Annotated in this window: 58 protein-coding genes and 1 other RNA gene (2 of these 59 cut by a window edge); 25 read left to right on the top strand and 34 right to left on the bottom strand. The window is 67.5% G+C overall.

All coding sequences use genetic code 11. The features are described from left to right. The 3 genes in view from BGO82_RS13750 to BGO82_RS13740 are tightly spaced (each overlapping or abutting the next) and all read right to left on the bottom strand, a layout consistent with a single transcriptional unit that may run on beyond the window. Positions 1 to 361: the 5' portion of a Rieske (2Fe-2S) protein gene (locus BGO82_RS13750; RefSeq protein WP_291306174.1), read on the bottom strand. Its footprint begins 53 nt before the window's first position; 361 of the gene's 414 nt are visible here — the first part of the coding sequence; the start codon lies at positions 359 to 361; the stop codon falls past the left edge of the window. After that, positions 361 to 1425 carry an amidohydrolase family protein gene (locus BGO82_RS13745; protein WP_291306173.1) on the bottom strand — a complete coding sequence of 355 codons (1065 nt, stop codon included), beginning with the start codon at positions 1423 to 1425 and terminating at the stop codon, positions 361 to 363. The genes BGO82_RS13750 and BGO82_RS13745 overlap by 1 nt, the downstream gene beginning before the upstream one ends. Further along, positions 1425 to 2486, bottom strand: coding sequence for an amidohydrolase family protein (locus BGO82_RS13740; RefSeq protein ID WP_291306172.1), 1062 nt, complete (start codon positions 2484 to 2486; stop codon positions 1425 to 1427). The genes BGO82_RS13745 and BGO82_RS13740 overlap by 1 nt, the downstream gene beginning before the upstream one ends. A gap of 443 nt (positions 2487 to 2929) precedes the next feature. Here BGO82_RS13740 and BGO82_RS13735 point away from each other — a divergent pair, with 443 nt between their 5' ends. Next, complete coding sequence (locus BGO82_RS13735) at positions 2930 to 4330, top strand: substrate-binding domain-containing protein (protein WP_291306171.1); 1401 nt, start codon at positions 2930 to 2932, stop codon at positions 4328 to 4330. 131 nt (positions 4331 to 4461) lie between these two features. Next, positions 4462 to 6423: an ABC transporter permease subunit gene (locus tag BGO82_RS13730; protein WP_291306170.1), complete on the top strand. Its 1962-nt coding sequence runs from the start codon at positions 4462 to 4464 to the stop codon at positions 6421 to 6423. Between the two features lie 46 nt (positions 6424 to 6469). Here the strand turns inward: BGO82_RS13730 and BGO82_RS13725 are convergent, their stop codons facing one another. From BGO82_RS13725 to BGO82_RS13705, 5 genes are all read right to left on the bottom strand, one after another. Then, a complete protein-coding gene (locus BGO82_RS13725; protein WP_291306169.1) occupies positions 6470 to 6676 on the bottom strand; it encodes a cold-shock protein in 207 nt (68 codons plus the stop codon). 197 nt (positions 6677 to 6873) lie between these two features. Next, positions 6874 to 7239, bottom strand: a complete 366-nt coding sequence (locus BGO82_RS13720; RefSeq protein WP_291306168.1) for a hypothetical protein — start codon at positions 7237 to 7239, stop codon at positions 6874 to 6876. A gap of 125 nt (positions 7240 to 7364) precedes the next feature. Further along, positions 7365 to 7880, bottom strand: a complete 516-nt coding sequence (locus BGO82_RS13715; RefSeq protein WP_291306167.1) for a GAF domain-containing protein — start codon at positions 7878 to 7880, stop codon at positions 7365 to 7367. After that, entirely contained in the window at positions 7880 to 9316 is a 1437-nt protein-coding gene (gene pyk, locus BGO82_RS13710) for a pyruvate kinase (RefSeq protein ID WP_291306166.1), read from the bottom strand. Before pyk ends, BGO82_RS13715 begins: the two co-directional genes overlap by 1 nt. 38 nt (positions 9317 to 9354) lie before the next feature. Continuing rightward, complete coding sequence (locus BGO82_RS13705; protein WP_291306165.1) at positions 9355 to 9939, bottom strand: DUF1036 domain-containing protein; 585 nt, start codon at positions 9937 to 9939, stop codon at positions 9355 to 9357. Between the two features lie 286 nt (positions 9940 to 10225). Here BGO82_RS13705 and BGO82_RS13700 point away from each other — a divergent pair, with 286 nt between their 5' ends. Further along, positions 10226 to 10438 (top strand): DUF2312 domain-containing protein, encoded by a 213-nt coding sequence (locus tag BGO82_RS13700; RefSeq protein WP_291306485.1) that lies wholly within the window; start codon positions 10226 to 10228, stop codon positions 10436 to 10438. A gap of 27 nt (positions 10439 to 10465) precedes the next feature. On the opposite strand, the gene BGO82_RS13695 is transcribed toward BGO82_RS13700, so the two are convergent. From BGO82_RS13695 to BGO82_RS13650, 10 genes are all read right to left on the bottom strand, one after another. Further along, positions 10466 to 12244, bottom strand: a complete 1779-nt coding sequence (locus BGO82_RS13695) for a chloride channel protein (protein ID WP_291306164.1) — start codon at positions 12242 to 12244, stop codon at positions 10466 to 10468. A gap of 93 nt (positions 12245 to 12337) precedes the next feature. Then, complete coding sequence (locus BGO82_RS13690; RefSeq protein ID WP_291306163.1) at positions 12338 to 13654, bottom strand: UDP-glucose/GDP-mannose dehydrogenase family protein; 1317 nt, start codon at positions 13652 to 13654, stop codon at positions 12338 to 12340. A 21-nt stretch (positions 13655 to 13675) separates the two neighbouring features. Continuing rightward, positions 13676 to 15601, bottom strand: coding sequence for a 1-deoxy-D-xylulose-5-phosphate synthase (gene dxs / locus BGO82_RS13685; RefSeq protein WP_291306162.1), 1926 nt, complete (start codon positions 15599 to 15601; stop codon positions 13676 to 13678). 115 nt (positions 15602 to 15716) lie between these two features. Next, complete coding sequence (locus tag BGO82_RS13680; RefSeq protein WP_291306161.1) at positions 15717 to 16148, bottom strand: BrnA antitoxin family protein; 432 nt, start codon at positions 16146 to 16148, stop codon at positions 15717 to 15719. Further along, positions 16145 to 16393, bottom strand: coding sequence for a BrnT family toxin (locus BGO82_RS13675; protein WP_291306160.1), 249 nt, complete (start codon positions 16391 to 16393; stop codon positions 16145 to 16147). Before BGO82_RS13675 ends, BGO82_RS13680 begins: the two co-directional genes overlap by 4 nt. A 58-nt stretch (positions 16394 to 16451) precedes the next feature. Continuing rightward, positions 16452 to 17942, bottom strand: a complete 1491-nt coding sequence (locus BGO82_RS13670) for a DUF882 domain-containing protein (protein ID WP_291306159.1) — start codon at positions 17940 to 17942, stop codon at positions 16452 to 16454. 313 nt (positions 17943 to 18255) lie between these two features. Next, positions 18256 to 19935 carry a L,D-transpeptidase family protein gene (locus BGO82_RS13665; protein ID WP_291306158.1) on the bottom strand — a complete coding sequence of 560 codons (1680 nt, stop codon included), beginning with the start codon at positions 19933 to 19935 and terminating at the stop codon, positions 18256 to 18258. A gap of 179 nt (positions 19936 to 20114) precedes the next feature. Next, positions 20115 to 21596, bottom strand: a complete 1482-nt coding sequence (locus BGO82_RS13660; protein ID WP_291306157.1) for a sigma-54 dependent transcriptional regulator — start codon at positions 21594 to 21596, stop codon at positions 20115 to 20117. 108 nt (positions 21597 to 21704) lie between these two features. After that, positions 21705 to 21995, bottom strand: a complete 291-nt coding sequence (locus tag BGO82_RS13655) for a type II toxin-antitoxin system RelE/ParE family toxin (protein ID WP_291306156.1) — start codon at positions 21993 to 21995, stop codon at positions 21705 to 21707. A gap of 2 nt (positions 21996 to 21997) precedes the next feature. Continuing rightward, the gene (locus tag BGO82_RS13650; RefSeq protein WP_291306155.1) at positions 21998 to 22279 is read right to left on the bottom strand and encodes a ribbon-helix-helix protein, CopG family; all 282 of its coding nucleotides are present in this window, start codon (positions 22277 to 22279) and stop codon (positions 21998 to 22000) included. A gap of 122 nt (positions 22280 to 22401) precedes the next feature. On the opposite strand from BGO82_RS13650, the gene BGO82_RS13645 reads away from it, so the two are divergent. The 8 genes from BGO82_RS13645 (at position 22402) to BGO82_RS13610 (ending at position 30223) form a co-directional block, all read left to right on the top strand. Next, a complete protein-coding gene (locus BGO82_RS13645) occupies positions 22402 to 24228 on the top strand; it encodes a M3 family oligoendopeptidase (RefSeq protein WP_291306154.1) in 1827 nt (608 codons plus the stop codon). 15 nt (positions 24229 to 24243) lie between these two features. After that, positions 24244 to 24501 carry an aa3-type cytochrome c oxidase subunit IV gene (locus BGO82_RS13640; protein WP_291306153.1) on the top strand — a complete coding sequence of 86 codons (258 nt, stop codon included), beginning with the start codon at positions 24244 to 24246 and terminating at the stop codon, positions 24499 to 24501. Positions 24502 to 24548: 47 nt separating this feature from the next. Then, a complete protein-coding gene (locus BGO82_RS13635; RefSeq protein ID WP_291306152.1) occupies positions 24549 to 25682 on the top strand; it encodes a Re/Si-specific NAD(P)(+) transhydrogenase subunit alpha in 1134 nt (377 codons plus the stop codon). Further along, positions 25601 to 25990 (top strand): NAD(P) transhydrogenase subunit alpha, encoded by a 390-nt coding sequence (locus BGO82_RS13630; protein WP_291306484.1) that lies wholly within the window; start codon positions 25601 to 25603, stop codon positions 25988 to 25990. Before BGO82_RS13635 ends, BGO82_RS13630 begins: the two co-directional genes overlap by 82 nt. A gap of 6 nt (positions 25991 to 25996) precedes the next feature. Further along, the gene (locus BGO82_RS13625; protein ID WP_291306483.1) at positions 25997 to 27400 is read left to right on the top strand and encodes an NAD(P)(+) transhydrogenase (Re/Si-specific) subunit beta; all 1404 of its coding nucleotides are present in this window, start codon (positions 25997 to 25999) and stop codon (positions 27398 to 27400) included. A 102-nt stretch (positions 27401 to 27502) separates the two neighbouring features. Then, on the top strand, positions 27503 to 28603 hold the full coding sequence (locus tag BGO82_RS13620; protein WP_291306151.1) for a hypothetical protein: 1101 nt from the start codon (positions 27503 to 27505) through the stop codon (positions 28601 to 28603). Between the two features lie 104 nt (positions 28604 to 28707). Further along, positions 28708 to 29355 (top strand): DsbA family oxidoreductase, encoded by a 648-nt coding sequence (locus BGO82_RS13615; RefSeq protein WP_291306150.1) that lies wholly within the window; start codon positions 28708 to 28710, stop codon positions 29353 to 29355. Positions 29356 to 29404: 49 nt separating this feature from the next. Continuing rightward, a complete protein-coding gene (locus BGO82_RS13610; protein WP_291306149.1) occupies positions 29405 to 30223 on the top strand; it encodes an alpha/beta hydrolase in 819 nt (272 codons plus the stop codon). Between the two features lie 70 nt (positions 30224 to 30293). Here the strand turns inward: BGO82_RS13610 and BGO82_RS13605 are convergent, their stop codons facing one another. The 5 genes from BGO82_RS13605 to BGO82_RS13585 all read right to left on the bottom strand — a co-directional run bounded on the left by BGO82_RS13605 (position 30294) and on the right by BGO82_RS13585 (position 33247). After that, a complete protein-coding gene (locus BGO82_RS13605; protein WP_291306148.1) occupies positions 30294 to 30767 on the bottom strand; it encodes a DUF992 domain-containing protein in 474 nt (157 codons plus the stop codon). Between the two features lie 102 nt (positions 30768 to 30869). Then, entirely contained in the window at positions 30870 to 31124 is a 255-nt protein-coding gene (gene rpsU, locus BGO82_RS13600) for a 30S ribosomal protein S21 (RefSeq protein WP_291306147.1), read from the bottom strand. 152 nt (positions 31125 to 31276) lie between these two features. Further along, positions 31277 to 32353, bottom strand: coding sequence for a 5-(carboxyamino)imidazole ribonucleotide synthase (locus BGO82_RS13595; protein ID WP_291306146.1), 1077 nt, complete (start codon positions 32351 to 32353; stop codon positions 31277 to 31279). A gap of 135 nt (positions 32354 to 32488) precedes the next feature. After that, positions 32489 to 32983 carry a 5-(carboxyamino)imidazole ribonucleotide mutase gene (purE, locus tag BGO82_RS13590; protein WP_291306145.1) on the bottom strand — a complete coding sequence of 165 codons (495 nt, stop codon included), beginning with the start codon at positions 32981 to 32983 and terminating at the stop codon, positions 32489 to 32491. Positions 32984 to 33031: 48 nt separating this feature from the next. After that, entirely contained in the window at positions 33032 to 33247 is a 216-nt protein-coding gene (locus BGO82_RS13585) for a DUF465 domain-containing protein (RefSeq protein ID WP_291306144.1), read from the bottom strand. Positions 33248 to 33410: 163 nt separating this feature from the next. Between BGO82_RS13585 and BGO82_RS13580 the strand changes: the two genes are divergently transcribed. Continuing rightward, on the top strand, positions 33411 to 33584 hold the full coding sequence (locus tag BGO82_RS13580) for a DUF465 domain-containing protein (protein WP_291306143.1): 174 nt from the start codon (positions 33411 to 33413) through the stop codon (positions 33582 to 33584). 238 nt (positions 33585 to 33822) lie between these two features. Here the strand turns inward: BGO82_RS13580 and BGO82_RS13575 are convergent, their stop codons facing one another. The 4 genes from BGO82_RS13575 to BGO82_RS13560 all read right to left on the bottom strand — a co-directional run bounded on the left by BGO82_RS13575 (position 33823) and on the right by BGO82_RS13560 (position 38607). Next, on the bottom strand, positions 33823 to 34593 hold the full coding sequence (locus BGO82_RS13575) for a sulfite exporter TauE/SafE family protein (RefSeq protein ID WP_291306142.1): 771 nt from the start codon (positions 34591 to 34593) through the stop codon (positions 33823 to 33825). 69 nt (positions 34594 to 34662) lie between these two features. Continuing rightward, positions 34663 to 36525 carry a monovalent cation:proton antiporter-2 (CPA2) family protein gene (locus BGO82_RS13570; protein ID WP_291306141.1) on the bottom strand — a complete coding sequence of 621 codons (1863 nt, stop codon included), beginning with the start codon at positions 36523 to 36525 and terminating at the stop codon, positions 34663 to 34665. A gap of 175 nt (positions 36526 to 36700) precedes the next feature. Next, positions 36701 to 37438 carry a cell cycle transcriptional regulator TrcR gene (locus BGO82_RS13565; RefSeq protein ID WP_291306140.1) on the bottom strand — a complete coding sequence of 246 codons (738 nt, stop codon included), beginning with the start codon at positions 37436 to 37438 and terminating at the stop codon, positions 36701 to 36703. A 182-nt stretch (positions 37439 to 37620) separates the two neighbouring features. Further along, positions 37621 to 38607: an NAD(P)H-quinone oxidoreductase gene (locus BGO82_RS13560; RefSeq protein WP_291306139.1), complete on the bottom strand. Its 987-nt coding sequence runs from the start codon at positions 38605 to 38607 to the stop codon at positions 37621 to 37623. Positions 38608 to 38673: 66 nt separating this feature from the next. On the opposite strand from BGO82_RS13560, the gene BGO82_RS13555 reads away from it, so the two are divergent. The 3 genes from BGO82_RS13555 (at position 38674) to BGO82_RS13545 (ending at position 40410) form a co-directional block, all read left to right on the top strand. Beyond that, positions 38674 to 38859 (top strand): DUF1192 domain-containing protein, encoded by a 186-nt coding sequence (locus BGO82_RS13555; protein ID WP_291306138.1) that lies wholly within the window; start codon positions 38674 to 38676, stop codon positions 38857 to 38859. Between the two features lie 245 nt (positions 38860 to 39104). Next, on the top strand, positions 39105 to 39887 hold the full coding sequence (locus BGO82_RS13550; protein ID WP_291306137.1) for a hypothetical protein: 783 nt from the start codon (positions 39105 to 39107) through the stop codon (positions 39885 to 39887). A 10-nt stretch (positions 39888 to 39897) separates the two neighbouring features. Next, positions 39898 to 40410 (top strand): hypothetical protein, encoded by a 513-nt coding sequence (locus tag BGO82_RS13545; protein ID WP_291306136.1) that lies wholly within the window; start codon positions 39898 to 39900, stop codon positions 40408 to 40410. 16 nt (positions 40411 to 40426) lie between these two features. Here BGO82_RS13545 and BGO82_RS13540 read toward each other — a convergent pair whose 3' ends face one another. The 4 genes from BGO82_RS13540 to BGO82_RS13525 form a co-directional block, all read right to left on the bottom strand. Beyond that, positions 40427 to 41242, bottom strand: coding sequence for a TIGR00282 family metallophosphoesterase (locus BGO82_RS13540; RefSeq protein WP_291306135.1), 816 nt, complete (start codon positions 41240 to 41242; stop codon positions 40427 to 40429). After that, positions 41239 to 41829, bottom strand: coding sequence for a 5-formyltetrahydrofolate cyclo-ligase (locus BGO82_RS13535; protein ID WP_291306134.1), 591 nt, complete (start codon positions 41827 to 41829; stop codon positions 41239 to 41241). Before BGO82_RS13535 ends, BGO82_RS13540 begins: the two co-directional genes overlap by 4 nt. Before the next feature lie 100 nt (positions 41830 to 41929). Further along, positions 41930 to 42087: non-coding RNA, 6S RNA (ssrS, locus tag BGO82_RS13530), on the bottom strand. A gap of 314 nt (positions 42088 to 42401) precedes the next feature. Next, positions 42402 to 42668, bottom strand: a complete 267-nt coding sequence (locus BGO82_RS13525) for a type II toxin-antitoxin system ParD family antitoxin (RefSeq protein WP_291306133.1) — start codon at positions 42666 to 42668, stop codon at positions 42402 to 42404. A gap of 105 nt (positions 42669 to 42773) precedes the next feature. Here BGO82_RS13525 and BGO82_RS13520 point away from each other — a divergent pair, with 105 nt between their 5' ends. Next, positions 42774 to 44465, top strand: a complete 1692-nt coding sequence (locus tag BGO82_RS13520; protein ID WP_291306132.1) for a cation:proton antiporter — start codon at positions 42774 to 42776, stop codon at positions 44463 to 44465. Between the two features lie 6 nt (positions 44466 to 44471). On the opposite strand, the gene zapA is transcribed toward BGO82_RS13520, so the two are convergent. Both zapA and BGO82_RS13510 read right to left on the bottom strand, forming a co-directional pair. Beyond that, entirely contained in the window at positions 44472 to 44849 is a 378-nt protein-coding gene (zapA, locus tag BGO82_RS13515) for a cell division protein ZapA (RefSeq protein WP_291306131.1), read from the bottom strand. Continuing rightward, positions 44842 to 45120: a DUF4164 family protein gene (locus BGO82_RS13510; RefSeq protein ID WP_291306130.1), complete on the bottom strand. Its 279-nt coding sequence runs from the start codon at positions 45118 to 45120 to the stop codon at positions 44842 to 44844. The genes zapA and BGO82_RS13510 overlap by 8 nt, the downstream gene beginning before the upstream one ends. Positions 45121 to 45272: 152 nt before the next feature. Between BGO82_RS13510 and tkt the strand changes: the two genes are divergently transcribed. Together tkt and gap are read left to right on the top strand one after the other, a co-directional pair. Beyond that, positions 45273 to 47252, top strand: coding sequence for a transketolase (gene tkt, locus BGO82_RS13505; RefSeq protein WP_291306129.1), 1980 nt, complete (start codon positions 45273 to 45275; stop codon positions 47250 to 47252). 46 nt (positions 47253 to 47298) lie between these two features. Continuing rightward, positions 47299 to 48306 (top strand): type I glyceraldehyde-3-phosphate dehydrogenase, encoded by a 1008-nt coding sequence (gap, locus tag BGO82_RS13500; protein WP_291306128.1) that lies wholly within the window; start codon positions 47299 to 47301, stop codon positions 48304 to 48306. A 53-nt stretch (positions 48307 to 48359) separates the two neighbouring features. On the opposite strand, the gene BGO82_RS13495 is transcribed toward gap, so the two are convergent. Next, positions 48360 to 48758, bottom strand: coding sequence for a VOC family protein (locus BGO82_RS13495; RefSeq protein ID WP_291306127.1), 399 nt, complete (start codon positions 48756 to 48758; stop codon positions 48360 to 48362). A 69-nt stretch (positions 48759 to 48827) separates the two neighbouring features. Here BGO82_RS13495 and BGO82_RS13490 point away from each other — a divergent pair, with 69 nt between their 5' ends. The 7 genes from BGO82_RS13490 to BGO82_RS13460 form a co-directional block, all read left to right on the top strand. Continuing rightward, the gene (locus tag BGO82_RS13490; RefSeq protein WP_291306126.1) at positions 48828 to 50030 is read left to right on the top strand and encodes a phosphoglycerate kinase; all 1203 of its coding nucleotides are present in this window, start codon (positions 48828 to 48830) and stop codon (positions 50028 to 50030) included. Positions 50031 to 50145: 115 nt separating this feature from the next. Then, positions 50146 to 51171 carry a class I fructose-bisphosphate aldolase gene (locus tag BGO82_RS13485; protein ID WP_291306125.1) on the top strand — a complete coding sequence of 342 codons (1026 nt, stop codon included), beginning with the start codon at positions 50146 to 50148 and terminating at the stop codon, positions 51169 to 51171. A gap of 56 nt (positions 51172 to 51227) precedes the next feature. After that, complete coding sequence (locus tag BGO82_RS13480) at positions 51228 to 51833, top strand: thiamine phosphate synthase (protein ID WP_291306124.1); 606 nt, start codon at positions 51228 to 51230, stop codon at positions 51831 to 51833. Next, a complete protein-coding gene (locus tag BGO82_RS13475; protein WP_291306123.1) occupies positions 51830 to 52930 on the top strand; it encodes a tetratricopeptide repeat protein in 1101 nt (366 codons plus the stop codon). Before BGO82_RS13480 ends, BGO82_RS13475 begins: the two co-directional genes overlap by 4 nt. Positions 52931 to 53015: 85 nt before the next feature. After that, positions 53016 to 53810, top strand: coding sequence for an inositol monophosphatase family protein (locus BGO82_RS13470; protein ID WP_291306122.1), 795 nt, complete (start codon positions 53016 to 53018; stop codon positions 53808 to 53810). A 72-nt stretch (positions 53811 to 53882) separates the two neighbouring features. Next, a complete protein-coding gene (locus BGO82_RS13465; RefSeq protein WP_366246955.1) occupies positions 53883 to 54914 on the top strand; it encodes a flagellar motor protein MotA in 1032 nt (343 codons plus the stop codon). Beyond that, positions 54915 to 54930 carry the 5' portion of a peptidoglycan -binding protein gene (locus BGO82_RS13460; protein WP_291306121.1) on the top strand. Its footprint extends 1013 nt past the window's final position, so only the first 16 of its 1029 coding nucleotides appear in the window; the start codon lies at positions 54915 to 54917; the stop codon falls past the right edge of the window.

Genomic DNA, 54930 nt, shown 5'->3' with positions numbered 1-54930 from the left:
CGCGATAGGGGCCTTCGACGATGGTCTGGCCGGGCTCGATATGCACCGGAAAGGCCCTGGCCCGCGCGCGGATGACGCTGCAGAACGACCTTCCAGTCTTGATGTCGAACTCCCAGCCGTGCCAGGGGCAGCGGATGATCTCGCCTTCGCGGGCGTAGCTGTAGCAGCCGGGCTCGGCCGATTGCAGCAGGCCGGTCACCACGCCCGCGGCGAGGCTGCCGCCATTGTGCGGGCATTTGTCGAGCAGGGCGAAATACTCGCCCTTGACGTTGAACACGACGACGGCGCGGCCGTCGATCTCGATCACGCGGCGCGTGCCCGGCGGAAACTCGGCGGTGGCGGCGACGACGTGGCTGGCCATCAGAGAGCGTAGACGGCGCGGGCGTTGCCGGCAAAGAAGGCCTGCCGTTGCTCCTCGCTCGCGGGAAACATGATGACGCGCGTGGGGTCGTCGAAATCCCAGTGCGGATAGTCGGACGAGAACAGCAGGCGGTCCCAGCCGAGCCAGTCGAACATGTCGGCGAGGAAGCGCCGGTTCTCGGGCTCGTCCATCGGCTGGCTGGTCCACCAGACATTGCGCCTGATGTACTCGCTCGGCCTGAGCTTCAAATGCGGCACTTCCGAGCGCAGCGTGTCGAACGCCTTGTCGAGGCGCCACAGCAGCGAAGGCGCCCAGGTGAAGCCGGACTCGACGAGAACCACCTTGAGCGTCGGCCAGCGCTCGAACACGCCTTCCAGCACCAGGCTGACGAGACCCGACTGGCTGGTCTGGGCGTGGCCGACCATTTCTTCGAGGTAAAAGCTCGGCCAGCCGACATTGCTCACCGGCCAGCCGGAATTGCCGAAGGCGTGGATGCCGACCGGCAGGCCGGCCTCGGCCGCCGCCTGGTAGATCGGCCAGTAGCGCTTGTTGCCGGGCAGGGACGAGCTGCGCGACAGCAGCAGCACCTGCACGAAGCGGCGGTCGCCGGCCCAGTGGCGGATTTCGTCGGCCGACACGTCCGGGTCCTCGTAGGGCACGACGATCGAGGCGCGCAGGCGCGGCTCGCGGGCGACCCAGATTTCGGCCTGCCAGTGATTGATGGCGCGGCAGAGCGCGGCCGAATGGCCGAGGTTGCGCACGCCCTGCGACTGCACCAGCGGATTGAGCACGCCCACGGTGATGCCGTTGGCATCGAGATGGTGGCTGGACAGGAAAGCCGGCGACGATCCCTGCGGGCCGCCCTCGGGCGGATAGGCGTCGCGCCGCGAGGCGTTGGGCTGGCTCTTGTGATAGGGCGCGCCGCTGACATAGTGCGTCTGCCGCAGCGCGCCATAGGTCTTGTAGTGCTCGATCCAGCGCCGCTCGAGCCACGGCTCGAGATCGGCCATGCTGCGGACGGCCGGATGGATGTCGCAATCGACGATGTCGGCAGGGCGCTGCATCAGGCGGTCCCTCCGAGGCTCTCGGCCAGCCGGGGATAGGTGGCGAGTGGATTGGCGGCCGCGATGCGGTCGCGCAACGCCTCGTCGATGCCGGCAGGAAACACCTCGGCGCCGGCGAATTGCGCGTGCGGATAGTCGGTCGAGAACAGCAGCACCTCGTCCGAGCCGATGTGGTCGAGCACGCGCCGAAGCCGATCCGGGTCGGCCGGGCCGTCGGTGGGGGTCAGCGAGAAGCGCACCTGGTCGCGCACGATTTCGGCCGGCGAGCGGTCCGCCCACGGGATCTCCATGCGCAGCCCGCCCCAATATTTGGCGATGCGCCAGAGCAGCGGCGGCAGCCAGGTCCAGCCGGATTCGAGCATCACCACCTTGAGCTCGGGGAAGCGGTTGAACACGCCCTCGGTGAACAGGCTGGTGAGCTGGTACTGGAAGGTCTGCGCGTTGGCGACGTAGTCCTCGAGATAATAGCTCGGCCAGCCCAGCGCCGTCGGCGCGTTGCGCAACTCGCTGCCGGCATGCAGCGCGACGGGCAGGCGGTGGTTCACCGCCGCCTCGAACAGCGGCCAGTAGAGCCGCTTGCCGATCGGATGCGAGGTGCCGGCGAGCAGCAGCACCTGCACGAAGCGCGGATCGGCGGCGCAGCGCTCGATCTCGGCCACCGCCATGCCGATGTTTTCGAGCGACACGACGATCGAGGCGCGAAAGCGTGGGTCGCGGTCGAGGAATTCGGCGCGCACCCAGTCGTTGAGGGCGCTGGCATAGGCGGCGGCCAGGTCGTCGCTGTAGAGCGTCTGCACGCCGTAAAGGCAATTGAGGATGCCGATGTCGCTGCCGAAGGCGTCGAGCGCCTGCGCGCCGACAAGGGCGGCGGTGGTCGCCGGCCGGCCGGCGGCCGGGCGCCATTCGGCGCGGACCGTCAGGGGCGACGCGTCGGGATAGTTCACCGAATGCAGGTCGTCGATGCCGCGGATCTCGCTCGTGTCGCGCCAGTGCGGCGGCAGATGGGGAAACAGCGCGCGGGTATTGGGCACGAAGGGGTGGATATCGCAGTCGATGCGCATGGCGGCGGCAGAGTGGACCGATGCGGGGGGCCGCGCAAGCGCCGTCACGGGGCGGCCGGCGTGGCGATCGGGCGGTGGCATTCCCGGGAAAACCGACGAGGTGGGAGCGGCAGACAAGGCCGCCGCCGTGGCGCCAATCGCTCCGATCGCCGAGCTCTCTAGGGCAGCATTCTATCCGATCCGCCGGCCGGCCGATTTTCGGGGCCGGGTTCAAGCATCTTGACGTACGTCCCTCATCAGTGAATAGTCCGTCCCGGTTTCGCGTTGATAGCGCTTTCATTGTGCGTTCGTCGCGACACGGAGGGGCAGGGAGGCAGTCCGGGGCAATCGTCGCCAGATCATGGCGGCACTAGAGCGGGCGATCGACTGGGCGCGCTGTGCGTTCCCGGCCAGGCCTCTTTATCTCAAAATTCAGCATTATTATTCTGGGAGGAGTAGTTGCTATGAGCACGGACAAGATCAACCGACGAGATTTGCTGCGTGGCACCGCGTTGACCGGTGCCGGACTGGTGCTGGCGGGGAGCGGCGTGCCGGTCTTCGCCGAGGACCAGAAGCCCGACCTGCCGCTGCCGGTGGGCACCTCGGGGAAGCTGACGGTGATCCACCGCACCGAATATTTCGAAGAGGCCCAGAACATGTTCCGCGACTCCGTCGCGGCATTCGCCAAGGCCAACAATGCCGAGCTCGACATCTCGACGACCAACGCGGAATCGTTCGGCGATTTCCTGGGCAAGATGACGGCCGCGGTGAAGGCCGGCAATCCGCCGGATTTCGCCTACACCACCAACGTCAACATCGCGCAGCTGCACGCGCTCGACCTGGTCGAGGACATGACCGACGTCGTCGATGAGGCCGTCAAGCGCTACGGCCGGATCATGCCGGGCATCAATGCCGAGATCAACGGCAAGTTCGACGGCAAATGGGCGTCGATCCCCTACATCGCGGCGACCACCGCGTTCATGTTCCGCGGCGACAAGCTCAAGGAACAGGGCATCGATCCGGCAACGCTGAAGGACCTCGGCGCCCGCCGCGAGGCGGCCCTCAAGATCTCCGGTCCCGACTTCTACGGCTGGGGGCTGACGCCGAACCAGTCGGGCGACGGCTACGGCTTCCTCAACTCCGTGGTGCTGGCCTTCGGCGGCCACTACACCGACGAGACCGGCCAGATCGTGCAGTTCAACTCGCCCGAGACGGTCGCCGCCTATGAGTGGCTGGCCGAGACCTACGACCGCAACGGCAAATACGCCGCCATGCTGCCGCCCGGCGTCGAAAGCTGGAACGATACCGGCAACAACGAGGCGTGGCTGGCCGGCAGCATCGGCTACACCCTCAATGCCTTCTCGGTCTACGCCAAGGCCAAGAAGGACAACAACCCGGTGTTCCCCAACATCACGCTGCTGCGGGCCCCGACGGCCAACAATGGCGACAGCCGTGATGGCGGCTTCGTCGGCGGCTGGCTGACCATCTTCAAGAACGCGCCCAACAAGGATCTGGCCAAGAAGCTGGCGCTGGAGATGATCGATCCCAAGAACTTCACGCCGATGTCGGCCATCGCCGGCGGGCTGTTCATGCCGGCCTACGAGAATCTGTGGACGCCGGAACTGCTCGCCGCCGACCCGAACTACGCCATCATCAAGGAGCAGGTGAGCGTGGAGAACCCGTTCCTCGGCGAGACCTGGCCGGCCAAGCCGGCGCCGCAGTTCGGCGCCATCCGCGCACAGGGCATCCTCGAGCAATCGGTGGGCAACGCCATCGCCAAGCGCATGTCGCCGGCCGATGCGGTCAAGGACGCGCACGACAAGATCGTGCAACTGTTCGAGGAAGGCGGGATCGTGCAGCCCTAGCCGGCCGCGCCGGAGGGCGGCCGCATGCCGCCGCCCGGCGACGATCATCCCATTGCCGCGCTGCCTTTGGCGGCGCGGCAATGGTCCCTCGAGCAGCGGGCGGCTCTGTCGCTCCGCATGGAACGACCGTCATGGATGAACGTGCGACGCTGCGTGGCGCAATGACCGCGCCCGCGCCCCGCCGGGGCAGCGGCATACGGGCCCTGCTGGGCCGCGACTGGCAGACGGCCTACATCTTCGTCTTGCCGATGGTGGTGATCATGGTGGGGCTGATCTTCTGGCCCTTCGTCAGCGCCATCATCACCAGTACGACGGCGTTCAACTTCAACACCGGTGAAACCTTCAGCGTCGGGCTGCGCAACTACCAGCGCCTGCTTAGCAACAGCGACTACCTGCTGGCGCTCAGGAACACCGTGGTGTTCACCGTCTGGTCGCTGGGGGTGAAATTCCTCGTCGGCATGATCATCGCGCTGATCCTCAACAGCCGCCTGCCGTGGCGCAACGTGCTGAGCGGCATCATGCTGCTGCCCTGGATCGTGCCGGAGATCGTCACGGCGCTCGCCTGGAAGAGCATCTACGATCCGCTGTTCGGCGGGCTCAATCCGGTGCTGCAGGGCGCCGGCATCATCGACCGGCCGCTGGGCTGGCTGTCCGATCCGCAGATGGCGATGGGCAGCATCATCTCGGTCAACATCTGGAAGGGCATTCCATTCTACGTGCTGCTGTTCCTGTCCGGCCTCAAGGCGGTGGACCGCGAGCAGCTCGAGGCGGCGCGCGTCGACGGCGCCAACGCGGTGGAGCGGTTCCGCCACGTGGTGCTGCCGGCACTGCGCTACGTCATCGTGGTGACGCTGCTGCTGTCGTTCATCTCGACCTTCAACCAGTTCGGCCTGCCGTTCCTGATGACCGGCGGCGGGCCGGCCGGCGCCACCAAGCTCTATTCCATCCTCGCCTACGAAAAGGCGATCGGCTCGCTGCAATACGGTCCGGGCATCGCCATCGCCTTCAGCGTGGCGCCGCTGATGGCGCTGCTGATCTGGCTGCTGGCGCATTTCCTCCGGCAGGACGATCGCCCGAGCGACAGCGGCGGCCGCGCGCCGGGCCTCGGCGACCGGCTGCTCGGCTGGGGCGGGCGCGCCGTGGGCTTGGCGGTCGATGTGCTGTTCTGGCCGGTACAGGTGGCGTTCGCCGGGCTGCAATGGCTGATCCGGCAGGTGCGGATGCTGAGCGGGCGGCCGGCCGAGCTGCCGATCCTCAAGCCGCGGGCGCGAGATCGGGCCGGGATCGCGGCGCGCCTGCTGGTGCTGCTGCCGTTCATGGTGTTCGTGATCTTTCCGTTCTACTGGATCGTCATCACGTCGCTGAAGTCGACGCCGCAGATTTCGGAGCGCCGCTCGATCTTCTGGCCGGCACCGGCGACGCTGGAGCAATATCAGACGCTGCTCGGCGGCACCGGCTTTCTGACCTGGCTGATGAATTCGGTGCTGGTGGCCACGGTCAGCACGGTGATCTCGGTGGCGCTGTCGTCGCTGGCGGCCTACGCGCTGTCGCGGCTGAAATTCGCCGGCGCCGGCCTGCTGACGACGCTGCTGCTGGTCACCTATCTGCTGCCGGGGACGCTGTTGTTCATTCCCCTCTACCAGACGCTGACCTCGCTCGGGCTGATCAACAGCTACGGGGCGCTGATCCTCACCTACCCGACGTTCCTCCTGCCGTTCGCCACCTGGGTGATGCTGGGCTATTTCCGCTCCATTCCGGTGGAGCTCGAAGAGGCGGCGATGATCGACGGGGCGTCGCGCTTCTACATCTTCCTCAGGATCACGCTGCCGCTGGCGGCGCCGGCGCTGCTCAGCGTCACGCTGTTCGCCTTCACCAATGCGTGGAACGAGTTCCTGTTCGCCTTCGTGTTCATCACCTCGGAATCGCTGCGCACGCTGCCGATCGGGCTGCAGTCGATGGTGGTGGGCGATATCCTGCCGTGGGGGCGGCTGATGGCGGCGTCACTGCTGACGGCGGTGCCGGTGGCGGTGCTCTACATCTACGCCCAGCGCTTCCTCGTGGAGGGGCTGACGGTCGGGGGCGTGAAGGGCTGAACCGGCGGAAAAGAGGCAGGCCTGGCGGCCTGCCTCGACGTCGGGCTCAGAGAGCCTTGAGATTGGTGGCCGACACCTTGCCGTCGCGGCCGGTCTCGAGGTCGTAGCTGACCTTCTGGCCCTCATGCAGGGTGGCGAGGCCGGAGCGCTCGACGGCGGAAATGTGCACGAACGCGTCCTTGCCGCCAGTGGTCGGCTGGATGAAGCCGAAGCCCTTGGTGGTATTGAAGAATTTTACGGTGCCTTCAGTCATTGCGATGATCCTTTGAAAGGCGAATTCCAGCGAGCAACATGCCTGCCGGCGACGTTCAGAAACTTTCTCAGGAGATCAATGGCCGGCGAACCGGGCCGTCAACAGCGCGAGACGGTAGCGAAGCGTATGGCGCTACACATGCACTTTTTCGGAGCCGTTTACAAGATCGGGGCTGTTCGGCGTGGCGGCGGACCGTCCTAGCCGCGTGTCAGGTCGATCTCGGCGATGACGCGCTCGAACGCCTCGGCGTCGCTGCGGACCCGGTAGAGCAGGGGGCCGTGCCCCTCATAGGGCAGCAGCGCCACGATCCGGCAGGACGAGGCGACCCGCGCGGTGGTATAGCCGCCGCCGCCCATGTGCAGCCGTTCGCCGACGCCGTAGCGATGCACCGGGCCGGACTGCATCGGCCGCGCCGGACGCTTGAGCACGACGCCGGCCATTTCGTCGGCGAGTTCGGTGTCGTCCACCTCCTGCCGTCGCGCCGCCGCGCGGCGCTGGCCGAGACGGGTCGACGGATTGGGCGGAATGGCGATGGATTTGGCCGGCACGAGCTTGTCCTGCAACAGGTTCCCCGGCCGCGGGGACGCAAAGGCCGGGTACGATGGGCGGGACTTACCGCGCCAGCACCAGTACCACATTGGGCGCCCTTTGGCGAGCCGGGTGTCCGGCGGGCGCCGCCGGCGCGGGCTCAGATGCGCGGGATGCCGCTGAGGTCGCTGGCCGTGACATAGAGGGCGGCGGCGGCTTCGAGGCCGCGGCGGTCGTCCTCGTCGAAGCGCGACGGATAGGGCGCATCGAGGTCGAGCACGCCGAGGATGCCGTCGGCCGCGACCAGCGGCAGCACCAGCTCCGAGCGCGAGGCGGCGTCGCAGGCGATGTGGCCGGGGAAGGCGTTGACGTCGGGGACGAGGATCGGGCGGCGTTCGGCCATGGCGGTGCCGCAGACGCCTTTGCCGATGGCGATGCGCACGCAGGCCGGGCGGCCCTGGAACGGGCCGACCACCAGCCCGCCGGTCGCCGGGTCGAGGAAATAGAAGCCGGCCCAATTGAGGTCGGGCACGCGCTCGAACAGCAGCGCCGACATGTTGGCGGCGTTGGCGATGGCGTTGCGCTCGCCGGCGAACAGGCCGCCCAGTTCGAGATTGAGCTCGCGATACAGCGACGGCTTGTCGGTGGGCAGCGCGGCGGGGCGCGGCGCCAGCATCACGAGCTCCCGGCGCCGTCCTGGCGGACAAAGGCGATGCGCAGCATGTTGGTGGCGCCGGGGGTGCCGAGCGGAATGCCGGCGGTGATGGCGATGCGGTCGCCCGGCCGCGCCAGCGCGGCCTGGTAGGCGATGATGCAGGCGCGGTCCACCATGTCCTCGAGGTTCACCGCATCCGGGCTCTCGACGCAGTGCACGCCCCAGACGACGCTGAGCCGGCGCACGGTGCGCTGGTTCGGGCTCAGCGCGAGGATGGGCTTGGATGGCCGCTCGCGGGCGGCGCGGATGGCGGTGGAGCCGCTCGAGGTGTAGGTGACGATGGCGGCGAGATCGAGCGTTTCGGCGACCTGCCGCGTGGCGGCGGAGATGGCGTCGGCGGCGGTGGCCTCGGGCTCGGCGGCCTGGGCGCGGATGATGCCGCGATAGTTGACGTCGGATTCGACCGCCATCGCCACCTTGTTCATCATGGTCACGGCTTCGACCGGGTACTGGCCGGAGGCGCTTTCGGCCGAGAGCATGATGGCGTCGGCGCCCTCGAACACGGCGATCGACACGTCGGAGACTTCGGCGCGGGTCGGGACCGGCGAGGAAATCATGCTTTCGAGCATCTGCGTCGCCACCACCACCGGCTTGCCGTAGCGGCGGGCGACGCGGATCATGCGTTTTTGCAGGCCCGGCACCTGCTCGATCGGCATTTCGACGCCCAGGTCGCCGCGGGCGATCATGAAGGCGTCGCAGAGCTTGATGATTTCTTCCAGCCGCTCGACCGCTTGCGGCTTTTCGATCTTGGCCATGACGCCGGCGCGGCCCTGCACGATCTTGCGCACGTCGATGATGTCCTCGGGGCGCTGCACGAAGCTCAGCGCCACCCAGTCGCAATCGGCGGCGAGGCCGGCGAGCAGGTCGTCATGGTCCTTCTCGGTCAGCGCGCCGACCGGCAGCAGCGTGTCGGGCAGGCTGACGCCCTTCCTGTCGCTCAGCTTGCCGCCGTAGATCACCTCGGTCTCGATGGCGCCGCCGCCGACGCGGGTGGCCTTGAGCTGCAGCTTGCCGTCGTCGAGCAGCAGCCGGTCGCCCACCGACACGCTCTCGATGATCTCGGAGTGCGGGAGGTTGACGCGGTCCTTGGTGCCGGGAGCGTCGGAGCTGTCGAGGGTGAATTTCTGCCCGGCGACCAGCTGCACGGCGCCTTCGGCGAATTTGCCGACGCGCAGCTTGGGGCCCTGCAGGTCGACGAGGATGCCCAGCGGATGGCTCAGCAGCCGTTCGACGCTGCGGATCTTGGCCACCGTCTCGCGCATCAGATCATGGCTCGCATGGCTCATGTTGATGCGGAAGACGTCGGCGCCGGCGCGCGCCAGGTCCTCGATCACCTTCTCGGAATTGGAGGCGGGCCCCAGGGTGGCGACGATCTTCACTCGTCTCAGTCGTCTCATAATCGCGTCGCCCCCGGTCTCGTCGATGCAAATCGTGGTCAGTCGGTGCCGCTGTCGTCACCGCCGTCGCCGCCATCGGTCCCCTCGTCCTGGCCCTGGTCGGGCTGGTCGGGTTGCGTGCTGGCGTTGTCGTCGCCTTCCAGCGGAGCGGCATCGCCATTGTCGGTAACGGTGTTGTCGTTATTGGTCGGATCGGTCAATTGCAACGTCCAATCGGTGCGGTTCTGCGTATCGACCTCGAAAAAGCCGGTGCGTTCGTAGCCGCGGGCGAGGCAGTCCTCGACGCCGAAAATGGTGAAGCTTTCGTCGCGGGTGCACATGAAATTGGTGCCGTCCCAGGCGCCGCCGCCGATATCGTCGGCGACATAGAGGTAGAAGAAGCGCGAATGCAGGTCGCCCTGGTACACCACGGCGCATTTGCCGGAGGGCGCCACCCACCAGCCTTCCGACTGCCAGCCCTTTTCGGCGCGGTAGCCGAGCGCGATCGATACCTGGTTGGTGGACTGGTTGCACACCCTGAGGTCGGCGCGCGCCGGCGCCGCCGAGGCGGCGAGCGCCATGAGCACGAAGCCGGCAAGCAGCAGTGCGAGACGGAAAGGGTGCAAAAGCCAGCCGAAGTTCATGGGAAAGGTGCCCTGTTTGAGCGCGATGCGCCGTGCCCGTCAACGGCTATTGCTCGGTTTTGGCGGAATTGCGGGGCCTGCCGGGCAGCGTTGTTCACAAGCTTGGTGCGAGGTGTGGACGGCGGCCGGTTTACGCTTGAACGCGGGCGCCCAAGAGGGTTCAACGGGCCCCTGTTTTTCCAGGTAGCACCAGTTCCGAGGTATCGCCGTGGCCAGAAAGCCAACCGTTTCGTCCGACAGCGTGGCGCAGGACCAGCTCCGCGCCTTCATCGAGCGCATCGAGCGCATGGAGGAAGAAAAGAAGGCGATTGCGGACGACATCAAGGAAATCTACGCCGAGGCCAAGGGCAACGGCTTCGACACCAAGGTGCTGCGGCAGATCGTGCGCATCCGCAAGCAGGATGCCAGCGAGCGCATGGAGCAGGAGGCGCTGCTCGAGCTCTACATGGCGGCGCTGGGCATGGCCGCGGCGCCCAAGGAAAGCGACTACGAGGAGTAGCGCCGGGCAGCGCGCTGGAACGGCGGTTCAGCCGGTCAGGTCCTTGAGGCCCTTGTCGAGCTCCTCGGCGTAGCGCCGCAGCAGGTATTTTTCGGTCAGCAGGCCGACGACGTTGCGGTTGCCCAGATTGTCGAGCACCGCCAGCTCCTCGCTTTCGGCGCGCTGGAACACCTGCGCGGCGTCGGCGACGTTGAGCCCGGGCAGCAGGAAGCGGTCGCGATATTTGAGCAGCGGCCCGATGGTGCCGTCCGGCGATTTTTCCTCCACCTGCGGCTGGTAGGCGTCGGCCACCAGCAGGATGCCGGCATAGCGCCCGGACTTGTCGACCACCACCATGCGGGCGGTCGAGCCGAGCGGCACGGCGGCGCGGAATTCGGCCAGCGTCATGCGGTCGGTGACCGTGCGCACGTCGGGACGCATCATGGTGGCGACGGTGAGGTTGCGCAGTCGCCCGACATCGTGGGCGGAGCGGATGCTCTCGCCGCGCAGGTGGAAGCGCCAGGTCGAGAACGAATAGCCGAACAGCTCGCGCACGGCGAAGGCCGACAGCGCCGCCGCCACCAGCACCGCGGCGCTGATATTGAGGTCGCCCGTGGCCTCGAGCACGAGGAAGCTCATGGTCAGCGGGCCACCGACGATGCCGCTCGCCAGCGACGCCATGCCGACCACGGCGGCGAGCTGGATGTCGATGTGGGGCGCGAGCCCGGTCACGATCAGCACTCCGGCGTAGAGCTTGCCCAGCAGGGCGCCCAGCAGCAGCGAGGCAAAGAACAGCCCGCCGCGGAAGCCGGTGCCGAGCGAGGTGGCCGAAGCGAGGAATTTGAGCACGAACAGCAGCGCGACGGCGAGCAGGCTGCCGGCCGAGGTCAGCTGCAGCGCCAGCGCGCCGTGGCCCGACGACAGCACCTGCGGGGTGAGCAGGGCGAAGCCGCCCATCATCAGCCCGCCCAGCACCGGACGCCAGGTCTGCGGGACGCGCACGAAGCTCAGGCCACGCTCGATCTGCGCCACGGTCAGCATGATGGCGATGGCGACGCCGCTGCTGAGCGCGCCCAGCGCGATGAAGGGCAGCACGTCGGTGCCCGAGAGCGGTGCCACCTCGAACAGCGAGATCGGCATCTGTCCGGCGCCGAGCCAGCGCGCGACGAACGTCGCCACCAGCGAGGCGGTGACCAGCGGCGCCAGCAGGCCGACGGCGTAGACGCCGATGATCAGCTCGAAGGCATAGAAGGCGCCGGTGAACGGCGCGCTGAAGGCGGCGGCGATGGCCGCGGCGGCGCCGCAGCCGACCAGCATGCGGATTTCGTTGCGCCTGAGGTTGAGGCGTACGGCGGCATGCGAGGCGAGGGCCGAGCTCATCTGCGTGTAGCCGGCCTCGAGCCCGACCGAGGCGCCGAAGCTGGTCGACAGCACCGTCTGCACGGTGACGATGATGCTCTCGCGGATCGACATGCGGCCGCCATGGATGGCATTGGCCTCGATGGGGTCGACCGGCGGGCGGGTGCGGAACCGGCGCGCGAGCAGGATGGTGATGGCCAGCATGGCGCCGCCGAGCAGCGGCACCAGCGCCAGCACCGGATCGGCGAGGCTGGTCTGCTCGCTCAGCCGCTCGCCCAGCGGAATGAAGAACAGCACGCTGTGAAGGTGGTTGGTGATCCAGCCGACGAGGGCGACGACCATCGCCGCCACGATGCCCACGGCGGCGGCCAGCGCCAGCATGGCCAAGCCGCGCCAGCGCCCGGTGAGCGCGTTGGCGATGGCGAAAACGGCGGCCTGGCGCGGCGCCGGAACAGCAAGGTCGGTCATGGTCGGACGGGGGCGCGGGAGGACGCGGCGAGACGATAGGAGGGCGCTACCCTACAATGACGAAGGAAATATGGCGACAGCGATGTGGCGCCGCTAGCCGATTTCTTCGTCGGGGCGTCCGACGCTGCGGTAGCGAAACCCGTGCGGGGCGAACTCGCCGCCGCGGTGGGCGTTGCGGAGGTCGACAAAGACGCGGTGGCGCATGGCGGCCCCCAGCCGGCCGAGATCGAGCGCCCGGTAGTCCGCCCATTCGGTGACCAGTACCAGCGCGTCGGCGCCGTCGGCCAGCGCATAGGGGTCGGCGGCGAGATCGACGCCGGGAAGCAGGATGCGGGCGGCCGGCATCGCGGCGGGATCGTGCGCGGCGACGCTGGCCCCGGCGGCGAGCAGGTCGGCGATGATGCCGAGCGCGGGGGCGTCGCGCAAATCGTCGGTGTTGGGGGCAAAGCTTAGGCCGAGCACGCCGATGCGCCTGCCGTCGAGGCCGCCGGCGGCGTCGGCGATCTTTTGCACCATGGCGGCGCGGCGGCCGGCATTGACCTCGCGGGTGGCGGCGACCAGGCGCAGCGCGCGGCCATGCTCTTCGGCGGTGCGCAGCAGCGCCGCCGTGTCCTTGGGCAGGCAGGAGCCGCCGAAGCCGGCGCCGGCGTTGAGGTAGCGGGCGCCGATGCGCTGGTCGGCGCCGATGCCGCGGGCCACGTCGCCGACATCGGCGCCGACGGCTTCGGCGAGGTCGGCGATCTCGTTGATGAAGCTGACCTTCATGGCGAGGAAGGCGTTGGCGGCGTATTTGATCAGCTCGGCGGAGCGGCGCGAGGCAAAGTGGATCGGCGCGCCCGCCGCGGTCAGCGGCCGGTAGATTTCGGCCATCACGGCGCGGGCGCGCTCGTCGGGCGCCCCGACCACGATGCGGTCCGGCCGGGTGAAGTCGGCGATGGCGGCGCCCTCGCGCAGGAATTCGGGGTTGGAGACGACGGCGAAATCGGCGGCGGGATTGGCCTCGCGGACGATGCGCTCCACCTCGTCGCCGGTGCCGACGGGCACGGTCGATTTGTCGACGATCACCGTATAGCCCGACAGCAGCGGCGCCAGGTCGCGGGCGGCGGCGTAGATGTAGCTCAGATCGGCGTGGCCGTCGCCGCGGCGCGACGGCGTGCCGACGGCGATGAAGATCGCGGCCGCCCCGGCGATGCCGTGCGCGAGGTCGCCGGTGAAGCGCAGGCGTCCGGCCGCTTCGCCCTTGCGGATCAGCGCTTCGAGGCCGGGCTCGTAGATCGGGATCTCGCCGCGGGTCAGCGCCGCGACGCGCGCCGGGTCGCTGTCGATGCAGGTCACCTCGTGGCCGAAATCGGCAAAGCACGCGCCGGTGACGAGGCCGACATAGCCGGCGCCGATCATGGCGATCTTCATAGGCTGGACTCCGAACTCACCTCAGCGGGTCGCCGCCGGCGAGGCGAGCGGCTGGTCGCGGCCGAGCGTGTCGAGCACGGTGGCGACGATGCCGGCGCGGTCGAGCCCCGCGGCGGCGTACATGTCGGCCTGCGAGGCCTGCTCGGTGAAGGTGTCGGGGATCATCAGCGGGCGGAATTTCAGCTTGCCGTCGAGCAGGCCCTCGCGCGCGAGGAAGGTGGCGACATGGCTGCCGAAGCCGCCGATGCCGGATTCCTCCAGCGTGATCAGCACGTCGTGGGTGGAGGCGAGGCGGGCGACCAGCTCCTCGTCGAGCGGCTTCAGGAAGCGGGCGTCGGCAACGGTCGGGTTGAGGCCGAAGGCCTGCAGCTTCTCGGCGGCGGCGAGCGCTTCGCCCAGTCGGGTGCCGAAGCTCAAGAGCGCCACGCCCGCGCCCTGGCGGACGATGCGGCCCTTGCCGATCGCGAGGATGGAACCATGTTCCGGCAGCTCGACGCCGACGCCGTCGCCGCGCGGATAGCGGAAGGCGATGGGGCCGGCGTCGTAGGCGGCGGCCGTGGTCACCATATGGCGCAGTTCGGCCTCGTCGGCCGCCGCCATCACCACGATGCCGGGAATGGCGCCCAGATAGGCGCTGTCGTAATTGCCGGCATGGGTCGGCCCGTCGGCGCCGACATAGCCGGCGCGGTCGATGGCGAAGCGGACCGGCAGGCCCTGCACGGCGACGTCGTGGATCACCTGGTCGTAGGCGCGCTGCAGGAAGGTGGAGTAGATCGCCGCGAACGGCCGCATGCCCTCGGAGGCAAGGCCGGCGGCGAAGGTCACGGCGTGCTGCTCGGCGATGCCGACGTCGAAGCTGCGGGTCGGGAACAGCTCGGCGAATTTGTCGAGGCCGGTGCCCGAGGGCATGGCGGCGGTGACGGCGACGATGCGGTCGTCGCGCTTCGCCTCGTCGATCAGCGTCTCGGCGAACACCGAGGTGTAGGACGGGGCGTTGGACGGCGCCTTGGCCTGGGCGCCGGTGATGACGTTGAACTTGCCGACGCCGTGATATTTGTCGGCGCTGTTCTCGGCCGGCTCGTAGCCCTTGCCCTTCTTGGTGACGACGTGGACCAGGATCGGCCCGGTGTCGGCGTCGCGGATGTTCTGGAACACCGGCAGCAGATGGTCGAGATTGTGCCCGTCGATGGGGCCGACATAGTAGAAGCCGAGCTCCTCGAACAGCGTTCCACCGGTCCACCAGCCACGGGCGAATTCCTCGGTCAGGCGCGCCTTGTCCTTGAGGAAGGGCGGCAGCATGTTGGCCACCTGCTTGCCGACGTTCCTGAGGCCGCGATAAGCGGGGCTCGACACCAGCCGGGCGAGATAGGCCGACATGGCGCCGGTGGGCGGGGCGATCGACATGTCGTTGTCGTTGAGCACGACGATCAGCCGGGCGTCGGCCGCGCCGGCGTTGTTCATCGCCTCATAGGCCATGCCGGCGGACATGGCGCCGTCGCCGATCACGGCGACGACGTTGCGCGTTTCGCCCTTCAGCGCCGAGGCGATGGCCATGCCGAGGCCGGCCGAGATCGAGGTCGAGGAATGGCCGGCCCCGAACGGGTCGTACGGGCTCTCGGCGCGGCGGGTGAAGCCGGAAAGCCCGCCCTTCTGGCGCAGCGTGCGGATGCGGTCGCGGCGACCGGTCAGCACCTTGTGCGGATAGGCCTGGTGGCCGACGTCCCAGATCAGCCGGTCGTCGGGGGTGTTGAACACCGCGTGCAGCGCCACCGTCAGCTCGACGACGCCGAGCCCGGCGCCCAGATGGCCGCCGGTGACCGAAACGGCGTCGACCACCTCGGCACGCAGCTCGTCGGCGAGCTGGCGCAGCTCGGCGCGGTCGAGCGCACGCAGATCGGCCGGCGACTGGACGGTGTCGAGCAGCGGTGTCGATGGCCTATCGGACAAGCCAAGTCCCTTGGCGGCAGGGGAAATTCGATGCCACTGGTTTAGTGGGCGGCGTCCGCCATTGCAACCTGACGGGCGTGCAGGCAATCAGCAGTTTTGCCGCAGCGCGGCGCGGTCAGGGCGCGGCGCGGTCGAGGATTTCCGCCATGCGCCGCCGCCAGTCGGGGCCCGCGGCCTCGAAGCGCGCCACGGTCTCGGGATCGAGCCGCAGGGTGACGGCCGCCTTGGGATTTTCCGATTTCGGCCGGCCGCGGGTGCGCTTGATCGAGGCGGCGAGCTCGGGGAAGACTTCGGCGAATGGCTTTGCATTCGCAAGCTCCTCCTCCGTGAGGGGCCGCTCGATTTCAGGATCGGGGCCGATCAGCTCGCCGGTCGCGTCATCGACCCACCAGCCATCTTCGTCCTCGTGGACGCCGCCCTTGGCGATGAGGGCCTTCATCTCGCGATCATAGATTTCCCAGCGTTTCTGCATGATCTCGTCGAACTCCGGGAGATCCTTGATGTCCCAGGTTTCGAAGCTTGGCCACTTCCTCTTGGTTTCCTTCATTCGATGAGCCTCCGTTCATCGCGCCGCGCCGGGCGCATCGAAATCACTGAAAGACCTTCCGAGCCGAGCCTCGAAAAAATCACCGCGATCACCTGGCCATCGAGCCATCCGACGGCCTTGCGGCGGTCGCGCCGCGTGTCGATGGTGATGGCGTCATCGAACCAGCCTTCCGTCAGAATGCGGAAGTCGAGTTCGTGCTTGTCGATATTGGTGAGCCGCTTGGGCTCGTCCCAAACGATATGCATGATTTAAGTACACCGAAAACAGGCGAACGGCAATAAAAGTACACGAAAAATCAGGCGGTCAGCCGCGGCTGGCGACCAGCATCGGGCGGCGGACGATGAAGCGGTCGTAGCGCGGCGGGGCGGCGAGGTCGGATTCGAGGCCGATGCGGTTGGCCAGCGGGCCGAGCTCGGCGGCGTTGTCGAGATAGCCTTCCGGCTCGGTCATGTCCGCATAATGCAGGTCGGTCATCGGCACGGGCGTCGCCAGCGTCTCGTTGACGTGGTCGATCTCCGGCGCCACGAGGTCGACCTGGCGCTGGCGCAGGCCGACCACCGGGTTGTGCTCGATGCTGGCGCTGGTCAGCGTGCTGGCGATGGCCGACTGGCCGTTGACCTGGGTCACCGCGTTCCAGGTCAGATCGAAGATGTTCTTCACCACCGAGATGCCGTTGGTGCCGCCGAGCGAGGCGGTGCGGATCTGGGGGGCCGCCGCGGCGGGAGCCGGCGTCTGCGCCGGCGGCAGGGCGGTGGCTGTCGTCTCGCGCTCGATCAGCATGCGCAGCGCCTGCTGGGCGCCGGCATTGGGCACGATGTCGGGGGCGTAGGCGGTCAGCACCTGGTCCTTGGGTGTCATCAGCACGCGCGGCTGCGGCGCCGGGCCGTCGGCCTCGAGCGTGCTGGCGATGGCGCCGAGCGCTGTCTGGCTGTCGGTGGGCAGCGCGCCGCGGGTCGCGACCATCATCGCCGGCGTCTTGCTGAAGGGCACGATGGCGTCGCCGTCGGTCTCGGCCACTTCGGAGCCCGGGCGCATCATCGGGGTCGGCGCGACGATGCTGATGGTGGAGACGCTGCGCTGCGCCGGATCGAGCGCGGCGAGGCGGATCTCGCCGCCCTCCTGCTGCACGGTCGGCTCGGTGATCGGGCCGTTGCACGGCACCATGTGGCACTGCGTCCATTGCGCCATGGCGTATTGCCGACCGGGGTCGGAGAGCGGCTTGCCGTCGACCGGCAGATGCAGGGTGCGGCCGTCGGGGAACACTTTTTCGAGCTGGGCGCGGGTCATGCGCGGCCAGGCGCGGACATTGCCGGTGTCCATGTGGACGAACGGGCTGCCCGAGGTCGGATAATAGCCGACGCCGCCGACCTGGTGGCGCATGGCGGCGGCGCGCAGCGTCGACAGCGACACGCCGGGAATGAACACGTCCATGGCCTTGCCCAGCATGTGCTGGGAATTTTCGGCGACGCCGGAACTGGCCGAGCGCGAGCGCAGCATCGCATTGGTCGCCGGCTCGCGATAGGACGACACGATATTGTACGGCTGGGTGGCGCCGACGTCCTGGTACACCTCCCACAGCAGGTCGAACAGGCGCGGGTCCATCCTGGTCGGGCGGTGGGTGCGCCAGTCGGCCAGGAACACGTTCATCTGGTCCAGCACCTTCTGGTCGTACTGGCCATTGTGCTTGAAGGTGAACTTCGCCGTCTCGTGCGTGTGGGTGTGGTAGAGCCACAGGGTGCGGTCGCCGGACCCGGCGACGACCGGCGCGGCGGACTGTGCGGCGAGCAGCAGCAAGGCTGCGCCGGCCCCGAGGACGCGCAGACTCCACCTCACCCAAAAGCTATCCGCAGTCCCCAACTTACCCGAACGACCCGTTGCGCTTCGACTGGGGCAGGCTAGCGCCGGACCCTGCAAGAGTTCGTTAACGCTAACCCCGCGTTACCGGCCCTTCGTCCAAAAGAGCCGCCGCCAGTCGGTGCAATTTCTAGGCAAAAATCGCGGCTGAACCAAGGCTGATGTCTTAAGCCTCGGTAAACGCGGGGGAAAAGTCGGCGGGCCGTTTGCGCCAGCCGGATGGGCCAAACGGCCCGTCCGATAGGGATTGTCGTCAGGCGTTCATCAGCTCGATGAGCTTCTTGTTGTGGCCGTAGACGTCGCCATAGCTGCGGATGGTGCCGTCGGGATCGGCGCGCAGCGTGAAATACATCAGATGCACCGGAATGTGGTGCTTGAGCGGCACCCATTTTTCCTTGTCGCCGAACATCGCCTTGAGCTTGTCCTCGCTCAGATCGGGGTTGGTGGCGAGCAGGGCGCCGGCGAAATCCATCGGGTTCTGCACGCGCACGCAGCCATGCGAATAGGCCCGGTAGGCGCGGGCGAACAGCGATTTCGACGGCGTGTCGTGCAGGTAGATGTCGAGGTCGTTGGGGAACAGGAACTTGATCTGCCCCAGCGCATTGGCGCCGCCCGGCTTCTGGCGGATGTGGTAGTTGTTGATGTTGGTGGTGGTCCAGTCGATGGCCGAGGCGTTCACCACCTTGCCGCCGGCCAGCATCTCCATGTTCTGGCTGTCGAGATAGCCCGGATTGGCGATCAGGTGCGGCTTGATCTCGTTGGTGGCGATCGAGGGCGGCACGTTCCAGTACGGGTTGACGACGATGTCCTCGATCTCGTCGGAGAACACCGGCGTCATGTTGGTGGGGCGGCCGACGACGACGCGGGTCGAATGCACCGGCTCGCCGTCCTTGACGATCCACACCGTGAACTGCGGGATGTTCACCTCGACATGGAAGGCGCCCAGGTCGTTGGGCTCCCAGCGCCAGCGCTCCATGTTGGCGATGATGTCGTCCTTGCTGACGGTGCCGGCGCCGTTGAGCGCGGCGACGGTCGCCGGGCCCATCACGCCATCGGCGGTGAGGCCGAGGCCGGCCTGGAACGCCTTGACCGCCTCCATCAGCGGCTTGTCGTAGGTGGTGTCCACCTTGGCGTCGGTGGCGCCTTCGGGAATTTCCGGCGCCGGCACCGCGAGGCGCTCGCGCAGCGTCGGCACGCGCTCGTCCTTCATGCCCAGCTTGAGGGTGGGACCGTCGGGAATGGTGATGGTCTCGGTCTTGACCGCGTCCTTGTCGTAGAATTTGGCGAGCGCGGCCTTGAGCAGCTTGAACTCGGGGTGCGGCGGATCGAGGCTCAGAAGGAACTTGGCCGGATCGTTCGACGCGGCGAGCTTGGTCAGCGTGTCGGCGGCGTCGAGCTTCTTGGGCGCGATGGTCAGCAGGACGTTGACGTCCGTGGGGTTGATGCGGCCGCCATAGCTGTCCTGGGCGTAGTTCAGCGTCGCCGCCGAGAAGGCGGTCTCGAGCGCGGCGAGCTTGGCCGGGTCGGTGCCGGCGGCGGCCGGGTCGAGCGCGGGCGACAGATAGTCCGACGGACGCAGCCCTTCGAACTGAGCGTGCTTGAAGACGGCGATGATCTTTTCGGCATTGGGCGAGAAGGTGGCGCTGCCGTCGGCGCCGGTGGTCAGCCACAGCGGCTCGAAGCCGCGGGCGCCGTAGAAGAAATACAGTTTCTGCGCCTGGCTGTAGGCGCGGGTGTCGGGCTTGGCGGCGTAATAGGCCTTCTGCAGCCCGGCCTTGATGATGCGCGCGATATCGGAGCGCGGCGGCGCGATGACCACCAGGGCGGCCTTTTCGACCACCGCCTGCGTGTCGGCCGCCGCTTCGGCGAGCGCCGGGTGCGCGGCGCCCGAGAGGGTCACGCCCGCCAGCAAAAGGGCCATCAATGCACGCACGGGCAGTCTCCGTCATGTTCGGGTATCGTGCAGGCGCGGCGGGAGAAACGAAGCGCTGCGAGACGACCCTTCGGGCTTAAACTACAAGCATTAACGCGAGCAATTCCTCACCGAATTGTGACCCGGGCCTGTGGCCTTCATGCAACGGGAACAGCGGCGTTCCGGGTGCATTCGGCCGCTCATGCGGCGTCGGAAAAATCACCCTCGAGGCCGTAGTCGCGCAGCTTGCGGTAGAGCGTCGAGCGGCCGATCCCCAGCGCCCGCGCCACCTTCGACATGCGTCCGCCATAGCGCTTCAGCGCGAACTCGATCAGCTCGCGTTCGAGCGTTTCGAGCGGCAGCACCTCGCCCTTGGCATCGAGGAATCGGTCTGGAACGGCCTCCCGCGTTTCCACCTTGCTGGCGACAGGCCTAGCGGCATCGATGTGAACGGGTGCTGAAGGCAGCGTCAGGCTCGTCGTCAGCTTCAGCGATTCCTCGCGGCCGCGCGCCTGGGCGACGATCTGCGGGAAGTCGGCGATTTCGAGATAGCCGCCGTCGGACAGCACGATGGCGCGGTAGAGGGTGTTTTCGAGCTGCCGGATGTTGCCCGGCCAGTCATATCCCTGGAGCAGCGCCAGGGCCGGGCCCGACAGGCCGGCGATGCGCTTGCCGGCCTCGGCGGCGAAACGGGCGATGAAATGGCCGGCCAGCAGCTCGATGTCCTCGCGGCGCTCGCGCAACGGCGGCAGGTACACCGGAAACACGTTCAGCCGATAATACAGGTCCTCGCGGAAGGCCCCGGCCTGGGCCAGGTTGAGCAGCCGGCGGTTGGTGGCCGAGATCACCCGGACATTGACGCGCTCGATGCGCGAGGCGCCGACCGGCTCGATCTCGCCTTCCTGCAGCGCCCGCAGCAGCTTGGCCTGGGCGTCGGGCGGCAATTCGCCGATCTCGTCGAGGAACAGCGTGCCGCCATTGGCTTCGCTGAACTTGCCCGCGTGATCGGCGACGGCGCCGGTGAAGGCGCCCTTCTTGTGGCCGAACAGCGTGGATTCGACCAGGTTGGCCGGGATGGCGCCGCAGTTGACGGTGACGAAGGGTTTGGTCGCCCTGTCGCCCATGCCCTGGATGACGCGGGCGATCAACTCCTTGCCGGTGCCGGTTTCGCCCTCGATCAGCACCGGGATCGGGCTTTTCGCCGCCTTCTGCACCAGGGTCAGCACGCGGTCCATGGCGGGGGCGCGGGTGACGATGTCGCCCAGCCCGAGCAGGCCGGCGCGGCGGTTGCGATCGGTGCGGACGATGGTTTCGAGCTCACCCAGCTTCATGACGTTGCGCAGCGACACGATCAGCCGCTCCGGCGCCACCGGCTTGACGAAGAAGTCGACGGCGCCGTTGCGCATGGCCGAGACCACGGTTTCGAGCGACGAATGCGCCGTCTGCACGATCACCGGCACGTTGAGATTGTCGCGTTGCAGCGCGTCGAGCACGGCCATGCCGTCGCGCTCGGGCATCACCAGGTCGAGGATCATGGCGCCGAAGCCGGGATCGGCGCGCAGCAGGCTCAGCGCCTCGTCGCCGCCGGCCGCCGTCACCGGCGTAAAGCCCGCGCGGCGGGCGACCTCCGCCGTCAGGCGCAATTGTACCGGATCGTCGTCGACAATGAGGACGCGCGCCATGAAGCTCCCAAGCCGTTTTTCTGGCGCGCCGCCGACCCCGACGAATCGCGCTGTGCCGTTTCGGAGCAGGATCGGGGTGGGGGGTTAAGAGGGCTTTAAGGCAGGCGGTCAGTAGTTTTCTTCGCTTTGATGCCGGACCGCCTGAATGTCCACGATGTCGTCCACGTAGCGGTAGAGGATCAGATATCCGCTGTTCGAAAAGCGCACGACGAGTTCCCGGTACGAGTCGTCGGGTCCTTCGAATGGTCGGCCAAGGGCGGGAAACGTGATGAGTTCATGAGCCGCTGCCAACAGCAGGTCGATGGCATCGTCGGCAGCACGCGGGTTCTTTGCGCGCAGGAACGCATCCAGCCGCGCGAGGTCGGCGAGGGCATGCCGTGACCATTCGAGATCGGTCATGGCTATTTATGAAGTTTCGGCATTGGGGCCGATGGATCCTGGCGACGTTCCTTCATCCAGCCGACGACTTCATCCTGCGTCAGGTGCAGGCGGCCCTCGGCCACATATTGCTGGTGCCGCTCCTCGAGCTCCCGCCGCAGCGCCGCGCGCTTCTCGCGCTGATCGATATATTTCTCGATTGCCTCGTTCATGATCCAGTTGGCGCTGCGGCGATCGTCTTCCGCGATGCTGGCGATGCGCTCCTTGAGGCCGTCGCGCAACTTGATCGAGGTGCTGTCGGACATCGTCCACTCCTTGGTAGTACCTCAGACTATCACGCTAACCGCGACCTGCCAAATCGCCGGCTTGAGATCGATTTCGGCGCTGGATATGGTCCGCGCGCCAAATCCCGAGAAAGCCTTGCCTCATGTCCGACCCCGTCCGCGCCCCCGCCGCTCCCGCGCCAAAGGGGCACAATGAATTCGGGGTGTTGCCGGAATGGGATTTGACCGACCTCTATCCCGCTCCCGACTCGGCCGAGCTCAAGCGCGATCTGCAATGGAGCAAGGACGAGGCCAAGGCGTTCGAGGCCGACTACAAGGGCAAGCTCGAGGCGCTGGCCGGGGCCGGCAGGCTCTACGAGGCGGTCGAGCGCTCGGAAAAGCTGGGCGATGTGACCGGCCGGCTCGGCTCCTACGCCTATCTGCGCTATGCGCAGAACACCCAGGATCCCGAGCGCACGAAATTCCTGGGCGATCTCAACCAGCAGATCACCGACCTCGCGACCGGCCTGCTGTTCTGGGAGCTCGAGCTCAACGCCATCGACGATGCGACGCTCGAGGCCGCCATGGCCGGAGACGCCAACCTCGCCCGCTACCGGCACTGGTTCGCCGAGCTCAGGAAGGCCAAGCCGTATCAGCTCGACGAAAAGCTCGAGGAGCTGTTCTTCGAGAAATCGGTGACCGGCGCACAGGCCTGGAACCGGTTGTTCGACGAATCGATGGCGGCGCTGAAATTCGAGGTCGACGGCGAGGACCTGCCGATCGAGAGCACGCTGCACCTGCTGTCCGACCGCGACGAAACGCGGCGCGAGGCGGCGTTCCACGCGCTGGGCAAGACGCTGACGCAGAACCAGCGGCTGTTCACGCACATCACCAACGTGCTGGCCAAGGACAAGGAAATCTCCGACCGCTGGCGCGGCTACACGGACATCGCCGACAGCCGGCACATGGCCAATTCGGTCGAGCGCGAGGTGGTGGATGCGCTGGAAAAGGCGGTGCGCGACGCCTATCCGCGGCTCAGCCACAAATACTACCGCATGAAGGCGAAATGGTTCGGCAAGGACCAGCTCAACGCCTGGGACCGCAACGCGCCGCTGCCCTCGAGCGACGACCGTGTGTTCGACTGGGACAGCGCCCGGACCACGGTGCTCGACGCTTACGGCAAGTTCTCGCCGAAACTGCGCGAAGTCGCCGAGCCGTTCTTCGGCAGCGGCTGGATCGACGGCCCCGTCCGCCCCGGCAAGGCGATGGGCGCGTTCGCGCACCCCACGGTGCCGTCGGCGCATCCGTATCTGATGCTCAACTATCTCGGCAAAGCCCGGGACGTGACGACGCTGGCGCACGAGCTCGGGCACGGGGTGCACCAGGTGCTGGCCGGCCCACAGGGCTCGATCCTGTCCAACACGCCGCTGACGCTGGCCGAAACCGCCTCGGTCTTCGGCGAGATGCTGACCTTCCGCTCGATGCTGGATGCGACCACCGACAGCAAGCACCGCTTCGCCATGCTCAGCTCCAAGGTCGAGGACATGCTGAACACCGTGGTGCGGCAGATCGCGTTCTACACCTTCGAGCGGCGGGTCCACACCGCCCGCAAGGACGGCGAACTGACCACCGGGCAGCTCAACGACATCTGGCTCGACGTCTCCCGGGATTCGCTGGGGCCGGGGGTGAAGCTCAATGACGGCTACGGCATCTTCTGGTCGTACATCCCACACTTCATCCATTCGCCGTTCTATGTCTATGCGTATGCTTTCGGCGACTGCCTTGTGAACTCGCTTTATGCCCAGTATGAGAAGGCCAGCGACGGGTTTGCCGAGCGCTATTTCGAGCTGCTGAAGGCCGGGGGGTCCAAGCACCATTCTGAGCTGCTCAAGCCCTTCGGGCTCGACGCGCGCGACCCGGATTTCTGGTCGCTCGGCCTATCCATGATCGAAAGGCTGATCGGCGAGCTGGAGGCCACCGATCCCAACTGAACCACCGAGGACGCCATGAGAGACGAGACCCGCATCGACGAACAGGAAGCCGAAGAGATGCATGAGGCGATGGACTACATGCAGCACGAGCGGACCTGGGAAAACGTTACCAATCTGATCAAATGGGCGGTCATCCAGCTCGCCTTCATCATCGTCGGCCTGTTCTGCATCATCCAGGGCGGCGCTCCTGCGGCCGGCTTTGTGCTGATCATCGTCGGGCTGATCGCACCGATCGGCTGGTGGCTGTTCGGGCCGAAGCGGATTCCCACCTGAGACCTGGCTGAACCCCCCGGAACCGCCGGGCCGATCGGGAGACATTCATGAAGATTGCAATCGTCCGCGAGCGCGCCGACGGGGAGACCCGGGTGGCGGCCACGCCGGAGACTGTGCAGAAGCTGATCGGCCTCGGCAACAGCGTCGCCATCGAAACCGGCGCCGGCGCTCAGGCGCGGTTTCCCGATGCCGAGTACCAGAAGGCCGGCGCGACGGTCACGCCGACGGCCGCCGAAGCGGTCAAGGGCGCCGAGATCGTGCTCACGGTGCGCCGGCCGACGGTCGATATCCTTTCCGGCATCGCCAAGGGCGCGCTGGTCATCGGGTCGATGGACCCCTACGGCAACGAGCGCGAGATCGAGGCGCTGGGCAGGACCGGGGCGACGCTCGTCGCCATGGAGTTCATGCCGCGCATCACCCGCGCGCAGGTGATGGACATCCTTTCCAGCCAGGCCAACCTCGCCGGCTACCAGGGCGTGCTCGATGCGGCGGTCGCCTTCGACCGCGCCATGCCGATGATGATGACGGCGGCCGGCACGGTGCGGCCGGCGAAAGTCTTCGTGATGGGCGCGGGCGTCGCGGGCCTGCAGGCGATCGCCACGGCCAAGCGCCTCGGTGCGGTGGTGAGCGCCACCGACGTGCGCGCCGCCGCCGGCGAGCAGGTGGAATCGCTGGGTGCGAAATTCATCATGACCGATGCGCTCAAGGACGCGTCGGGGTCGGGCGGCTACGCCCGCGAGCTGACCGACGCGGAGAAGGCGGCGCAGGCGGAGCTCACCGCCAGCCACATCGCCAAGCAGGACATCGTCATCACTACGGCGCTGATCCCCGGGCGGCCGGCGCCGAAGCTGGTCAGCAAGGCGATGGTCGAGTCGATGCAGCCGGGCTCGGTGATCGTCGACCTCGCGGCCGAGCGCGGCGGCAATGTCGAGTTGACCAGGCCGGGCGAGGTGATCACCACGCCCAACGGCGTCACCATCATCGGCTACAAGAACGTGCCGGCGCGGCTCGCCACCTCGGCCAGCCAGCTGTTCGCGCGCAATCTCGTCGCCTTCCTCGAGACGATGTTCGACAAGAAGACCAAGGCCTTCGCGGTCAACTGGGACGACGAGCTGGTGAAGGCTACCGTGCTCACGCGCGACGGCGCGATCGTGCATCCCAACATCAAAGTCGCGGCATAGCGGAGCGAGCCATGATCGATCCCTTCATCTTCCAGCTCTCGATCTTCGTGCTGGCGATCTTCGTCGGCTATTTCGTGATCTGGAGCGTCACGCCGGCGCTGCACACGCCGCTGATGAGCGTCACCAACGCCATCTCCTCGGTGATCGTGGTGGGCGCGCTGCTCGCCGTCGGCGCGCACCTCGCGGCAGACGCCAACATCGCCAGCAAGATCTTCGGCTTCTTCGCGCTGGTGCTTGCCAGCGTGAACATCTTCGGCGGCTTCCTCGTCACGCAGCGCATGCTCTCCATGTACAAGAAGAAGGGCTGACCGATGATCTCCGGCAACATCGCGGCGCTGCTCTATCTCATCGCGGGCGCGCTCTTCATCCTGGCGCTGCGCGGCCTCAGCAGCCCGGCCACCTCGCGCCGCGGCAACCTGCTCGGCATGGTCGGCATGGCCATCGCCATCGTCACCACGCTGCTGGTCACCGGCGTTTCCGACTGGCTGAGCTGGGTGCTGATCATCGGCGGCATCGCCATCGGCGGCGGCATCGGCGCATATCTGGCGCGCAACGTGAAGATGACGCAGATGCCCGAGCTGGTCGCGGGCTTCCACTCGCTGGTCGGCCTTGCGGCGGTGTGCGTCGCGGCCGCGGCGCTCTATGCGCCCGAAGCCTTCGGCATCCTCGAAGGCGACCGCATCCGGGCCGAGAGCCTGATCGAGATGAGCCTGGGCGTCGCCATCGGCGCCTTCACCTTCACCGGCTCGATCATCGCCTTCCTCAAGCTCAGCGGCCGCATGGGCGGCAAGCCGATCCTGCTGCCGAGCCGGCACATTCTGCATTCGGTGCTCGGCCTCGTGCTGGTGGCGCTGATCGTGGCATTCTTCATCACCTCGAACGCGATCTTCTTCTGGCTCATCACCATCCTCGCGCTGGCGCTGGGCGTCCTGATGATCATCCCGATCGGCGGCGCCGACATGCCGGTGGTCGTCTCGATGCTCAACTCCTATTCCGGCTGGGCGGCGGCGGGCATCGGCTTCACGCTGGGCAACACGGCGCTGATCATCACCGGCGCGCTGGTGGGCTCGTCGGGCGCCATCCTCAGCTACATCATGTGCAAGGCGATGAACCGCAGCTTCATCTCGGTGATCCTGGGCGGCTTCGGCGCCGACGAGGGCGCCGCGGCGAGCGGCGAGGAGGAGACGCGGCCGGTCAAGCAGGGCGCCGCCGACGATGCGGCCTACCTGATGAAGAACGCCAGCAAGGTCATCATCGTCCCCGGCTACGGCATGGCGGTGGCGCAGGCGCAGCACGCGCTGCGCGAAATGGCCGACCTGCTGAAGAAGGAAGGCGTCGAGGTCAAATACGCCATCCATCCGGTGGCAGGGCGCATGCCGGGGCACATGAACGTGCTGCTGGCCGAGGCCAACGTGCCCTATGACGAGGTGTTCGAGCTCGAGGACATCAATTCCGAGTTCGCGCAGGCGGACGTGGCCTTCGTCATCGGTGCCAACGACGTGACCAATCCGGCGGCCAAGACCGACAAGAGCTCGCCGATCTACGGCATGCCGGTGCTCAACGTCGAGGACGCTGGAACGGTGCTCTTCATCAAGCGCGGCATGGCCGCGGGCTATGCCGGCGTGCAGAACGAGCTGTTCTTCCGCGACAACACCATGATGCTGTTCGGCGACGCCAAGAAGATGACGGAAGACATCGTCAAGGCACTCGGGCACTAGGCCCGCACGGGATCGAGGAATTCGCAGGGCCGCCATCGGGCGGCCCTTTTGTTTTGGCACCAGCATGCCCAGATGATGGCGGATCATGGGTCCGGAGGCGGCGTGCGCTATCTGTTTCGGGCGATCTTCCGGTCGGTGACGGCGACATTGCTGGTCGTCGGGCTGCTGCTGTCGCCACAGGCCTGGCTGGCGGCCAGGACGCTCGCCTTCGCGGCGGACGGCGCCGTGGCCGACTACCGGCTGCGGCAGATTCCGCCACAGCGCTACGAGGCCGAGATCGCCGCGGCGCTCGACCACAATGACGGCGACCTGGCGCGCTCGCTGCTGGCGCTGGCGCAGAGCCAGGAGGTGGCGGTGCCGCCCGGGCTCGTGGCGCGCATCGCGGCGCTGCCGGCGGTGGATGTCGGCAATGTGCTGCAGCAGGGCTGGAACTGCGTCGTCAACGGCGATTTCGACAGCGAAGCGGGCCTTGCCTGCGTGGTGGCGACCGACCTCAGCGGCGTCGGCGACGTGCGCGACCTGGTGGGCGAGGGCACGCATTACCTCACCGGACAGCCGGTCAACTACTTCACCCTCGGCGTCGCCACGGTCGGGCTCGGCCTCACGGTCAGCACGGTGATGAGCCTGGGCGGGACGCTGCCGGTCAAGACCGGGGTGTCGTTCCTCAAGGCCATGAGCAAGGTCGGCAAGCTGCCGGTGCGGCTGGTGGGCGAGGTCGGCGCGCGTCTCGGCAAGAGCATCGACAAGGCGGCGCTGGCCGAGACGGTCAATCTCGGCCGCGAGTTCCGGCTGGGCGAGATGGGTGGGCCGCTGGCCCGGGTGTTCAACCCGAAAGCGGCGGCAGTGGTGACCGATCTCGCCACCGATTTCGGCCGCATCGGCAAGGCCGGTGGCGTGCGGGCGATGAAGCTCAGCGCCGAAGCCTCCGACAGCGTCGCCGACGTGCGGCTGCTGGCCAGGGCGGCCGACCGCTACCAGGGCCGCTTCCTCGGGGTGATGAAGCTGCTCGGCCATGGCGTGCTGCGGCTGGGAAAGCTCCTCGTCGAGCTCGGCGCCTGGCTTGTCGGCGCGGCGCTCTGGCTGTTCGGCCTGACGCTGTTCGTACTGCGCTGGTCGAGCCGCACGGCGCGGCTCCTCGTGCGCCTCGTCGCCTGGCCGATCCGGCGCCTGTGGCGGCCGCCGGCCATGCTGCTCGCCACGTGACGCCCGCCGTCCTGCCGGCACGCGCCTAACTCACAGCCATGTGCCTGCTTGCGGGATCGGGGGCGGCTTCCCATGTTGCGGCTTTCCGTTGCAAGGCCCGGTTCATGTCCCGCACGCTCAAGGTCGACCTCTTCACCGACATCGTCTGCCCCTGGTGCCTGATCGGCTCGGCGCGGCTCGACAAGGCGATCGCGGCGCTGCCGGCGGACGTGACGGTGGATGTCGAGAACCATCCGTTCTACCTCGATCCCAACACCCCGCCCGAGGGCTACGACGTCGGCGCCATGCTGCAGCAGAAATACGGGCGCGAGCCCAAGGCGATCTGGGCGCGGGCCGAAAGCGAGGCGAAAAAGTCGGGCATCGAGCTCGATCTCAGCCAGCAGCCGCGCACCTTCCCGACGCAGAAGGCGCATACGCTGATCCGGCTGGCCCGGGCCAAGGGCACGCAGCACGCGCTCGCCAATGCCATCGCCGCCGCCTATTTCCTCGACCACCGGCAGGTGAACGATCCCGAGGTGCTGGCCGAGATCGCCACCGGCTACGGGTTCACGCGCGAGGAGGCGCTGGGCGACATCGCCGATCCGCGCGAGCTCGAGGAGTCGCATCAACTGGCGATGGCCGCGGCGCAGCAGGGCATCCAGGGCGTGCCGTTCTTCATCTTCGACGGCCGCTTCGCGATGAGCGGCGCACAGCCCGAAGAGGTCTTCGACATGGCGTTCAAGAAAGCGCTGGAGCCGGCCACGACGGCCTAGTCCCCGAACGCTGCGAGGCGTGCTATCCTCGGCGCACGGAGGAGCGGGCATGAAGTGGGTGTGGCGGATCCTGATCGGGGTCCTCGTGGTCATCGTCGTCGGCTATTGCGCCTTGCTGGGCTACATCTACCTCAACCAGCGCAGCCTGCAGTACGAGCCGGGCGGCAGGATGTTCAGCCTCAACGAGACGCTGCTGCACCGGGCGAGCCTGGTGGCGATCCCCTCGGGCGACGGGTCGAGCCTCGCCGGCTGGTACGAGGCGCCGCAGCCGGGCAAGCCGCTGATCGTCTACTATCGCGGCAACGCCCTCAGCTTTTCGCGCGAGCATCAGCGCTACGAGGCGATGGAGGCGGACGGCTACGGCTTTCTCGCCTTCGACTATCGCGGCTTCGGCGGCTCGCCCGGCGAGATCAGCCAGGCGCACATCCTCGAGGACGCCCTGGCTGCCTACGACTGGGCGGCAGCCAAGGGCTTCCCCATCGTGGTCTGGGGCCGCTCGCTCGGCTCGGGGCCGGCGACCTATGTGGCGAGCCAGCGCAAGCCGGACGCCCTGTTCCTTGAAACGCCGTTCGACTCGGCGACGGCGGTCGGGCGCGATCGCTACTGGTACCTGCCGGTCGACCTGCTGATGGACGACAAATATCCGGTCGACGACTGGATCGGCACCGTCACGGCGCCGGTGTTCGTGGCGCACGGCACCGGCGACACCACCATCGGCGTTGCGCACGGCCAGCGCGTCTACGACCTGGCTCCGGTCAAGGCCGGCCTCTGGCTCGAGCCGGGCGCCAACCACGACGGCCTGTGGGACCGCGGCGAGTGGGAGAAGGCCAAGGCGTTCTTCGAGAGCGTGGAAGCGGCCAGGCGCTGACAGTCCCGTCGCCGCACAAACAAAAACGCCGGCCCAGTGGACCGGCGTTTCAAATTCGATGCGGTCGATCTTACTCGAGGGTGAGATCGGTCCAGGTGAGCGAGTAGTTCAGGCCGACCTGACCCTGGATCGACCAGGGCTGCAGCGCGAACGACTTGTTGGAGCCGCCGATCAGCCAGTTGCCGCCGAGGCCGACGCCGAGAGTGGCTTCGGTCGAGGCGCCGACATAGGTGCCGGCGAGGGCGTGCTTCTTGGCCCAATCCTTGGTCGCGGCGAACACCAGCCAGGCGATCTTGGTCTTGGCGGTGAAGCCGACGTCGAGGCCGAGCTTCTTGATCGAGCCGTGATAGCGCTCGGACTTGCCGCCGTTGGACGGCTTGAACCAGCAGGTGAGATCCTTGGCGGAACCGATCAGGTAGCCGATGCCGGGCTCCACGTCGCAGCTCAGCACACCCACCTTGACGCGGCTGGCGGCATCGGCCTGGCCGGCAAAGCCGACGGCGGCCAGGGCGGAGATCGCGACGGCGGCGATAAGTTTCTTCATGATAGTCCCTCAGGTTGTTTTGTTTGACGCTTCCCCCAAGGGAGCCGGGGGAACGGGCTTGGTCGAACGCAAACGCCGCCCGGGCAGGCGGCGTCGACTGACTTACGACCGTTCGGCGCGCGCCGGACGGGCGGCGGCGGTGGGAGCAGCGGGCAGGCCGCCTTCACGCTGGGCGCGCTTGCGGGCAAGCTTGCGGGCACGGCGCACCGCTTCGGCCTTCTGGCGGGCCTTCTTCTCGGACGGCTTTTCGTAGTAGTTCCGCAGCTTCATCTCGCGGAAGACGCCTTCGCGCTGCAGCTTCTTCTTCAGCGCGCGCAGCGCCTGGTCGACATTGTTATCGCGAACAACTACTTGCAAGCGGAACCGCCCTTCGTGAATTCGTCATCAGTGGTTGAGTTCGAGCGTAATTGCCAAAGACAATCGCGCCGACCGGCCAAGCCGGTCACCGTGGTCGGCGTATATAGTTGAAGCGCGCGGGCTTGTCCACGGGTGAACGGGGCGAAAACGGCCTATTTTAGGGGCGTTTTTAGGGAAATCCGATTGAGATGGCCCATCTTCCGGCCCGGCCGCGACTCGGCCTTGCCGTAGGCGTGCGGGCGGATGCCGGGGCCCAGTTGCGCCGGAATCGCCGCGATGGCGTCGCCGATCAGGTTTTCCATCACCACGTCCGCCAGCCGCCGCGGATCGCCCAGCGGCCAGGCGGCGAGGGCGCGGATGTGCTGTTCGAACTGATCGCAAATGCAAACGGATTCGGTCCAGTGGCCGGAATTGTGCACGCGCGGAGCGATTTCGTTCACGCACAGCTTCCCGTCCTGGAGCACGAAGAACTCGACGCCCAGCACGCCGACATAGTCGAGCGCGGTGGCGATGGCGGCGGCGTGCGCCTGGGCGGCGGCGGCGGTGGCGGCGGAGATCGCGGCGGGAACGCTGGAGGTGGCGAGGATGCCGTCGCGGTGCACGTTCTCGGCCGGATCGAACGCCGCCACGGCGCCGTCGAGGCCGCGGGCGGCGACCACCGAGATTTCACGCACGAACGGCACGAACGCCTCGTAGACCAGCGGATGCGGGGCGAGGGCGGCGAACGCCGCCTCCGCCTCGGCGAGCGAGCCGACCTTGCGCTGGCCCTTGCCGTCATAGCCCAGCCGCGTGGTCTTGAGGATGCCGGGGGTGCCGAGCGCCGCCAGCGCCGGCGCCAGATCGGCGGCGCCGCGGATGGCGCGGTGCGGGGCGACCGGGATGCCGAGGCCGCCGATGAAGGATTTTTCCACCAGCCGGTCCTGCGACACGGCCAGGGCCCGGGCGCCCGGCCGCAGCGGCTTCAGGCCGGCGAGGAATTCGGCGGTCGGCGCCGGAACGTTCTCGAACTCATAGGTGATCACGTCGACCGCCGCGGCGAAGGCGGCCAGCGCCGCCTCGTCGTCATAGGCGGCGACGGTCCTGTGCGGCGTCACCTCGAAGGCGGGGCTTGCCGGATCCGGGCAATAGATGTGGGTGCGAAACCCCAGCCGCGCCGCGGCCAGCGACAGCATGCGCCCGAGCTGGCCGCCGCCGAGGATGCCGATCACGGCGCCGCGGGGGCAGGTCATGGCGTACCTTGTGGGCAACTGCCCCCACCCCCAACCCCTCCCCGCAGGGGGGAGGGGAGCCTGACTGCACCACCCTGCCGGCGGCTCCATCGCACCCCTCCCCCTTGCGGGGAGGGGCCGGGGGTGGGGGCCATATCAGCCATCTTTGCGAGGCGACATCGCCACCCCGGCGGTCTGGTCGGCGCGGTATTGCGCCAGCGCGGCGTCGAGCGTCGCGTCGTTCAGCGCCAGCACCGCGGCGGCGAGCAAAGCGGCGTTGGTGGCGCCGGCCTCGCCGATGGCGAGGGTGCCGACCGGGATGCCGGCCGGCATCTGCACGATCGACAGCAGGCTGTCCTGGCCGCCGAGCGCCCGGCTCTGCACCGGCACGCCGAACACCGGCAGGGTGGTCATCGCGGCGATCATGCCGGGCAAATGCGCCGCGCCGCCGGCGCCGGCGATGATCACCTTGAAGCCTTCGGCCCTGGCGCCCCTGGCGAAATCCACCAGCCGGTCGGGGGTGCGGTGCGCGGAAACGATGCGGTCGTCATGGCCGATGCCGAGCGCGTCCAGCGTGTCGGCGGCGTGCTTCATGGTGGCCCAGTCGGACTGGCTGCCCATGACGATGGCGACGGACGGCGGCGTTGGCATGTCGGGCCCCTCGTGAAGCCGGGCGTGTAGCGAAAATCGCTCCGCCGCTCAAGCGATGATGTCGGGCAGCAGCAGGTTCTCGAGCTGCACGATGCGGTCCTTGAGCGCCAGTTTGCGCTTCTTCATGCGCTGCAGCAGCATCTGGTCGGCATAGCCGGACGAGGACAGGGTGTGGATGGCGGCGTCGAGATCGGCATGTTCCTGCCGCTTTGTGGCCAGCTCCAGCCCGAGCGCGACTTCCTGTTCCTTGGTCAGCGGCAGCATCGGAAGACCCTTGGATTCCCCTGATTCCGGGCAGTCTGAGACATCTGGTTAACGCATTGCCGCGGCGCTTTACACCAGCTTTCCCACGCCGCCGCGAGGGCGTCGACAACGCACCTGTCTTTTCTTACCATCGAGTCGTTCGAAACGCTTGAAAGGAGTTGTCATGACGACTGAAGGCCATATCGCCGCCCTCGAAAGGCGGCATAGGGAAATCGAGCGCCAGATCGACGACGAGATGACCCATCTCTCGCACGACGACATGATGATCGCGGCACTCAAGCGTAGAAAGCTCGAAATCAAGGACGAATTGCAGCGATTGCAGGCCAGCGGCGCGTAACGCGGCAGCCAATTCGGGCCCAGGAGTTTCCTGGGCCTTTGTTTTTCAGGCTCTGTGCGACCGACCGGATGCGTCTCCGGCGGGTGCGGCCCCGAGCCCCGTCCCTTCCCCGCAAGGAAGGGGGGCGATGGTACCGCAGGCACCGATGTTTCAGTCAGGCTCCCTCCCCCTTGCACGGAGGGGCTGGGGGTGGGGGCAACGCCCGCCGGAGCCGGTCGCATCGCGAAATGCTCGCGTCTTACGCGTGCCCGGGAAAGAACACGCCCCCGACGCCGTCATAGATCAGCTTGAGGGCGATGAAGAACACCAGCACATAGGCCACCTGGTAGAACAGCTTCGCCGAGATGCGGCGCACCAGGAACACGCCGAGCAGCATGAAGGCGATGGCGATGGGGGCCAGCACGGCGGCGGTCTCGAGATTGGCGAGCGAGAGCTGTCCCAGGAAGTAATACGGGATCAGCTTGGCGTAGTTGATGGCGAAAAAGAAGATCACCGTGGTGCCGGAATAGATGTTGGGCGGCAGGCGCTGCGGCAGCAGGTAGATCTGCGCCGGCGGGCCGCCGGTGTGGCTGATGAAGCTGGTGAGGCCGGCGACGCCGCCCCAGAACACGCCCCACGGCGCCGACGGCGCCGCGCCCTCGGCCAGGCGCTTCCGCCAGGGCACCACCGCGTCGATGATGAACAGCATGGTGATGATGCCGACGATCAGCAGCACCTCGGCGTCGGTGATCACACTCCACAGGGCCCAGCCGACCAGCGTGCCGGCAAGGCCGCCCGTCAGCATGATGCGGATGTTGCGCCAGTCCACCTCGCGGCGGAAGGCGAGCACGCCGATGATGTCCATGATGCACAGCAGCGGCAGCAGCATGCCGGCCGCCTCGCGCGCCGGCATCACCAGCGCCAGCAGCGGCACGCCCACCATGCCGAGGCTGCCCAGCAGGCCCGATTTGCTGAGGGCCACGATGGCCACGGTGGCCACGGCGACGGACCAGAACCAGGGATCGAACATGGGGGGACTCGGGCAGGCAGGAGAGGCCGCCATCCCGACGACGGCCGGCCGGTGTTGTCAAGCCGGCCGCTACTGGGCGGCGGCGGAATCGTCGGGCTTGCGGGCTTCGGCGGCTTCGCGGTCGGCACGCATCACCTGGTCCAGCATTTCGGTCGAGCGGCGCACGAAGCCGATATAGGCGTCGCGGTCGTCGCGCAGCTCGTAGGAGTCGTGCAGCAGGCGGATGTCGTGCTTCTCGAAGGCGTCGGCGAGGCGGCGGGCCTCCTCGGGCGAATGGCCGAGCGCCTCCAGCGCCTTGGCGCCGAGCGCGATGGCGGCGCGGAAGGTCTCGCGCTCGAACACGTCGACCCCGAGCGCCATCAGCGCGTGCGCATGGCTGCGGTCGATGGCGCGCGCGGCGATCTTCACCTTGGGGAAGTTGCGGCGGATCATTTCGGCGATGGCGAGGATGCGGTCGCCGCCGGCCACGGCGATGACGATCATCTGCGCCTCGGCGGCGCCGGCGGCGCGCAGGATGTCGAGGCGGCCGCCATCGCCGTAGAACACCTTTACACCGAAGCGCTTGACCAGCTCGATCTGCGCCGGGTCGTCGTCGATCAGGGTCATGGTGTAGCCCTGGGCGCGCAGCAGGCGGGTGACGATCTGGCCGAAGCGGCCATAGCCGAGCACGATCACCGGCCGATGGTCGGGCAGATCGTCGGGGATGGCGGGCAGCGGTGCGCGGGCATTGATGCGCGGCACCCACACCTTGTCGAACAGCAGCAGCAGCACCGGCGTCAGCGCCATCGACAGCGCCACCACCACGGCCCAGAGCTGTGCCTCCTGCTGCTGCAGCAGCGCGGCGGAGCGGGCGAAGTTGATGAGCACGAAGGCGAACTCGCCGGCCTGGCTCAACAGGATGGCGAGCAGCAGGCGGTCGGCGACGTGCATTTTGAAGAACGTGCCGAGCACGTAGAGCACGGCGATCTTGACAGCGATGACCACGACCACGAGGCTCAGCACGCGCAGCGGTTCGGCGAACAGCACGCCGAAGGCGATGCCCATGCCCACCGAGATGAAGAACAGGCCGAGCAGCAGGCCCTTGAACGGCTCGAGGTTGCTTTCGAGCTCGTGCCGGTACTCGCTGTCGGCGAGCAGCACGCCGCCGAGGAAGGCGCCGAGCGCCGGGCTCAGCCCCATGCTGTCGGTGGCGAAGGCGGCGCCGATGACGATCAGCAGGCCGAGCGCGGTGAAGCCCTCGGGGATCTTGGCGGCCGCCACCCAGCGCATCAGCGGCCGCATCAGATAGCGCGAGGCGAGGGTCACGCCGATGAAGCCGCCGACGATCACCAGCGCCACCCACCAGCTATAGGGGTTGGTCACGGCGTCGGCCGCCTGCTCGACGGCGTTGGGCCCGAGATTGGGCGCCACGCTCCAGGTGGCGGCGAGCACCGGGATCAGGGCCAGCACCGGGATCACCGCCATGTCCTGCACCAGGAGCGTCACCAGCGTGGCGCGGCCGGTGTCGGTCATGGTCAGCGAGCGCTGCTGCACGGTCTGCATGGCGATGGCGGTGGAGCTCATGGCCAGGGCAAGGCCGACGATCACCGCCGCCTGCCAGTCAAAGCCGATGAGCCAGACGGCGCCGCCGAGCAGCGCGGCGGTCGCCAGCATCTGCGTGACGCCGAGGCCCAGCACCTTGTGGCGCAGGCGCCAGAGCTCGAGCGGATGCACCTCGAGACCGATGAGGAACAGCATGATGACGATGCCGAATTCGGACACCGAGTGGATGGTCTCGCTGTCCGAGATCAGGCGGAAGCCATAGGGGCCGACGGCGACGCCGGCAGCGAGGTAGCCGAGCACGGTGCCGAGCCCGAGCCATTTGAACAGCGGCACGAGCGCAACGGCCACGACCAGCAGCACCAGCACTGCGAGCAGGGGATCGCCTGCCATCGGTTTCCTTCAAGGGTTGGAGTAGTTCATCCGGCGGCTGGGGTCCCCCGGCCTCCGCCCGCGAGGCAGAGGCGATAGAACCGCCTTCTTCGATGTTTCAGTCGGGCCCCCCTCCCCCTTGCGGGGAGGGGAAGGGGGTGAGGGCGGCAACCCCCCGATTTGCAGTCGTCGCAATTCAGTCTCGGTCTTCGTCGGCCGTGTCCGATTTGAGCGATTTGAGCTTGGCGAACACGGATTCGGCGTCGATCTCCTCATCCTGCTCGGGGCGGCGGTTGGCGTCCGATCCGGGCAGGTCGGTGGCGCCGGTGCGGCCGCCGGCGGTGGCCAGCGCTTCCTCGGCGGTCAGCAGCATGGTGCCCTGCTCGACCTCGTCCGGGGTGCCGGCGCCGCTGCGGACGGCGGCGCGCTTGACCTCGAGGTCGAGGTCGATCTGGCTGCACAGGCCGAGCGTCACCGGATCCATCGGCTGGATGTTGGCCGAGTTCCAATGGGTGTTCTCGCGCACCGAATCGATGGTCGATTTGGTGGTGCCGACGAGGCGCATGATCTGCGCGTCCTTGAGCTCGGGGTGGTTGCGCAGCAGCCAGCGGATGGCGTTGGGGCGTTCGTTGCGGCGCGAGATCGGGGTGTAGCGCGGGCCCTTGCGCTTGGCCTGGGCGACGCGGACCTTCGGGTCGGACACCTTCATGCGATAGTCGGGGTCGGCCTCGGCCTTCTCGATCTCCTCGCGGGTGAGCTGGCCGTTCTGGATGGGGTTCACGCCCATGATGCCGCCGGCCACGTCGCCGTCGGCGACGCCCTGCACCTCGAGCGGATGCAGGCCGCAGAAGGCGGCGATCTGGTCGAAGCTCAGCGCGGTGTTGTCGACGAGCCAGACGGCGGTCGCCTTGGGCATCAGGAGGGTTGTGGCCATGATAAAACTCGCTTTCCGGTGGCGACCGGGCTTCACCGGCGCGCCCCGCCTTTCGGCGTTGGTAAGAAGGGGAATGGCAGCAATATACGGGGTCGCAGTCCGGTTTTCAACGATTTCCGTCAGTAGTTTGTCTGTGCTCTGGCCGTTCGGCCGCGAAGAGCGTCCGATCGGCCAACCGCTTGTCAGGTCAGCAGCACGATCTTGCCGTAGTGGCCGCGCTCGGCCATGGCGCGATGCGCATCGGCGGCCTCGGCCAAAGCGAAGCGGCGGATTTTCGGGCGCGGCAGGGCCGGATCAGCCAGCGCCGGCCAGAAATGCTGGCGCAGATGGGCGACGATGGCGGCCTTGGTCTCGGCGGTCTGCGGGCGCAGCGTCGAGCCCGACAGCGTCAGCTGGTTGGCGACCAGGCGGTTGAGCGGGATGTCGGCATCGCGCTCGCCCAGGGTCGCCACCTGCACCAGATGGCCGAAGCGGGCGAGCAGCTCGACATTGCGCCGCGTGGTGGCGCCGCCGATCATGTCGACGATGCGGTCGACGCCCTTGCCGCCGGTCAGTTCGCGCACGCGCGCCGCGACGTCCTCGCTGTCGTGGCGGATGGCAGCGTGGGCGCCGAGGCCGAGCACGTAAGCCGCCTTTTCGGCCGACGAAACGAGGGCGATCGGGGTGGCGCCGAGCAGGCGGCTGATCTGGATCGCGGCGCCGCCGATGCCGCCGGCCGCGCCGGTTACCAGCACGCTCATGCCGGGCTGCAGACCGGCGCGCATCACCAGCGATTGCGTGACAGTAATCCAGGTCTCGGGCAGGGCGGCGGCGTCGGCGACATCCCAGCCGCGGGGGGCCGGAAGCACTTGTCCCGCGGGCACTGCGGCATATTCGGCATAGCCGCCGCCATTGCACAGCGCCGTCACCATGTCACCCACGGTCCAATGGCCGGCGGCGACCACGATCTCGCCCGCCACCTCGAGCCCGAGCAGCGGCGACGCCCCGGGCGGCGGGGGGTACGTGCCGGCCCGCTGCGCCAGATCCGGCGCATTGACGCCCGCCGCGACGACGCGGATCAGCACCTCGCCCGGCCCCGGCACCGGCACGGGCAGGCGCGCGAGGCGCAGCACTTCGGGGCCGCCGGGCGCGGCGGCGGTGATGGCGGACATTTCGGCGGGAAGCGGCATCGGGGGTTTTGCGCCTGCGGGCGGGTTGGGATTAGACTTCATAGTCCCAACCGAAGGAGCCCCGCCATGTTCGATGACGACGAGGTGAAAAAACCCAAGGGGCACGAGGTCGGCATGGCCATCGACGCCATGTCGGTGGAGGAACTGACCGACCGCATCGGCCTGCTCGAAGCCGAGATCGCCCGCCTGCGCGCCGCCATCGAGGCGCGGCAGAAGCACAAAGCCAGCGCAGCCTCGGTGTTCAAGTTCTGAGCCGCCGATATTGAAGGCTGGTGCGACGAAGATCGCTCGCTGTGCTGCAGCCTCACTCTAGAGCGGCGATGCTGTAAGTCTGGCTTAATTTAGGCGGCGGAGGCGGGGTCAACGCCGGGGCTGATACGTCCGCCGACAGAGGCGGTGTCAGCGCCACGGCAGCAGCGGTCGTGGGCGCTGTAACGTCGAGCCCGAGCCCAGCGCCCTCCAACGTTAGCTCGACCGGAGCCACCGTCGGTACAGGCGTGGCCAGTTCGTCGAGCATACCGATCCCGGCCAACACCAACGTCGCGGCGGTGGGCAGTGCGGCGGCTGCGGCCGTGGCGGCCTATACACAGGCTAACTCGTTCACGGCGCCATCGCTGATCGCGCTGGGTCAAAGCGTTGGCGGGGCAGTGAGCAGCGCCCCACAAACAAGCATCGCGGTGGGAGCGGCAATTGCAGTCCCGGCGTTCAGCACCCTGAGTGGCGCGAACGTCGGCACCCTTGTCGAAGGCATGGCGACGGCGCTTCCGGGATTTGCCGGGCTCGGCGCCCTAGCCTCGGCCCTCTATCTCGCAACTACCACTGCTGTTGGACCAAGCGATGACTCGGCCGTGCATTCGCTCGGTCTGGGCATCGTCAGTCCGGCCGCCGAATTGCCGGACGATGTAGGGGAAGTCACAGATGCAGTTGGCGAGGGAGAGCCGGCGAAGGTCGTGCCCAATCCCTACGGGAAAAAGGGTGGGCCGGCGCACCAGGCCGGCGTCGCGGAGGCGCTTGCTGACTTAACAAAGAAGTATGAGGACGACCCCAATATCAAAGTGAAAACCGAGGTCAGGGTAGATACCCCCGACGGGCAGAAGAAGAGTCGATACCTTGACGTTGGCGCAATCGACATTGACCAGGATGATGTCGTTGCGGGCGTCCAGGTAGGGCGGCAAACTATAGGTGGCATACCTGTTGCGCGGGAGCGACAGGCGCGTGATGACATAGTTGAAGCCAAACCGGGGCTGCCGGTGGATTTCCTGCCCATCAAAAACAAGTAAGCCCGCGAAGATGATCGGACGTCAGAGCAATCTCATCGTCACCAACGTCGATCTCGGTGTACTTGAGTCGGTGTTACGAGTTCGGTCTGACCTTCAGCTCCTCAGCAGCGACACGAACGAGGGCCGGAACGCGCTCTTGCCCCTCAAATCACTACCCTTTGGATCTAAAGGAGGTGGATCGTTTCGGATATGCTACTTCGCGCCTTCGGCATGGATACCCGACATTCGAGTCAAGTCTATCAGCGACGTGAAAACTGACGTCGACGTCGAGCACTCCGAGGTGATCGAGTACTGGAGATCATATTGCGACAAGGGAGTCATTAAGGCCGGCCGATATTTCTACACGCCGGTCTATTGGGACGACGGCGAGTGGATGAAGAAGTCACCTGAATTCGTTAAGTGGGCAGAAAGCGTCGTCCGGACACTCAAGAAGGCACTGATCCGTGACAAGGAGCTTGGCAGCTACGTTGGTCACGATGCCGCCGAAAAGATCGCCCGCGGCGAATTGAAGGTCATCCGTTAGTCAGCCGCTTTCGTTACTAGAAACTCGGCAAAGACTGCGACAGCGTTCCACCGATACGGACAGGCGAAAACTTCACCGTGAGGCCCGTCTTCGGATCGGTTTCGATGGCGATGCCGCATAGCGTTGCTTCGCCCTCCGCCGGGGTGAAGCGGCCGTGGGCGATGCCGGTGAGGAAGCGGTTGAGCGGCTCGTCCACCTCGATGCCGATCACCGAGTTGAAGTCGCCGCACATGCCGGCGTCGGCCATCAGCGCCGTGCCGGCGCGCAGGATACGGGCGTCGGCGGTGGGGATGTGGGTGTGGGTGCCGACGACGAGGCTCACCCGCCCGTCGAGGAAAAACCCCATCGCCTGGATTTCGGAGGTCGCCTCGGTGTGAAAGTCGACGACGATGGCGTCGGCCTGCTCGCCGAGCGGGCAGGCGGCGATTGCCGCTTCGACGGCGCGGAACGGATCGTCCACGGGGTTCATGAAGACGCGGCCCTGGGCGTTGACGACCAGCACCCGGTGGCCGTTGCGGCCCTCCACCAGATTGGCGCCGCGGCCGGGGACGCCGGGGGCAAAATTGATCGGCCGGAGCAGCGTCGGCTCGCGCTCGATATAGGTCAGCGTGTCGCGCTGGTCCCAGGCGTGGTCGCCCAGCGTCACCACGTCGGCGCCGGCGGCGCGCAGCTCGGCATAGTGGCTTTCGGTCAGGCCGCGCCCGTGGCTGGCGTTCTCGCCGTTGACGACGACGAAATCGAAGCCGTACTCGGCGATGAGGCCGGGGAGGCGGTCGCTCACCGCGTCGCGGCCGGCGCGCCCCATAACGTCGCCCAGGAACAGCAGTCTCATGCGGTGGCGGGCTCGAAGCTGCGCACGCCCTGCTCGGTGATCACCATGTCCAGCGGTACGTCATGGGCCTCGCGCGGCACGATCTCGAGCTCCTGCGCGGCGAAGGCGAGGCCGATGAGGCGCGGCTTCTTGCGCAGCTTTTCGAGCGTCCGGTCGTAATAGCCGCCGCCATAGCCGAGCCGCGTGCCGCGGCTGTCGAAGCCGAGCAGCGGCATGAGGATGACGTCGGGTTCGACCTGCGGCGCCAGTTCGGACGGGGCGAGCGTGCCGAAGCCCGCCTCGTAAAGCGGCGTGCCCTGTTCCCACAGCCGCAACTCCAGCGGCAGGTCGTCGCCGAGCACCACCGGCAGGCACACCGGCTGCAGCGAATCCATCAGCCGGATGAGGATGGGCTGGCAGTCCATCTCGTCCTTGATGCGCCAGTAGCCGGCGACGATGTCGCTCGGCCGCAGCGGCACGGCGTTGAAGAAGTGGTCGGCGGCGGCCTGCGCCGCTCCCGGGCGGAGCGAATTGAGGATGGCGGCGCGATTGGCCCGCGCCTTCAGGCGCAACGCTGCCTTGGCTTCCTCGACCTTGGGATCGGCCATCAAGCCCGCCCTTTCGAGAACATCGAAAGGACCGTTCCGTCAGCGTCGCTGTTCCGCAAAACCGGCATCCACTGTCGCGCGCGACGCTGCGCCCCCCGAAATTCGTGCCGCCCTGGCCGTGGGATAGTCGATCCCGGGAACCTACTGACGTAGGTGGGCGCCGTGTGTCCGAACCCACAGGTCCGGTCAGGGACAGCTCCCTTAAGGATCGATAAGGCCCCGGGGATGTGATGATCCGCACGCACCGGGCAGCGAGGCGAATATAGGCGCGATGCGCGGAGGAGGCAAATGCGGCTAGAGGAGGTTTTTCCAGTCTGCGCTGTGATGCAGGACATGAAGGATTCGCACCCTCGCCGGGAGGCAGATCATAGATGATGTTATGGACGAGGTAGATTCGCTGGCGGACAGGAGGGCGAATGTCGGTGTGCTCCCGCGATATCAGCGGCCACTCCAGAATAAACCGGAACTCGTCGTACAATTCGGCAAGATAGGTCCTGGCGCGCCGCTCCCCGTAGGTTTCGACGCCGTATTTGTACATCGCGACAATATCGTCGTGCGCGGGATCGGTGATCCTAAGCCGCATCGATCGACTTGAGCTTTGGACGCGGTCTACCCGTGATCTCCTCGAAATAGGCGTCGAGGTCGGTAATCACGCGGCTGCCGCTCGCCCGAGCCTCGTCGACCAACGCCTGCAGCTTGGCGATCGCGGCCTTGCGTTCCTGATCGTGTCGGACGAGATCGCGCATATAGTCGCTGGCATTGGCGAAGCTGCCTCCGCCAACTTGTGCCTCGACCCATTCCTTCATTTCGTCGGGGAGCGAGATGTTCATGGTGGCCATGGTTGATCTCCTTCTTCGTTCAGCATGACATAGATTGGCAAAGTTTGCCAATCTTCCGGTCGGGCCGTTGCCGCCTATATTGGCAGGGCAAACGGGGGCCGGACGGTGGTTTCACAAATCCTGATCGTGATGATCGCGGCGATCGCGGTGACGCTGATCGCCGAGCGGCGGGGCATCCAGGCGCCGCTGCTGCTGGCGCTGGTCGGGCTTGCCGCCTCGTTCATCCCGCGCCTGCCGCGGCTCGAGCTCGAGCCCGAGATCATCCTGACGGTGGTGCTGCCGCCGCTGCTGTTTTCGGCGGCGAGCGAGTTCTCGCTGATCAGCTTCGTGCGGCGGCTGGGATCGATCTTCAACCTCGGGGTGTTCCTCGTCGCGGTGACGACGGCGGTGGTGGGCGCGGTCGCCGCCGGAATCATGCCGGGAATGACGCTGGGCGTCGCCCTGGTGCTGGGCGCGGTGGTGTCGCCGCCCGACGCGGTCACCGCCGTCGCGGTGGGACGCAAGCTCAAGCTGCCGTCGCGGCTGATGACGGTGCTCAAGGGCGAGAGCCTGATCAACGACGCCGCGGCGCTGACGCTCTTCACCTTCGCGGCGGCCAGCGTCTCGGGGGCGCACCTGCTGATCCCCAATCTGTTCCTCTATCTGCTCTACAGCGCCGTGGTCGGCATCGTGGTCGGGCTCGCGATCGCGGTGATCGTGCAGCGCCTGCGGCGGCGCCTCACCAACCCGTCGCTGGCCACGGTGCTCTCGGTGCTGGTGCCGTTCGTCGCCTATATCCTCGCCGAGGAGATCGGCGCGTCCGGCGTGCTGGCGGTGGTCGCGGCGGGGTTTTCGCTCGGCCATAACGCCACGGCCGCGACCTACGACGCGCGCATCCAGGAGCGGCAGTTCTGGCGTACCGCCGACGCGCTGCTCGAAGCCTTCGTGTTCGCCTATATCGGCCTGCAGTTCCGCTGGGTGATCGAGGACGCGCAGGAGAAGGGCTTCGACCTGCTGCAATTGCTCGGGCTGTCGCTGCTGGTGCTGCTGGCGGTGATCGTGGTGCGTGTCGCCTGGGTGTTCTTCACGGCGGGGCTGTCGCGCTGGCGGGCCCGGGCCAATGCCGAGCGGCTCGCGCATCCGCGGCCGGCGCGGCGGGGCCGCGAGCGGCCGCAGCGGCTGGGGCGGCCCGGACCGGCACGGCGCGAGCGGCAGGGCGGGTTCGAGCTGCTGCCGCCCTTCACCTGGCAGGAAAACCTGGTGATCGCGTGGACCGGCATGCGCGGCGTGGTGACGCTTGCCGCCGCCGCCGGTATTCCGCTGGTCACGGCAACCGGCGCGGCGTTTCCCGGCCGCGACGTGATCCAGGTCGTGGCGTTCGTGGTCACCATCGGCACGCTGCTGATCCAGGGGCTGACGCTGCCCTGGCTGATCGGCACCCTGAAGGTTGCCGATCCGAACGAGGAAAAGCTCCGGGCGGCGCAGCGCAAGCTCGGCGACGATCTGGCGCGGCAGGCGACGCTGGCCGCCATCACGGCGTTCCGCGACCGGCAGACCGACGAGCGGCCGCGGCGCATGGCCGACATGATGCTCAAGCGCATCGAAGCGCAGCGGCAGCGCGACAGCGAACCGATGGCGTCGGCCGGCGACGAGCTGCTGGGGTCGCTGGCGGGAGAGATGCTGACCGCCCGCCGTGCCGCGCTCGTCAAGGCGCGCGACGACCGGCTGCTCGATGACGAGGTGATGCGCGAAATGCTCGAGGAGATGGATTTCGAGCAGGCGGTGATGGAGACGTGGACGCCCGGCCGCTTCCGCTAGCGGCCGCTAAGGTGCGGTGGGCGAGCCGGTCTCGTCGATGGCGGTGGCGATGGCCTCGACCTTGCGCGCCGCTTCGGCCAGCCGGCGGGCGAATTTCTGCTCCATCTCCTCGGCCTCGAGCGTCAGCTCGCGGCCGGCGGTGGTGAGCTCGGCGATGTCCTTCTTGAGGCTGTCGATGGTGCGGTGCGCCTCGCTCAATTCGTCGAGCGCGGCGATGCCGGCCATCACCGTCAGGCGGGTGTCGCCGATCTCGCCGAAATCGCCCTTCATGGCCTCGACCCTGGCGTTGAAGTCGGCGGCGAGGTCGAGCAGATGCTGCTGTTCGCCCTCCTCGCAGCCCATGCGATATTTCTTGCCGGCAATCTCGACGACGACATCAGGCATTACGCAGCACCTCGTTGACGGTATCCATGGCGACGACGAGGCGGCGGGCGACCTCGGCCGAGGCGTCGTCGAGCCGCTTGGCCCTGGCGCTGGCCTTGTCGAGGTCGCCGGCGAATTTGGCGCGCTCGGCCAGCAGCTTCTGCGTGTCGGCCTCGATGCGCGCATGCGTGCGCATGCGGCCGTTGAGGCTGCGCACGCTGGCCTCGAGGCGCTGGAAGGCGCGGTCCAGGCGGTCCGATGCCGCCTCGATGGTGTTCTCGATGTCGCTCATGGCTCCGCCCGCAAATCACTGTGCCGCCGGAACCACTATAGAGCCCTGTCATTGACAGGCAAACCGAACCTGTTAAGCCAGTCCCCGCTTGGGAGGAGGCCGGTTTTCCGGCATTTTTCCGACCCGAAATCACCAGCAGAAGAGCGGATTTCATGACCAATTCAAAGACCGCCGACGAGATGGCCAACGCCATTCGCTCCCTCGCCATGGACGCGGTGGAGAAGGCCAATTCCGGCCATCCCGGCCTGCCGATGGGCTGCGCCGACCTCGCGACGGTGCTGTTCACCAAGGTCATGAAGTTCGATCCGAAACATCCCGACTGGCCGGATCGCGACCGGTTCGTGCTGAGCGCGGGGCATGGCTCGATGCTGCTCTATGCCTCGCTCTACCTGCTCGGCTACGAGGATGCGACGATCGAGCAGATCAAGAATTTCCGCCAGCTCGGCAGCAAGACCGCCGGGCATCCGGAACATGGCTTCCTCAAGGGCATCGAGACGACGACCGGCCCGCTCGGGCAGGGCATCGCCAATGCCGTGGGCATGGCGATCGCCGAAGCCAAGCTCGGCGCCGAGTTCACCCGGGACGTGGTCGACCATCACACCTGGTGCCTGTGCGGCGACGGCTGCCTGATGGAGGGCATCAGCCAGGAGGCGATCTCGCTGGCCGGGCACCTCAACCTCAACAAGCTGACGCTGATCTGGGACAATAACGGCATCACCATCGACGGGCACGTCTCCAATGCCGACTCCACCGACCAGCTCAAGCGCTTCGAGGCCTCGGGCTGGAACACCGTTGCAATCGACGGGCACGACCAGGCGGCGGTCGAGCAGGCGCTGAACGACGCCAGGAAGAGCACCCGGCCGCTGCTGATCGCGGCGCGCACCACCATCGGCTTCGGCGCGCCGAACAAGGAGGGCACCAACAAGGTGCACGGCTCGCCGCTCGGCAAGGACGAGCTGGCGGCGGCCAAGAAGAACCTCGGCATCACCTATCCGCCCTTCGAGATCCCCAAGGAAACGCTCGATGCCTGGCGCGCCGCCGGCACGCGCTCGGCCAACGAATTCGGCGCCTGGCAGGGGCGGCTGGCCGGCCTCGATCCCGCCCGCCGCGGCGAATTCGAGCGGCGGCTCGCCGGCGATCTGCCAGCCGGTCTCGAGGCGGCGCTCGACGCCTACAAGCAGAAGCTCACTGCCGACAAGCCGAAGGTCGCGACGCGCAAATCCAGCCAGATGGCGCTCGACGTGATCAACGGGGCGGTGCCCGAAACGGTCGGTGGCTCGGCCGACCTCACCGGCAGTAATCTCACCGATACGCCGCAGACCAAGCCGTTCACCGACCAGGACCGCTTCGGCCGCTACATGCGCTACGGCATCCGCGAGCACGGCATGGCCGGGATCATGAACGGCATGGCGCTGCACAAGGGGCTGATCCCCTATGGCGGCACCTTCCTGGTGTTTACCGACTATGCCCGCCCGGCGATCCGGCTCAGCGCCATCATGGAGCAGCGCGTCATCTACGTGATGACGCACGATTCCATCGGTCTAGGCGAGGACGGGCCGACGCACCAGCCGATCGAGCATCTGGCGACGCTCCGGGCGATCCCGCACATGCAGGTGCTGCGTCCCGCCGATGCGGTGGAAACGCTCGAATGCTGGCAGATCGCGCTCAACAGCCACAACAGGCCATCGATCCTGGCGCTCAGCCGGCAGAACCTGCCGGCGCTGCGCACCGAATACGTCAAAGGCAATCTGTCGGCCAAGGGCGCCTACAAGATCGCCGGCGACGATGCGGCCGACGCGGTGATCTTCGCCACCGGCTCGGAAGTCGCCATCGCCGTCGACGCGCTGCCGCTGCTCAAGGCCAAGGGCATTTCGGCCAAGGTGATCTCGGTGCCTTCGCTCGAATTGTTCGAGGCGCAACCGGACGCGTACAAGGCCAAGCTCATCGGCAAGCCGAAGGCGCGCGTGGCGGTCGAGGCGGGCATCGGGCTCAGCTGGCAGAAGCTGCTGGGCGAGAAGGGCCACTTCGTGGGCATGACCTCGTTCGGCGCCAGCGCGCCGGCCGAGCAGCTCTACGAGTATTTCGGCATCACGCCCAACGGCGTAGTTGAAGCCGTGACGCTGCAGTTGTAAGGCAGCCCCGTTCACCCCCGAATAGCAAGGTATCCAAGGAGCCATCATGGCTGTACGCGTCGCAATCAATGGTTTTGGCCGCATCGGGCGCAACATCCTGCGCGCCATCGTCGAATCCGGCCGAACCGACATCGAAGTGGTGGCGGTGAACGATCTCGGCCCGGTCGAGACCAATGCGCATCTGCTGCGCTACGACAGCGTGCACGGCAAATTCCCGCACGAGGTGACGGTTTCGGGCGACACCATCTCGGTCGGCGGCAAGCCGATCAAGGTGACGGCGATCAAGAATCCGGCCGAGCTGCCGCACAAGGAACTGGGCATCGACATCGTGCTCGAATGCACCGGCATCTTCACCTCCAGGGAGAAGGCGTCGGCGCACCTCGCGGCAGGCGCCAAGAAGGTGATCGTCTCGGCGCCGGCGGAAGGCGCCGATTTCACCGTGGTGTACGGCATCAACGACAAGAAGCTGAGCAAGGATCACATCGTGATCTCGAACGGCTCGTGCACCACCAACTGCCTCGCGCCGATGGCCAAGGTGATGAACGAGCTGGTGGGCATCGAAAAGGGCATGATGACCACCATCCATTCCTACACCGGCGACCAGCCGACGCTCGACACCATGCACAAGGACCTGTATCGCGCCCGCGCCGCGGCGCTGAGCCAGATCCCGACCTCGACCGGCGCGGCCAAGGCCATCGGCCTGGTGCTGCCCGAGCTCAAGGGCAAGCTCGACGGCATCTCGATCCGCGTGCCGACGCCGAACGTGTCGCTGGTCGACCTCAACTTCATGGCCGGCCGCAACACCACGGCGCAGGAAATCAACGACGCGCTGATCGCGGCGTCCGACGGCCCGCTCAAGGGCATCATGACCTATACGCGCGCGCCGCTGGTCTCGTCCGACCTCAACCACGACCCGCACTCGGCCACCATCCTGCTCGACCAGACCAAGGTGATCGAGGGCAATTTCGTCACGGTGATGGGCTGGTACGACAACGAATGGGGCTTTTCGAACCGCATGTGCGACGTCACGGCGGCGTTGGCCAAGACGCTCTGACGCCGGCTGTCGTCGAAGGATCGAAGGGGGCCGCGACGGCCCCCTTTTTGTTTTCATCCGGCGGTGATGGTGACGGCGTCGGCGCTGCGGGTGCTGGGGCCGTGGAACACGGCCTCGACATTGTTGCCGTCGGGGTCGAGCAGGAAGGCGGCGTAGTAGCCGGGGTGGTACGGCCGCTCGCCGGGAGCGCCGTTGTCGCGACCGCCGGCGGCGAGGCCGGCCGCATACCAGCGCTCGACGGTGTCGCGGTCGGGCGCCTGGAAGGCGAAGTGCACGCGGCTCGGCGTGTCGCCGCCATCGACCCATAGCTCGTCGGCGAAGAAATGGCCGGGGCCGTCGACGACGGGGATGCCGAGGATATCGAGGATGGCGCCGTAGAAGCGGCGGCTGGCCGCGAGGTCGCGGGTCCGCAGATGCAGGTGGTCGAGCATGCGTCCGCGCTTGAGCTGCATGGTCCGTCCCTTTCATTTCGCGGCGGGGGCCGCTATCACAACCGCAAAACTTTGCAGCAGGACAGCGCGATGAGCAACTTCAAGACCATCGAGGGCATGGATTTCAAGGGCAAGCGGGTGCTGCTGCGGGCCGATCTCAACGTGCCGGTGCAGGATGGCAAGGTGACCGATGCGACGCGCATCGAGCGCGTGGTGCCGACCATCCGCGAGATCATCAAGGCCGGCGGCAAGGCCATCCTCATCAGCCATTTCGGCCGGCCCAAGGGCAAGGTCGACAAGGCCTTCTCGCTGGAGCAGGTGGTGCCGGCGGTGGCGCAGGCAACCGGGCATCGCGTCGGCTTCGTGGATACCGACTGGGTGGATGTGAGCGCCGCCAAGAAAGCCATCGACTCGGCCCCCGACGGCTCGATCCTGGTGCTCGAGAACACGCGCTTCACGCCGGGCGAGGAGGCCAACGACCCGGAGCTCGCCAGGAAAATGGCGTCGCTGGGCGATATCTACATCAACGACGCGTTTTCGGCGGCGCACCGGGCGCATGCCTCGACCGAAGGGCTGGCGCATCTGCTGCCGGCGGCGGCGGGGCTCGCGATGCAGGCCGAGCTCGAGGCGCTGGAGCGGGGGCTCGGCTCGCCGAAAAAGCCGGTGGTCGCGGTGGTCGGCGGCGCCAAGGTGTCGACCAAGATCGAGCTGCTCGAGAACCTCGTGGGCAAGGTCGATGCGCTGGTGATCGGCGGCGCCATGGCCAACACCTTCCTGTTGGCGCAGGGCATCGGCGTCGGCAAGTCGCTGGCCGAGCGGGACATGGGCGACACCGTGAACGCCATTCTAGCCAAGGCGGAGAAGACCAATTGCGCCATCATCGTGCCGGTCGACGGCGTGGTGGCGTGGCATTTCGCGGCCAACGCGCCGCACCAGAATTACGGGCTCGACGCCATGGACCCCGAGGGCATGATTCTCGATGTCGGCCCGCAGTCGCGGGTGCGCATCAAGGGCGCCATCGACGAGGCGGCGACGCTGGTATGGAACGGCCCGCTGGGGGCGTTCGAGACGCCGCCGTTCGACGAGGGCACGACCGAGATCGCCCGCCATGTGGCGAGCCGCACCAAGGCCGGCAAGCTGGTTTCGGTGGCGGGCGGCGGCGACACGGTGTCGGCGCTGGCGCATGCCGGGGTGAAGGACGATTTCACCTATGTGTCCACCGCCGGCGGCGCCTTCCTCGAATGGATGGAAGGCAAGGTGCTGCCGGGCGTCGCGGCGCTGATGACGAAATAGGGGCTGCCGCCGCGGCCTGCCCGGCCACTTCGACTTTCGTCCTACGCCTCTCGGCCAATCGGAACTTTCGGCGTACGCGGCTATTGTCGGGATGTCCCCCAATGAGGAGTTGCCCGTGCCGTCGCCCAACGATGTCGCCCGTAAGCTTGTTGCGCCCGGCATGGGCATCCTTGCTGCCGACGAATCGGAGGGAACCATCGCCAAGCGGTTCGCGGTGATCGGGCTGCCGGTGACGTTCGAGACGCGGCGCGACTATCGCGAGATGCTGTTCCGCTCCACCGAGGCGATGCGGCAGTACATTTCCGGGGTGATCCTCACCGAGGAGACGCTGAAGCAGTCGGCGGCCGACGGCACGCCGTTCGTGGCGCTGTTCGCCGAGACCGACGTGATCCCGGGGATCAAGGTCGATCGCGGCGCCTTCGCGATGCCGGGCACCAAGGGCGAAAAGATCACCGAAGGGCTCGACGGCCTCCGGCACCGGCTGGAGGAATATGCGAGGCTCGGCGCCAAATTCGCGAAATGGCGCGGCGTCATCGCGGTCAGCGACTATGCGCCGTCGCGCAACGGCATCCGCGCCAATGCGCATGTACTGGCGCGCTACGCGGCGCTCTGCCAGGAGGCGGGGATCGTGCCGGTGGTGGAGCCCGAGGTGCTGGCCGACGGCGAGCCGGGCGACCATTCGATGCAGCGCTGCGCCGAGGTGACCGGCGAGACGCTGGCGACGGTGTTCGAGGAATTGCGGCTTGCCGGCGTCGACCTCGGCGGCATGCTGCTCAAGCCCAATATGGTGACGCCGGGGGTGCGGTCGGCCGAGCGGCCGAGCGACAGCGAGATCGCGGCGGCGACGCTGAACGTGCTCAAGGCGCAGGTGCCGGCGAGCGTGCCGGGGATCGCCTTCCTCTCCGGCGGGCAGTCCGACGCGGCCGCCACGGCCAACCTTTCGGCGATGAACCGCATGGGGCCGCTGCCCTGGGCGCTGACCTTCTCGTACGGGCGGGCGCTGCAGAACGCGGCCATGCTGCTGTGGGGCGGGGACCTGGCCAATGTGCCGCAGGCGCAGGTGGCGTTCGCGCACCGGGCGAAGATGAACAGCCTGGCGGCCCTCGGAAAGTGGCAGCCGGAGCTCGACCGCGCCGCTTAACCTATTTGCTGCCAGAATCTGCGGTAAGAACGTCGGCTTCTGATAGAAGGCCGCCCATGACCGCGCAGATTTTCCTGATTGCCTCCCCCGACGTCGACGCCACGGCCTGCACCCGCATGCTGGACGAGGCGCTGGCGGCGTCGCCGGTGGCGGCGCTGCTGCTGCCGCGCGGCAGCCGCCCGGAAGGCAGCTACAAGGCGCTGGTCAAAGCCGTGGCGCCGCGGGCGCAGGCGGCGGGCGTCGCCGTGCTGATCGAGGGCGATCCGGGGCTGGTGCGCACGCTGGGGGTCGACGGCATCCATGTCGAGGGCGGCGTCAACGAGGTGCGCGCCGCCACGCAGGCGCTGAAGCCCGATTTCATCGTCGGCGCCGGTCGTATCGCCTCGCGCCACGACGCCATGAGCAAGGGCGAACTCGGCCCGGACTACATCTTCTTCGGGCCGCTTGCCGGTCCGCGCGATCCGGAGCAGCGCGAAATGGCGCGCTGGTGGGCCGAGATCATGGAGGTGCCCAGCGTGCTCTCCGACCCCGCGGCGACGGCGGAGACGGCGACCTCGGAGGGCGCCGAGTTCATCGGGCTGGGCGAGAGCGTGTGGACGGCGTCCGAAGGCGTCACGGCGCGGCTCGAAGCCATCGCCAGGGCGCTGGAGGCCAACCCATGACGCTGCGCCTTGCGGCAATGCTCGTGCTGCTACTGACAGCGCCGGCGCTGGCGGCCAGCACTGCCGCGTCCTCGCAGGACATGCCGCATATCGACAATTCGCTGGGGCTCGAGGACATGCTGCCGACGCCCGAAAGCGCCGGCAGCGACGCCGCCTCGATCAGCAACGACATCTTCTCCAAGCGCGACGACGCCTATGGGGCGTTCCAGCGCGGCTACTACCTCACGGCGCTGGCGCTGGCGCTGCCGCGCGCCGAAAATGCCGATCCGGCGGCGCAGACGCTGATCGCCGAAATCTACGCCAAGGGCCTGGGCGTTGCTGAAAACGTGGCGCGCGCGTCGAGCTGGTACACGCTGGCGGCCAAGAACGGCGACCGCATGGCGGCGTTCGAGCTGGGCCTGCTCTATCTCAACGGCGACGGGGTGCCGAAGAACCGGCAGAAGGCGGCCGAGCTGTTCAAGCAGGCGTCCGACAAGGGCTATCCGCCGGCCGAATACAATCTGGCGCTGCTGCATGTGGAGGGCACCGACGCCTCGCCCAGCCTGGTCGATGCGGCGAGGCTGATGAAGGCGGCGGCCGACGCGGGCCTTGCAGAGGCGCAATACGATTACGGCTCGATGCTGATGGAGGGCGCCGGCATCGCCCCAAATCCCGCCGAGGGCGCGCGGCAGATCGGGCTCGCGGCGCAGCAGGGTCTGGTCGAGGCCGAGATCGACTACGCGACGCTGCTCTACATGGGCAAGGGCGTGAGCCGGAACCTGCACGAGGCGGTAGGCTGGTACGAGCGCGCCGCCAATGCCGGCAATCCGGTGGCGCAGAACCGCTACGCCAAGCTTCTGGCGGTGGGCGAGGGCGTCGACGCCGACCTCAAGCAGGCAGCGATGTGGCGGGCGCTGGCGCGGCGGCAGGGGCTGTCCGACCCGCAGCTCGACAAGCTGCTCGCCGGGCTGTCGCAGACCGAGATCAACGACGCCGAGGAGCTGGCCCGCTTCTGGCCGAGCAGGCCGCCGACCGCCGAGGACATGGCGGCGGAGGCCGCCCGGATGCGCGAGACCGCCAAGTCGGTATCCTCGACCAAGCTGGCCGGCAGCGGCTGACCGCCGCCGAAGCGCCGCCGGCGCTTGAATCTCCGGCCGTTCTGCGCCAGATAGCGCAACTTCCTTTCACGAAAAGTCCTTGCACATGGCCCGGTCGGCGCTTCTCAACATCATGGTCACGGCGGCGCTCAAGGCCGGCCGGTCGCTGGTGCGCGATTTCGGCGAGGTGGAAAACCTGCAGGTGTCGGTGAAGGGGCCGGCGGATTTCGTCACCAACGCCGACAAGGCGGCCGAGAAGATCGTGCATGCCGAGCTCAGCAAGGCGCGGCCGACCTACGGCTTCCTGATGGAAGAGGGCGGCGAGATCAAGGGCAGCGACGGCCAGCATCGCTGGATCATCGATCCACTCGACGGCACCACGAATTTCCTGCACGGCATCCCGCTGTTCGCGGTGGCCATCGCGCTGCAGCGCGGCGACGAGATCGTCGCCTCGGTGATCTACAATCCGGTGATGGAAGAGCTCTATGTCGCCGAAAAGGGCGGCGGCGCCTGGCTCGACGACAAGAAGCGGCTGCGCGTCGGGGGCCGCAAGCACCTCGCCGACGCGGTGGTGGTCACCGGCATCAATTCGCAGGGGCGGGCAAGCGACCTGCTGCAATTGCGGCAGATGGTGCAGGTCGTCCCCGCGGTGTCGGGCATCCGCCGCACCGGCTCGGCCTCGACCGATCTCGCCTGGCTCGCCGCCGGGCGCTTCGACGGCTATTGGGAAGCCGGGCTCAAGCCGTGGGACGTGGCGCCGGGCGCGCTGCTGCTGCGCGAGGCCGGCGGCACGATGAGCGATTTCTCGGGCGGCGCCGGCAGCATCTGGAACGGCGAGGTGGTGGCGGGCAACGAGACGCTGCAGGGCCAGCTGCTCAAGATCATCAAGGCCGTCAAATAGGCCGGCGCGCGCCAAACTGTCATTGAACCGACGTGCCCAAGCCATTGTCACGCCGGAATGGTGTGACTAGTCTTGCGGCCCCAAGAGGGCGAATCCGGCTGGGCCATGTCGCAGAACTACGACCCCTATCATCTGAAAAGCCCGACGATCTACCTCGTCAAGAACGTGGTCTTCCTCGTCATCGTGGCGCTGGTCGGGGTGATCCTGTCGAACCGGATCATCACCTTCTTCTGGGCCAACCCGTTCATCAACTCGCTGATCATCCTGGTCGCGGCGATCGGCATCGTGCTCAGCTTCCGCCAGATCATGCGGCTGTTCCCCGAGATCAAATGGGTGAACTCGATGCAGGACGGCACCATGGCGCGGGTGCGCCAGCCGGTGCTGCTCGCCCCGGTCGCCGGCATGCTGCGCGACCGGCTGGGCGAGGCGGTGATCACCCCGTCCTCGATGCGCTCGATCCTCGATTCGGTGGGCAACCGGCTCGACGAGGCCAAGGACACCTCGCGCTACCTCACCGGCCTGTTGGTGTTTCTCGGCCTGCTCGGCACCTTCTTCGGCCTGCTCGAGACGGTGACCAATGTCGGCTCCACCATCGCCGCGCTCGACACCTCGTCGGGCGACACGGCGACGCTGTTCGAAAATCTGAAGGCCGGCCTCACCGGCCCGCTGCAGGGCATGGGCACGGCGTTCTCGGCCTCGCTGCTCGGCCTCAGCGGCTCGCTGATCCTGGGCTTTCTCGATCTGCAGGCGAGCCAGGCGCAGAACGCCTTCTACACCGATCTCGAGGACTGGATGACCTCGATGACCGAGCTCGACCATCCGGTGACGCAGATGCAGGCGACCGGCATGGGCCTGCCGGGCGAGGAGATGGCGGCGATGATCGAGCGGCTGGGCTCGACCATGCAGAGCTCGGATTCGTCGCAGAATGCCATTCGCGCCATGGCGGAGCTGGCGCGCGGCATCGACGGGCTGGTCAAGCACATCCGGGCCGAGCAGGCGGATCTGCGCATCCACATCGAAGAGCAAGGCGACACCAACAAGAAGCTGCGCGAGCTGATCGAGGCGATGCTGCGCGAAGACGCCAACGAGCGCAGGCCCAACTAAGTGGCATCGCTCAGCC

This window comes from Devosia sp. 67-54 (assembly GCF_001899075.1).
GTDB lineage: Bacteria > Pseudomonadota > Alphaproteobacteria > Rhizobiales > Devosiaceae > Devosia_A.
The sequence above is the reverse complement of the archived record's forward strand: the minus strand, read 5'-3'. Positions and strand labels throughout refer to the sequence as shown.

Coding starts and splice junctions, on each gene's coding strand:
- BGO82_RS13745 (WP_291306173.1), bottom strand. CDS start 1,425: ATGCAGCGCCCTGCCGACATCGTCGATTGCGACATCCATCCGGCCGTC.
- BGO82_RS13740 (WP_291306172.1), bottom strand. CDS start 2,486: ATGCGCATCGACTGCGATATCCACCCCTTCGTGCCCAATACCCGCGCG.
- BGO82_RS13735 (WP_291306171.1), top strand. CDS start 2,930: ATGAGCACGGACAAGATCAACCGACGAGATTTGCTGCGTGGCACCGCG.
- BGO82_RS13730 (WP_291306170.1), top strand. CDS start 4,462: ATGGATGAACGTGCGACGCTGCGTGGCGCAATGACCGCGCCCGCGCCC.
- BGO82_RS13725 (WP_291306169.1), bottom strand. CDS start 6,676: ATGACTGAAGGCACCGTAAAATTCTTCAATACCACCAAGGGCTTCGGC.
- BGO82_RS13715 (WP_291306167.1), bottom strand. CDS start 7,880: ATGCTGGCGCCGCGCCCCGCCGCGCTGCCCACCGACAAGCCGTCGCTG.
- pyk (WP_291306166.1), bottom strand. CDS start 9,316: ATGAGACGACTGAGACGAGTGAAGATCGTCGCCACCCTGGGGCCCGCC.
- BGO82_RS13705 (WP_291306165.1), bottom strand. CDS start 9,939: ATGAACTTCGGCTGGCTTTTGCACCCTTTCCGTCTCGCACTGCTGCTT.
- BGO82_RS13700 (WP_291306485.1), top strand. CDS start 10,226: ATGGAGGAAGAAAAGAAGGCGATTGCGGACGACATCAAGGAAATCTAC.
- BGO82_RS13695 (WP_291306164.1), bottom strand. CDS start 12,244: ATGACCGACCTTGCTGTTCCGGCGCCGCGCCAGGCCGCCGTTTTCGCC.
- BGO82_RS13690 (WP_291306163.1), bottom strand. CDS start 13,654: ATGAAGATCGCCATGATCGGCGCCGGCTATGTCGGCCTCGTCACCGGC.
- BGO82_RS13680 (WP_291306161.1), bottom strand. CDS start 16,148: ATGAAGGAAACCAAGAGGAAGTGGCCAAGCTTCGAAACCTGGGACATC.
- BGO82_RS13675 (WP_291306160.1), bottom strand. CDS start 16,393: ATGCATATCGTTTGGGACGAGCCCAAGCGGCTCACCAATATCGACAAG.
- BGO82_RS13660 (WP_291306157.1), bottom strand. CDS start 21,596: ATGGCGCGCGTCCTCATTGTCGACGACGATCCGGTACAATTGCGCCTG.
- BGO82_RS13655 (WP_291306156.1), bottom strand. CDS start 21,995: ATGACCGATCTCGAATGGTCACGGCATGCCCTCGCCGACCTCGCGCGG.
- BGO82_RS13650 (WP_291306155.1), bottom strand. CDS start 22,279: ATGTCCGACAGCACCTCGATCAAGTTGCGCGACGGCCTCAAGGAGCGC.
- BGO82_RS13645 (WP_291306154.1), top strand. CDS start 22,402: ATGTCCGACCCCGTCCGCGCCCCCGCCGCTCCCGCGCCAAAGGGGCAC.
- BGO82_RS13640 (WP_291306153.1), top strand. CDS start 24,244: ATGAGAGACGAGACCCGCATCGACGAACAGGAAGCCGAAGAGATGCAT.
- BGO82_RS13635 (WP_291306152.1), top strand. CDS start 24,549: ATGAAGATTGCAATCGTCCGCGAGCGCGCCGACGGGGAGACCCGGGTG.
- BGO82_RS13615 (WP_291306150.1), top strand. CDS start 28,708: ATGTCCCGCACGCTCAAGGTCGACCTCTTCACCGACATCGTCTGCCCC.
- BGO82_RS13610 (WP_291306149.1), top strand. CDS start 29,405: ATGAAGTGGGTGTGGCGGATCCTGATCGGGGTCCTCGTGGTCATCGTC.
- BGO82_RS13605 (WP_291306148.1), bottom strand. CDS start 30,767: ATGAAGAAACTTATCGCCGCCGTCGCGATCTCCGCCCTGGCCGCCGTC.
- BGO82_RS13595 (WP_291306146.1), bottom strand. CDS start 32,353: ATGACCTGCCCCCGCGGCGCCGTGATCGGCATCCTCGGCGGCGGCCAG.
- purE (WP_291306145.1), bottom strand. CDS start 32,983: ATGCCAACGCCGCCGTCCGTCGCCATCGTCATGGGCAGCCAGTCCGAC.
- BGO82_RS13585 (WP_291306144.1), bottom strand. CDS start 33,247: ATGCTGCCGCTGACCAAGGAACAGGAAGTCGCGCTCGGGCTGGAGCTG.
- BGO82_RS13580 (WP_291306143.1), top strand. CDS start 33,411: ATGACGACTGAAGGCCATATCGCCGCCCTCGAAAGGCGGCATAGGGAA.
- BGO82_RS13575 (WP_291306142.1), bottom strand. CDS start 34,593: ATGTTCGATCCCTGGTTCTGGTCCGTCGCCGTGGCCACCGTGGCCATC.
- BGO82_RS13570 (WP_291306141.1), bottom strand. CDS start 36,525: ATGGCAGGCGATCCCCTGCTCGCAGTGCTGGTGCTGCTGGTCGTGGCC.
- BGO82_RS13565 (WP_291306140.1), bottom strand. CDS start 37,438: ATGGCCACAACCCTCCTGATGCCCAAGGCGACCGCCGTCTGGCTCGTC.
- BGO82_RS13560 (WP_291306139.1), bottom strand. CDS start 38,607: ATGCCGCTTCCCGCCGAAATGTCCGCCATCACCGCCGCCGCGCCCGGC.
- BGO82_RS13555 (WP_291306138.1), top strand. CDS start 38,674: ATGTTCGATGACGACGAGGTGAAAAAACCCAAGGGGCACGAGGTCGGC.
- BGO82_RS13545 (WP_291306136.1), top strand. CDS start 39,898: ATGATCGGACGTCAGAGCAATCTCATCGTCACCAACGTCGATCTCGGT.
- BGO82_RS13540 (WP_291306135.1), bottom strand. CDS start 41,242: ATGAGACTGCTGTTCCTGGGCGACGTTATGGGGCGCGCCGGCCGCGAC.
- BGO82_RS13535 (WP_291306134.1), bottom strand. CDS start 41,829: ATGGCCGATCCCAAGGTCGAGGAAGCCAAGGCAGCGTTGCGCCTGAAG.
- BGO82_RS13525 (WP_291306133.1), bottom strand. CDS start 42,668: ATGGCCACCATGAACATCTCGCTCCCCGACGAAATGAAGGAATGGGTC.
- zapA (WP_291306131.1), bottom strand. CDS start 44,849: ATGCCTGATGTCGTCGTCGAGATTGCCGGCAAGAAATATCGCATGGGC.
- BGO82_RS13510 (WP_291306130.1), bottom strand. CDS start 45,120: ATGAGCGACATCGAGAACACCATCGAGGCGGCATCGGACCGCCTGGAC.
- tkt (WP_291306129.1), top strand. CDS start 45,273: ATGACCAATTCAAAGACCGCCGACGAGATGGCCAACGCCATTCGCTCC.
- gap (WP_291306128.1), top strand. CDS start 47,299: ATGGCTGTACGCGTCGCAATCAATGGTTTTGGCCGCATCGGGCGCAAC.
- BGO82_RS13495 (WP_291306127.1), bottom strand. CDS start 48,758: ATGCAGCTCAAGCGCGGACGCATGCTCGACCACCTGCATCTGCGGACC.
- BGO82_RS13490 (WP_291306126.1), top strand. CDS start 48,828: ATGAGCAACTTCAAGACCATCGAGGGCATGGATTTCAAGGGCAAGCGG.
- BGO82_RS13480 (WP_291306124.1), top strand. CDS start 51,228: ATGACCGCGCAGATTTTCCTGATTGCCTCCCCCGACGTCGACGCCACG.
- BGO82_RS13475 (WP_291306123.1), top strand. CDS start 51,830: ATGACGCTGCGCCTTGCGGCAATGCTCGTGCTGCTACTGACAGCGCCG.
- BGO82_RS13470 (WP_291306122.1), top strand. CDS start 53,016: ATGGCCCGGTCGGCGCTTCTCAACATCATGGTCACGGCGGCGCTCAAG.